Source organism: Candidatus Collinsella stercoripullorum (assembly GCF_027669965.1).
GTDB classification, from domain to species: domain Bacteria; phylum Actinomycetota; class Coriobacteriia; order Coriobacteriales; family Coriobacteriaceae; genus Collinsella; species Collinsella stercoripullorum.
In genome coordinates this window covers 1-50,865 of sequence record NZ_JAQECM010000009.1, presented here as the reverse complement: position 1 = coordinate 50,865, position 50,865 = coordinate 1, and the positions used below count along the sequence as shown (strand labels likewise).

At 69.0% G+C, this 50,865-nt stretch carries 42 protein-coding genes; 13 read left to right on the top strand and 29 right to left on the bottom strand.

The annotated features are described in order from the left end of the window. Positions 1 to 38: 38 nt before the first annotated feature. The 6 genes from thpR to PHA29_RS03850 form a co-directional block, all read right to left on the bottom strand. Positions 39 to 569 carry an RNA 2',3'-cyclic phosphodiesterase gene (gene thpR / locus PHA29_RS03875; protein WP_270403404.1) on the bottom strand — a complete coding sequence of 177 codons (531 nt, stop codon included), beginning with the start codon at positions 567 to 569 and terminating at the stop codon, positions 39 to 41. Between the two features lie 93 nt (positions 570 to 662). Next, positions 663 to 992: a helix-turn-helix domain-containing protein gene (locus tag PHA29_RS03870; protein ID WP_270403406.1), complete on the bottom strand. Its 330-nt coding sequence runs from the start codon at positions 990 to 992 to the stop codon at positions 663 to 665. A gap of 138 nt (positions 993 to 1,130) precedes the next feature. Next, complete coding sequence (locus tag PHA29_RS03865) at positions 1,131 to 1,325, bottom strand: hypothetical protein (RefSeq protein WP_270848193.1); 195 nt, start codon at positions 1,323 to 1,325, stop codon at positions 1,131 to 1,133. Then, on the bottom strand, positions 1,322 to 1,738 hold the full coding sequence (locus PHA29_RS03860) for an aldo/keto reductase (RefSeq protein WP_270848198.1): 417 nt from the start codon (positions 1,736 to 1,738) through the stop codon (positions 1,322 to 1,324). Before PHA29_RS03860 ends, PHA29_RS03865 begins: the two co-directional genes overlap by 4 nt. Before the next feature lie 39 nt (positions 1,739 to 1,777). Beyond that, positions 1,778 to 2,650 carry a patatin-like phospholipase family protein gene (locus PHA29_RS03855; RefSeq protein WP_270848192.1) on the bottom strand — a complete coding sequence of 291 codons (873 nt, stop codon included), beginning with the start codon at positions 2,648 to 2,650 and terminating at the stop codon, positions 1,778 to 1,780. 212 nt (positions 2,651 to 2,862) lie between these two features. Further along, positions 2,863 to 3,417: an NADPH-dependent FMN reductase gene (locus PHA29_RS03850; protein WP_270848191.1), complete on the bottom strand. Its 555-nt coding sequence runs from the start codon at positions 3,415 to 3,417 to the stop codon at positions 2,863 to 2,865. Between the two features lie 387 nt (positions 3,418 to 3,804). Here PHA29_RS03850 and PHA29_RS03845 point away from each other — a divergent pair, with 387 nt between their 5' ends. Beyond that, positions 3,805 to 4,668, top strand: a complete 864-nt coding sequence (locus tag PHA29_RS03845; RefSeq protein WP_270403414.1) for a class I SAM-dependent methyltransferase — start codon at positions 3,805 to 3,807, stop codon at positions 4,666 to 4,668. Further along, positions 4,665 to 4,790, top strand: a complete 126-nt coding sequence (locus PHA29_RS03840) for a hypothetical protein (protein ID WP_270848189.1) — start codon at positions 4,665 to 4,667, stop codon at positions 4,788 to 4,790. Before PHA29_RS03845 ends, PHA29_RS03840 begins: the two co-directional genes overlap by 4 nt. A gap of 23 nt (positions 4,791 to 4,813) precedes the next feature. Here the strand turns inward: PHA29_RS03840 and PHA29_RS03835 are convergent, their stop codons facing one another. Continuing rightward, the gene (locus PHA29_RS03835) at positions 4,814 to 5,173 is read right to left on the bottom strand and encodes a YccF domain-containing protein (protein ID WP_270403418.1); all 360 of its coding nucleotides are present in this window, start codon (positions 5,171 to 5,173) and stop codon (positions 4,814 to 4,816) included. Between the two features lie 166 nt (positions 5,174 to 5,339). On the opposite strand from PHA29_RS03835, the gene PHA29_RS03830 reads away from it, so the two are divergent. Then, entirely contained in the window at positions 5,340 to 5,597 is a 258-nt protein-coding gene (locus PHA29_RS03830; RefSeq protein WP_270848187.1) for a hypothetical protein, read from the top strand. A 122-nt stretch (positions 5,598 to 5,719) separates the two neighbouring features. On the opposite strand, the gene PHA29_RS03825 is transcribed toward PHA29_RS03830, so the two are convergent. The 3 genes from PHA29_RS03825 to bsh (PHA29_RS03815) all read right to left on the bottom strand — a co-directional run bounded on the left by PHA29_RS03825 (position 5,720) and on the right by bsh (PHA29_RS03815) (position 9,805). Continuing rightward, positions 5,720 to 6,472, bottom strand: a complete 753-nt coding sequence (locus PHA29_RS03825; protein ID WP_270848185.1) for a class I SAM-dependent methyltransferase — start codon at positions 6,470 to 6,472, stop codon at positions 5,720 to 5,722. A 605-nt stretch (positions 6,473 to 7,077) separates the two neighbouring features. Then, positions 7,078 to 8,754: an MFS transporter gene (locus tag PHA29_RS03820; protein ID WP_270848183.1), complete on the bottom strand. Its 1,677-nt coding sequence runs from the start codon at positions 8,752 to 8,754 to the stop codon at positions 7,078 to 7,080. 85 nt (positions 8,755 to 8,839) lie between these two features. Next, the gene (gene bsh, locus PHA29_RS03815) at positions 8,840 to 9,805 is read right to left on the bottom strand and encodes a choloylglycine hydrolase (protein ID WP_270848182.1); all 966 of its coding nucleotides are present in this window, start codon (positions 9,803 to 9,805) and stop codon (positions 8,840 to 8,842) included. A gap of 395 nt (positions 9,806 to 10,200) precedes the next feature. Between bsh (PHA29_RS03815) and PHA29_RS03810 the strand changes: the two genes are divergently transcribed. Then, positions 10,201 to 14,970, top strand: a complete 4,770-nt coding sequence (locus PHA29_RS03810) for a M60 family metallopeptidase (protein WP_270848181.1) — start codon at positions 10,201 to 10,203, stop codon at positions 14,968 to 14,970. A 69-nt stretch (positions 14,971 to 15,039) separates the two neighbouring features. Here PHA29_RS03810 and PHA29_RS03805 read toward each other — a convergent pair whose 3' ends face one another. Beyond that, complete coding sequence (locus tag PHA29_RS03805) at positions 15,040 to 15,438, bottom strand: MmcQ/YjbR family DNA-binding protein (protein ID WP_270848180.1); 399 nt, start codon at positions 15,436 to 15,438, stop codon at positions 15,040 to 15,042. Between the two features lie 59 nt (positions 15,439 to 15,497). Beyond that, on the bottom strand, positions 15,498 to 15,959 hold the full coding sequence (locus PHA29_RS03800) for a zinc ribbon domain-containing protein (protein WP_270848179.1): 462 nt from the start codon (positions 15,957 to 15,959) through the stop codon (positions 15,498 to 15,500). Positions 15,960 to 16,198: 239 nt separating this feature from the next. Between PHA29_RS03800 and PHA29_RS03795 the strand changes: the two genes are divergently transcribed. From PHA29_RS03795 to PHA29_RS03770, 6 genes are all read left to right on the top strand, one after another. Continuing rightward, a complete protein-coding gene (locus tag PHA29_RS03795) occupies positions 16,199 to 16,927 on the top strand; it encodes a lantibiotic protection ABC transporter ATP-binding protein (RefSeq protein WP_270848178.1) in 729 nt (242 codons plus the stop codon). Continuing rightward, the gene (locus PHA29_RS03790) at positions 16,924 to 17,766 is read left to right on the top strand and encodes an ABC-2 family transporter permease (protein WP_270848177.1); all 843 of its coding nucleotides are present in this window, start codon (positions 16,924 to 16,926) and stop codon (positions 17,764 to 17,766) included. Before PHA29_RS03795 ends, PHA29_RS03790 begins: the two co-directional genes overlap by 4 nt. Continuing rightward, a complete protein-coding gene (locus tag PHA29_RS03785) occupies positions 17,763 to 18,590 on the top strand; it encodes an ABC-2 family transporter permease (protein WP_270848176.1) in 828 nt (275 codons plus the stop codon). The genes PHA29_RS03790 and PHA29_RS03785 overlap by 4 nt, the downstream gene beginning before the upstream one ends. Then, a complete protein-coding gene (locus PHA29_RS03780) occupies positions 18,583 to 19,047 on the top strand; it encodes a hypothetical protein (protein WP_270848175.1) in 465 nt (154 codons plus the stop codon). Before PHA29_RS03785 ends, PHA29_RS03780 begins: the two co-directional genes overlap by 8 nt. Before the next feature lie 119 nt (positions 19,048 to 19,166). After that, entirely contained in the window at positions 19,167 to 19,832 is a 666-nt protein-coding gene (locus tag PHA29_RS03775; protein ID WP_270848173.1) for a response regulator transcription factor, read from the top strand. Beyond that, positions 19,817 to 21,388, top strand: coding sequence for a sensor histidine kinase (locus tag PHA29_RS03770; protein ID WP_270848172.1), 1,572 nt, complete (start codon positions 19,817 to 19,819; stop codon positions 21,386 to 21,388). The genes PHA29_RS03775 and PHA29_RS03770 overlap by 16 nt, the downstream gene beginning before the upstream one ends. Here the strand turns inward: PHA29_RS03770 and PHA29_RS03765 are convergent. The 10 genes from PHA29_RS03765 to PHA29_RS03720 form a co-directional block, all read right to left on the bottom strand. Further along, positions 21,354 to 21,989, bottom strand: coding sequence for a class I SAM-dependent methyltransferase (locus PHA29_RS03765; protein ID WP_270848171.1), 636 nt, complete (start codon positions 21,987 to 21,989; stop codon positions 21,354 to 21,356). The two genes, PHA29_RS03770 and PHA29_RS03765, sit on opposite strands and share 35 nt — an antisense overlap. A 130-nt stretch (positions 21,990 to 22,119) precedes the next feature. Then, the gene (gene guaA / locus PHA29_RS03760) at positions 22,120 to 23,106 is read right to left on the bottom strand and encodes a glutamine-hydrolyzing GMP synthase (protein WP_270848169.1); all 987 of its coding nucleotides are present in this window, start codon (positions 23,104 to 23,106) and stop codon (positions 22,120 to 22,122) included. 149 nt (positions 23,107 to 23,255) lie between these two features. Beyond that, positions 23,256 to 24,209, bottom strand: coding sequence for a tRNA dihydrouridine synthase (locus PHA29_RS03755; RefSeq protein WP_270848167.1), 954 nt, complete (start codon positions 24,207 to 24,209; stop codon positions 23,256 to 23,258). A gap of 175 nt (positions 24,210 to 24,384) precedes the next feature. After that, on the bottom strand, positions 24,385 to 26,547 hold the full coding sequence (locus PHA29_RS03750; RefSeq protein ID WP_270848165.1) for a Tex family protein: 2,163 nt from the start codon (positions 26,545 to 26,547) through the stop codon (positions 24,385 to 24,387). Positions 26,548 to 26,791: 244 nt separating this feature from the next. Continuing rightward, positions 26,792 to 27,736 carry an isopentenyl-diphosphate Delta-isomerase gene (gene idi / locus PHA29_RS03745; protein ID WP_270403450.1) on the bottom strand — a complete coding sequence of 315 codons (945 nt, stop codon included), beginning with the start codon at positions 27,734 to 27,736 and terminating at the stop codon, positions 26,792 to 26,794. 289 nt (positions 27,737 to 28,025) lie between these two features. Continuing rightward, positions 28,026 to 29,492: a UbiD family decarboxylase gene (locus PHA29_RS03740; protein WP_270848163.1), complete on the bottom strand. Its 1,467-nt coding sequence runs from the start codon at positions 29,490 to 29,492 to the stop codon at positions 28,026 to 28,028. 80 nt (positions 29,493 to 29,572) lie between these two features. Beyond that, entirely contained in the window at positions 29,573 to 30,148 is a 576-nt protein-coding gene (locus PHA29_RS03735; RefSeq protein ID WP_270403453.1) for a UbiX family flavin prenyltransferase, read from the bottom strand. A gap of 155 nt (positions 30,149 to 30,303) precedes the next feature. Continuing rightward, positions 30,304 to 31,677, bottom strand: coding sequence for an SLC13 family permease (locus tag PHA29_RS03730; protein WP_270848160.1), 1,374 nt, complete (start codon positions 31,675 to 31,677; stop codon positions 30,304 to 30,306). 166 nt (positions 31,678 to 31,843) lie between these two features. After that, positions 31,844 to 32,050 carry a non-oxidative hydroxyarylic acid decarboxylases subunit D gene (locus PHA29_RS03725; protein ID WP_270403456.1) on the bottom strand — a complete coding sequence of 69 codons (207 nt, stop codon included), beginning with the start codon at positions 32,048 to 32,050 and terminating at the stop codon, positions 31,844 to 31,846. Between the two features lie 52 nt (positions 32,051 to 32,102). Further along, on the bottom strand, positions 32,103 to 33,545 hold the full coding sequence (locus tag PHA29_RS03720; RefSeq protein ID WP_270403457.1) for a non-oxidative hydroxyarylic acid decarboxylases subunit C: 1,443 nt from the start codon (positions 33,543 to 33,545) through the stop codon (positions 32,103 to 32,105). A gap of 291 nt (positions 33,546 to 33,836) precedes the next feature. Here PHA29_RS03720 and PHA29_RS03715 point away from each other — a divergent pair, with 291 nt between their 5' ends. Beyond that, on the top strand, positions 33,837 to 34,778 hold the full coding sequence (locus PHA29_RS03715) for a LysR family transcriptional regulator (protein ID WP_270403458.1): 942 nt from the start codon (positions 33,837 to 33,839) through the stop codon (positions 34,776 to 34,778). Between the two features lie 196 nt (positions 34,779 to 34,974). On the opposite strand, the gene PHA29_RS03710 is transcribed toward PHA29_RS03715, so the two are convergent. The 3 genes from PHA29_RS03710 to PHA29_RS03700 all read right to left on the bottom strand — a co-directional run bounded on the left by PHA29_RS03710 (position 34,975) and on the right by PHA29_RS03700 (position 37,629). Continuing rightward, positions 34,975 to 36,117: an SLC13 family permease gene (locus PHA29_RS03710; protein WP_270848159.1), complete on the bottom strand. Its 1,143-nt coding sequence runs from the start codon at positions 36,115 to 36,117 to the stop codon at positions 34,975 to 34,977. Between the two features lie 66 nt (positions 36,118 to 36,183). Then, complete coding sequence (locus PHA29_RS03705) at positions 36,184 to 37,179, bottom strand: DUF389 domain-containing protein (RefSeq protein WP_270848158.1); 996 nt, start codon at positions 37,177 to 37,179, stop codon at positions 36,184 to 36,186. A 15-nt stretch (positions 37,180 to 37,194) separates the two neighbouring features. After that, positions 37,195 to 37,629 (bottom strand): MarR family winged helix-turn-helix transcriptional regulator, encoded by a 435-nt coding sequence (locus PHA29_RS03700; protein ID WP_270403461.1) that lies wholly within the window; start codon positions 37,627 to 37,629, stop codon positions 37,195 to 37,197. A gap of 159 nt (positions 37,630 to 37,788) precedes the next feature. On the opposite strand from PHA29_RS03700, the gene PHA29_RS03695 reads away from it, so the two are divergent. Both PHA29_RS03695 and PHA29_RS03690 read left to right on the top strand, forming a co-directional pair. Then, positions 37,789 to 39,504: an MFS transporter gene (locus tag PHA29_RS03695; RefSeq protein WP_270848156.1), complete on the top strand. Its 1,716-nt coding sequence runs from the start codon at positions 37,789 to 37,791 to the stop codon at positions 39,502 to 39,504. Positions 39,505 to 39,716: 212 nt separating this feature from the next. Next, the gene (locus PHA29_RS03690; RefSeq protein WP_270848155.1) at positions 39,717 to 43,040 is read left to right on the top strand and encodes an NPCBM/NEW2 domain-containing protein; all 3,324 of its coding nucleotides are present in this window, start codon (positions 39,717 to 39,719) and stop codon (positions 43,038 to 43,040) included. A gap of 235 nt (positions 43,041 to 43,275) precedes the next feature. Here the strand turns inward: PHA29_RS03690 and PHA29_RS03685 are convergent, their stop codons facing one another. From PHA29_RS03685 to PHA29_RS03670, 4 genes are all read right to left on the bottom strand, one after another. Continuing rightward, positions 43,276 to 44,892 (bottom strand): MFS transporter, encoded by a 1,617-nt coding sequence (locus PHA29_RS03685; protein WP_270848154.1) that lies wholly within the window; start codon positions 44,890 to 44,892, stop codon positions 43,276 to 43,278. A gap of 107 nt (positions 44,893 to 44,999) precedes the next feature. After that, entirely contained in the window at positions 45,000 to 45,965 is a 966-nt protein-coding gene (bsh, locus tag PHA29_RS03680) for a choloylglycine hydrolase (protein ID WP_270848153.1), read from the bottom strand. A 282-nt stretch (positions 45,966 to 46,247) separates the two neighbouring features. After that, the gene (locus PHA29_RS03675) at positions 46,248 to 50,408 is read right to left on the bottom strand and encodes a transglutaminase domain-containing protein (protein ID WP_270848152.1); all 4,161 of its coding nucleotides are present in this window, start codon (positions 50,406 to 50,408) and stop codon (positions 46,248 to 46,250) included. A gap of 138 nt (positions 50,409 to 50,546) precedes the next feature. Beyond that, positions 50,547 to 50,723 (bottom strand): response regulator transcription factor, encoded by a 177-nt coding sequence (locus tag PHA29_RS03670; RefSeq protein ID WP_270848195.1) that lies wholly within the window; start codon positions 50,721 to 50,723, stop codon positions 50,547 to 50,549. Positions 50,724 to 50,865 lie beyond the last annotated feature (142 nt).

Below are 50,865 nucleotides of genomic sequence, written 5' to 3'. Positions count from 1 at the left end.
CGGACGTCGACGCCGTGGGTCGCACGCGGGAGCCGCCGCTACCCGTCCAGCTCCACGCGGTACAGCGGCTTGTAGGTCGCGCCCTCGCTCCCGAGCGTGCTCCGGAACAGGGTGACGGCGCGGGCGCGATCCGGTTCGGGGAACGCCAGGTCCCCCAGCGGGGCCTCGGGCATCCGCGCGCGGCGCGCGAGCGTGACGTGCGGGCGGAAGGGCTTGGCGTCCACCTCGAGCCCGCGCCCGAGAAGCTCTGCGCGCAGGCGCCCCGCCAGGCGCATGAGGTCGGGGTCGCGCGCGATGCCGAGCCACAGCGTCGCATCCCGGGACCTCCCGAAGGTCCCCAGCCCGTCCGCCGCGCACCTCACCGCGCGGACGCCGGCGCAGGCCGCGTCGAGCGCCTCGACCGCGCGCCGGGCGCCCGCCTCGTCGACCTCGCCCAGGAAGGCGAGCGTGATATGGTGGTTCCCGCGGGGCATGAACCGGCCCCGCACCGCGGCGGAGAGCTGGCGCGCCAGGCGCGCGGTGTCGTCGGCGAACCGCGGCGGCAGCTCCAGCGCGATGAACGTCCTCATGGGCTCCTCCTCCCCCGAACCGGCCCGCTATGCGAACGGGCGCCGCACGTTGCCGCGCGGCGCCCGTCGATGCGCTGGTCCCGGCCTCGTCCCCTACAGGGCGACCGGCTCGCGTCCCGCCGACCCGTGGTCCCGGTACGCCAGGACGTCGGAGAGGCGGACGCTCCTGTGATGGTTGAGACCCAAACGGATCCCGGGGATCTCCCCGCGGTCGAGCATGCGCGTCACCGTGCGCCGCGAGACCCCCAGGATCTCCGCCGCCTGCCCGGTGGTGATCGCCGTGTCGGCGGCTCCCTCGGCTGCGAGCGTCCCGCAGATGCCCACGCGCGCCGCCATCGCCACGATCGTCTCGTACTCCCTACGGCTCAGCTCATGCCATCCGCCCTCGGGGTCGATTAGGGCGGGCCCACGGTTCTCGGGCATTGCTCCTCCTCGCTTTCGGTACGCGTACTAGCAGCATTGTAGGGCTGCCGGCGACCGTCTGCGCGGGCGCATCTGCCAACGGGGCGCCCCGCCGCACAAACGCGCGGGAGCCCCGTCCCCGATACCGCGAACGGTGGGTCACTCCATGTCGAGCGGCATCTTGTGGGAGGGCGCGGGGAAGTCGCGGCTGATGAGCGCCAGGTCCTCCTCGGTCAGCTCGATCGCGTCGGCCGCGGCGTTCTCCAGGGTGTGCTCGGGCCGCGAGCTGCGCGGGATGGCGATCGTGTCCCCGCCGCGGACGTCCCAGGCGAGCACCACCTGCGGGACGGTCACGCCGTGGCGACGGGCGACCTCTGCCAGCGCGGGGGATTCGAACAGCCGGCCGCGCAGCGTGCCCGCCTGCGCGACGCCGGATGGTAGAGCACCTGGTTGACCTGGCAGTTGCTGCCACCCGGGACGCGCCAGAGATCCTCCATCTCGTCGATGTCGAGGTTCGAGACGCCCCACGCGCGGATCTTGCCCTCCGCCACGAGCTCCTCCATGCAGGCGACGGTCTCCGCCAGCGGCACGGGCCCCATCCAGTGCAGCAGGTACAGGTCGAGGTAGTCGACGCCCAGGTTGTCGAGGGTGTTGTCGCAGCTCTCGAAGATGTCCGGCCGGCCCGCGTTGTGCGGCAGGACCTTGGAGACGATGAAGAGGTCCTCGCGGTCGAGGGTCGCCGCGCGGGAGCCGTCCTCCTCGCGCAGCGGGCCGCGACGCGCGGCCCCCTCCCGGACGCCGCGGCGCTACCCGAGGTAGGAGCGGAGCGCGTCGAGCGACTGCTCGGCATCCTCGCGGCCGAGGCGGTAGGCGCGGTCCAGCACCTCGGGATCGCGCACGATCATGGGCATCCTCACCGACGCGCTCGGACGGATCACGAACACCCGGCCGACGCGCTCGAGCTCGGCGAGGTCCGCAAGCGACTTGTTATAGCGAACATGCCTGTCGGCGAGCAGGTCGACCAGCGCGGGATAGCGCCGGAGCATGACGCGCAGAAGCGGCATGAGGGAGTTCGGCTCCTTGGCGTACCCCGCGGGCTGCGTGAGGACGACCACGGTGCGGTCGTACCCCTGGTCGAGCATCCAGCGGAACGGGATCGAGTCCGCCACGCCGCCGTCGAGCAGCAGCCTGCCGTCGAGCTCGACCGGGCGCGAGAGGGCCGGGATCGACGCCGACGCGCGGATCCACTCGATATCCCCCTCGTCCCCCGGCCCGAGGTCGTGGTAGACGGCCTCGCCGCGCACGATGTCGGTGGCGACGACCGTGAAGCGCATGGGGTTCGCGGCGAAGGTCGCGCTGTCGAAGACGTCGAGCTCCCAGGGCAGCTCGCCGTAGGCGAACTCGCGGCTGAACAGGTCGCCCGTGAGGACCAGGTTGCGCAGCCCCACGTAGCGCGGGTCGCCGCAGTAGCGCTTGTTGTAGCGCAGGGCCCGGCCGACCTGGAGGGACTTGAAGTTGCACCCGAAGGTCGCCCCCGCCGAGACGCCCACGCAGGCATCGGCGGTGATCCCGTGCTCCATCCACACGTCGAGCACCCCGGCGGTGTACATGCCGCGGAACCCGCCGCCCTCGAGCACCGCGCCGACCGTGGGCCGCGACCCCGCCCCATCCGCACCCATACGCGCTCCCCTCTCATCCGCACACAGGACATCGGGTCAGTATAACCCCCTCGCCCCGGGGCGGTGCGGGAGGTCGGGCGAGGGGGAGGCCGCCGAGCCGTCGGGGCGCCGCCCGGGAGGCGCTGCGGCCTGGGCGCCGAAGCGGGGGACGGCGCGCCTCGCGTCTAGAAGCGGCACGCCGAGCGGCACCGGCGCGGCATGCGGACGGGCCCTTATGCCTCCAGGTACGCCAGCAGGGCGTCGGCCTGGGCGGCGAGCTGGGCGCGCTCCTCCTCGCCCAGGGAGAGCACGTCGGTGGTGTAGGCCTCCCGGTCGAGCTTGACCCCGGTCTGCGGGTCCTTCATCACGTCGGCGCGGCATGCGACGAGCAGCTCGCCGAGCTTGGCGCGGGCGCCGGCGCCGGCGGACGAGCCCGCGGCCGAGCTGATGGCGGCCTTCTTGCCCGTCAGCGCGCTCATCCGGTCGGGGTCGCCCTCCTTGAGCGGGCGGCTCAGCCAGTCGAGCAGGTTCTTGAGCACGCCCGGGTAGCTGTAGTTGTACTCAGGCGTGAAGATCCAGATGGCGTCGGCGGAGCCGACCTCCGTGCGCACGCGCGCCACCGACTCGGGCGCCGGGTACTCGCGGTCCTGGTTCATGAAGGGGACGCTGTCGAAGTCGAGCGTCTTCACGTTCGCGCGGCCCTCGAGCAGCGCGGCGGCCTCCCCGGCGAGCTGGCGGTTGAACGAGCTCTTCCTCAGCGAGCCGACGATCAGCAGGATCTTCTTCATATCATGCTCCTTGTTCGAATGGGTTAGGGCGCCTCACGGGCCGGGGCTCCGCAGGGGCTGGGCGCCGCATGCCCGACGGCGCGGACCGCCCGGCGGCGCATCGGCCCGCCGGGCGCATGTATCCTCTTTGTACCCGCCGAGGCGGCCTCGACGCAGACATGTCCGCTCCCCCACCGCTTCACCACGGATCGCTCCGATCGGGGCCGCGCCCGGCGACAGGGCGGCTATCATGGGGGCGGGCCCTCCCCGCCCGGACGGCGGCGGGCCCCGTCGCGCCCCTCCGGGCGCCCGCCCGACCCCGGCGTCACGCGGCGGGGGCGGATGCGGGGAGCCGCGAGGCGCGGGCGGGGCGCCCGGGACATCCGAGCTTCTTGGAAAGGAGACGCCGTGAGCGTTCAGAACCACGGCGGGCACGCCGGGAAGGCACCCGCCGGCACCGAGACCTACACCGATCTCAACGCGCGGATCATCGACTCCTGGATCGCCGAGGGATGGGAATGGGGCACGCCCATCTCCCATGAGCGCTACCTGGCGGCCCTCGAAGGGGACTGGACCATGGTGCTCACGCCCACCCGCCCCGTGCCGCGCAGCTGGCTGCTGCCCGATATGCGGGGCAAGCGGGTGCTGGGGCTCGCGTCCGGCGGCGGGCAGCAGATGCCGGTCTTCGCCGCCATGGGGGCGGAGTGCACCGTGCTCGACTACTCCGCGTCGCAGATCGCCTCGGAGCGCCTGGTCGCCGAGCGCGAGGGGTACCGCATCGCCACCGTGCGCGCCGACATGACCAAGCCGCTGCCGTTCGGGGACGGAGCCTTCGACCTCGTCTTCCACCCGGTCTCCAACTGCTATATCGAGGAGGTCCTGCCGGTCTGGCGGGAGTGCTTCCGCGTGCTCGCGCCCGGAGGCCGCCTGCTCGCCGGCCTCGACAACGGCTTCAACTACACGGTCGACGACGACGAGCGGCGCATCATCCGGGGGCTGCCGTTCAACCCTCTGCGCGACCCCTCGCTCATACCTCCCGAGGACCTGCCGGAATGGGGCATGCAGTTCTCGCACACCCTGGACGAGCAGATCCGCGGCCAGATCCAGGCGGGGTTCCGCATCGTCGACCTCTACGAGGACACCAACGGCGAGGGTCGCCTCCACGAGCTGGGCATCCCCACGTTCTGGGCCACCTGCGCCGAGAAGCCCGCGGCGGGCGACGACCCATCCGCCGCATCGCATCGGGGCGGGACCGCGGCGGGCCGCGCATGAAGACCCTCTACCTCATCGGCGGGACCATGGGCGTCGGCAAGACGGCGACCGCGCGGTGCCTGCGCGACCTGCTGCCCCATGCGGCGAGGGCGATCGCGGGGCTGACGCCGGCCACGCGCTGACGCCGGGCGCACGCAGCCCGGCGTCAGCGGACCGTGGAGCCGAAGGGCAGAAGGGCGAGCTTCGCCATCTTGAAGCTCTGCAGGCCGAACGGGATGCCGATGACGGTGAGGCAGTTGAGGACGCCGGCGATGAGATAGGCGAGCGCCATGGGAATGCCCGCCAAGATGACCCAGAACACGTTGGCGAGCAGCGAGGGCGCGCCGCCGCCGTAGACGATCTCCTTGCCGAACGGCGCCAACGTGAGGCTCGCCATCTTGAAGCACTGGAGCCCGAGCGGTATGCCCACGATGGAGATGCAGAACGCGCATCCGAGCAGCAGCCAGCCGAGGGCGGTCCAGATGCCGCCCAGCAGGATCCAGATGATGTTGCCGATCAGGGACATGGCTCCTCCGTTTCCGCCGTCATCGCCATGGTACCCGGCGGGCGCGCATCCGCGGACGGACCCCCGCTTGCGTTTTCCTTAAAGCGGGCCGCGACCGGCTAGGCGTATGATGAGGGGGTCGGCTTTCCCTAGAGCCGGACCCGCCCCAGATCCCGGAGGAACCCCCATGCCCTTGCAGTACGTCTCGATCGCCTGCGGAGCCCTGGCCATCCTGCTCGGCTTCGCTCCCTTCATCCCCCTCCAGCTCGTCGGCGTGGCGGCCGGCATCGCCGGCATCGTGGCGTCGCGGCGCGCGAGGCGCGCCGACTACCGCACCGACCTCCCGGCGACCGCCGGGCTCGTCTGCTCCATCGCGGGCATCGTGGTCAGCGGCATCACGCCCCTGTTCGCCCTCATCATCGCGATCGCCGGCGCGGCCCTGTAGGGATCCCGCCGGGGCGCCGCGGCCTGCGATCCGCCGGCACCGCGGCATCGGGCATGATGACAGCGGGTGCCGACGGCAGATGCCATCCCGTCCGTCGCCGTCCGCCATGGCGGCACGGGACCTCAGCGGGGGCACGCGATGCAGTCGAAGCGCACCGCCTTGCCCGCAAGCGAATGGCTCGGCTTCACCCCGGCCAGATACGGCCCCTTCGCGGGGCGCTTGACCACGATCTTGCGCGGCCGCGCCGCACGCGCCGCGTCCATCAGGGCCCCCTCGTCCCCGCAGGGGCGCTCGAGGCGGTGCAGCAGCTGGAACTTCTTCTTCACCGCGGCGCTCTTCGTCCTGCCCGGGAACATGGGATCGAGGTAGACGACGTCCGGGGGCTCCGCGAGCGAGCGCAGGCCCGTCACGCTGTCGCCCTCGGCGAGCTCCATGCGGGCAGCGATACCCGCCAGACGGGGATCCTCCCGCGCACGGGCCAGCGCGTCGTCGAGCAGGGCCGCGATCACCGGGTCGCGCTCGAACATCGTGACCCTGCAGCCGGCCGCGGCGAGCAGCAGCGCGTCGTCGCCCAGACCGGCCGTGGCATCCACCACGTGGGGCGCGGGCACGCCCTTGACCCTCACCGCGCGCACGAGCAGCTCGCGTCCGAGGTTCGCTGGCTTCAGGCGCGCCATGCGGTCGGCGAAGTCCGGTCGCAGCTCCATGCCCTCACCCGCGAGGCTGAGTCCCCGCGCGTCGACGCGCAGCAGGAGGGCCCCCTCGTCCGCCGCCCCTCCGGTGACGACCGGGACCCCCAGGCGCTCGGCGAGGCGCCCGGCTCGCGGGGCGCACGCCGGGTCGATGAGGTCTATGGCGAGCATCGGGATGCCCATGGGGCCCCTTTCCGGATCGGGTGGACGGACCCCTGCGGCTCACGCCGGCCGACGGGGCCTCTGCGGTACGGGCGCATTGTACCCCAGACCCGGCGGGGCGGGTTTCCGGGGCGCGCGGCGTCGGCGCATGAAAAAGGCGGGGCCTTCGCCCCGCCCGCAATCCATTAGGGTGGACTCACCTCATATCTCATCTCGGACGGACAAGACATGCAGTTGTGAACCTTCGGGCCCGCCGGCCCCCTCATCGGCTCCCACCGGGTTCGCCCCGTTCCGCGTTGGGCGAGTCCGCTCGCCCCAGATGCTAAAGGGCCTCGGTGGCGTGGAGGGCGAGCCCGAAGGCTGCCGAGTCTTCACTGCCCATGGGACCCACCTCCTTCGTCCGTCGCCTCGTCTTCGATGCGACCGTGAATCTGTGCACCGTAGATATTCCCGCCGTGCGCCGGGATAGTCGACGGGCTCCGGCACGACCGCGAACGGTCGGTTTCCTCGGTGGGCGGCATTCCGGCCGCGGCCATGCCGCCCCATCGCCCCGGACCCGGGCGGGCCGCCATCCGAACGCCGTCGAGCGGCCGCCCGCACGGGGCGGCAGGCGCCCGCGCGCGGCGTCAGCCGGCGCTCCCCGGCCGGTCCGCCCCATCGTCGGAGCCCCCCGACCGGTCCGCGGAGGCCCCCTTGATGGCCGGGGTGGTCGCGAGGCCCAGCAGGACCACGAGGGCGCCGACCGCATAGGCCGCCCGCGTGGAGGTGAAGCGCGCCCGCGACTCGATCCCCACGAGGGCGTCGCGCTCGGCATCGCCCATCTCGACCCCGGAGAGCTGCTTCTCGAAGCTCCCGTTGCTTCCCAGGTCGATCGTCATGCCGCCGAGGCGCTCGCGCACCTCCGAGGATATCTGCGGATCGGCGTCCGCCTTCGCGCGGACCGTGGTGGTGATGCCGAAGATCAGGACCGCGCCCAGCAGCGCCACGCCGACGGCCTGCCCCACGTTGCGCATCGTGCTCTGGATGCCGCCCGACTGCGCCGCGGCGCGCTCGGGCAGGGCAAGGGCCACGATGTTGCTCGCCTGCGACGACACGGTGCCGGCGCCCACGCCCGCGACGAACGCGCCGATGAACACGCCCTCGGCGCTCGCCCCGTCGAGGGTGACCGAGAGCGCCATGATGCCGAGGGCGGCCGCCATGGCGAGATAGCCCAGCTGGACGATGTGGCGCGGGTGCGCACGCGGCGCCAGCTTGGGGATGCCGAGGGCGCAGGCGAAGGTGGGCACGCCCGTCACGATGGAGATCACGCCCACCTCGATCGGCGTCCATCCCGCGACGAGCTGCAGGTAGGGGGCCATGAGGATGGACTGCGCCCCCATGAAGAAGAACGTGATCGCGTTGGCGGCGAGCCCGGCGAGCACCTGCGGGGTCTCCAGGAACGACCGGGGAAGCAGGGCGATGCCGTGCCTGGCCTCGACGCCGCGCTCGACGCGGACGAGCACCGCGAGCACCGCGATGCCGCACGCGACGGCGGGAAGCGCCGGCGAGATGCCGAACACGGTGAACGGGGCGCCCGGGAACGGGGCGATAAGGCCCCAGGACGAGATCCCCGACAGGCCGATCAGCACGAGGAACAGGCCGACCGCCGCCAGCGCGACGCCCGCGCCGTCGAAGCGCAGCCCGCCGCCCGTGTGCTCGATGCGCGGCAGGAGCCAGGAGAGCGCCGCGACCGCGGCGAAGTAGACCGCGAGGACCATGAAGGTGACGCGCATGCCCGCCGCCTCCATGACGACGCCCAGCGCGAGCGGGAGCAGGGCGGACAGCCCCGACGCCGCGCCGATGCACCCGAAGGCGACCGCGCGGTCCGCGCCGCGGTAGATGAGCGGCACGAGCCCGAGCACCGAGGGGATCAGAAGGCTCGCCCCGAGGCCCACGAGCACGCGCCCGACCCAGATGAACACCGCCATGCTGGGCGCGAGCGCGAGCGCGACCTCGCCGGCGGCGCAGACGAGCGCTCCCACGCGGAAGGAGCGCTTCCAGCCGAATATGGTGCCCAGAAGGCCGCCCGCCACCATGAAGGCCCCGCCCACGAGCGGGTAGATCATGTTGGCGAGCTGGATGTCGGACGTGGTCGCGCCGAGCTGGTCGGTGAGCGCCGAGGTGGCGAGCGAGAGGGCGCCGTTATCGCCCGACGCGCCCATCTGGGCGAGGATGAGGATGATGATGGGGAGGACCGCGAAGCGCCCCTTGGCGGGGGCGCCCGCGGGCCCGGTCGAGGCGGCCGGTGCCGTGGCTGCGTTCATGCGCTGCCTTTCTTTCCGAGATGATCGATGGGAGACGCCCGGGCGGTGCGGCTCGCGCGCCGCCCGGGCGGATGCGGGGTGCCCCTTACGCCGCGCTCGGCACGAAGACGGGCCGGGTGCCCGTCAGGTCGCACGAGGAGAGCGGGTAGGCGCGGATCGCCAGGTCGTCGTAGGCCGCGTGGTAGTAGGTGAGGCTCGACGCGGAGAAGCAGCTCGTGTAGAGGGTCCGCTCGAAGGAGCCGTCGGCCATGCGCGCGCAGCCGTCGGGGACGGCGACGGAGCCGAGCGTGCGGAACAGGCGCGTGACGTTGGCGCGCTCGCCCTCCTGGACCGGGTAGTGCGCGTTCACGAAGGCGACCTTCGCGAAGCGGGCGGGACCGCTGTAGTCGCCGGGCATGCCGGCCATGCCCATGCCCGAACCGAAGGGCGCCAGGCGCGCGGCGCCCCACGCCGCGTCCGCGGGCTCATCCTCGCTCAGCGTGAGGTAGTTCCTGAGGTTTTGGCGCTGCCAGCCGAAATCGGGCTCGTTGGTCAGGACGTCGACGTCGTCCTCCCAGACGCGCACCCCGTCCTCGAGGCACTCGACCGCGATCGAGCCGGTCGCATCCGAGACGATCCAGTGCAGGCGGGCCACCGGGAGCTGCTCACTTACGGGCTTCGCCACCACGGTGACGTGCGCGAGCGCGGAGCGGACCTCGTCGAGCGTCGCGAAGGAGCGCGCGATCCAGTAGGGGAACTCGTAGGCGGCCACGTTCACGCGCCCCGCGACGGGAGCCTCGGCGTACCGGGCGCTCTGGGGGAAGTTGAGGCCCGCCACGGCGAGGCCGGCGTCGTTGCCGCAATCGAAGTACAGCGGGATGCCGCCGGCGACGATGCCCATCCCGATCACCGCATGGCCGCGCTCGGGGTCGCCCGGGCGGTCGAAGGCCGCCGGGACCTGCGCCGCGGGCGGCGTCACCACCACGCGCTCACCGTAGCCGCAGGTCCAGTCGAGGTTCCTGCCGAAGTACATGTTGCCGGCCGTGTCGGTGAAGCGGATACCCGTGCACATGGGGCGGCCCCTTTCTCGCCCGGTCGGTCTGGCGCCGGGCACGTCGAAGTCGGACAGGCGCGCTCGCGCCCATCGGTTCTCTTATCTTTCCCATTATTTCTATGGGTATTTATGAAGACTTACTTAACCGGCCCCTGGGTATCATATATTCTGAGTCAATTTCTATTCCCGCAGGTAGATATAACCGAGCGACGCAGGATTCCACAGCGTTTCCAACGCTTCGGCACAGCGCCGATTGAGGAGGAACAGAGGAGGGATCGCGATTCCGTCCGAATACGGACGTAATGCGTGCGCGTACGGGTATATCCGCCGCGCACCGAGACACCCACCGAGACCCCCGCCTGCGTCCGCGCGGGCGGCCGCGCCGGTCAGGCGCGAGATGCGAAAGGAGCACCATGCCCCGAAACGCCGTAGCGCCCATCGTCCTGAGCGCCCTGCTGTGCTCGAGTCTCGTCCCCGCGGGCGCGCATGCCGCCGCGCCGGATGCCGCGCAGCCGGCGGATGCCGGTACCGGGGACGCGCTCCCCACCTCCCCGGACCCGGATGCCGCGCAGCCGGCGGATGCCGGGGAGGCCACCCTCGCGGAGGGAGCGGCCGACGGGGCCGACGAACCGTCCTCGCCCGCCGACCGGGCACCCGAGGCGTCCCCCGCGGCCTCCCCGGAGCCCGCGTCCGCCGGGGCCGGTGCCTCCATCGTCCGCGACGGCGAGCGCATCGCCTTCCCCGACCTGCCCTCCGCCCTCGACGCCGCACGCGACGGCGAGACCGTCGAGGTCCTCGGCGACCACGTGCTCGACAGGCAGCTCGCCGTCTCCGACGGGCGCAGCGTCACCCTGCGCGCGACCGGCGCGGCGTCGCTGACCCGCGGCCCCGGCTTCCCGCGGTCCGGCGGGAAGGTCGCCGGCATGGTCCGGCTCTCCGGGTCCTCCTCGCTCGCCCTCGAATCCGCCGACCCGGCCGCCTACGAGCTCGTCCTCGACGGCGCCGGCGCCGATTCCGACGAGGCCGTCGTCACCCTGCTCGAGGGCTCGTCGCTCGCCATGGGCGCGGGCACCGCCGTGGAGGACGCGCTGTGCTCGTGGAAGCCGTGGGCGAGCGTGTACGTGCGCTCGGGATCCTTCACGCTCGACGGGGGCGAGATCCGCGGCGCCCTCGCCATGCGCAACCCCGCCGTGGCCGTCGAGGCCGGCGGGTCGTTCGACATGCGCGCGGGCTCCATCACCGGCAACAAGGCGACCTACTCCGAGTCCATCGTGTGGACGAAGGGCTCGTTCAGCATGAGCGGCGGCGCCATCGCGGGCAACGTCTCCAACGTCTCCGCCGACGGCGTGGTGCACGTGCTCTCCGGCGGGTCGTTCGCCCTGAGCGGCGGGGTCGTCGGCGACAACCGGCCCAACAACACCTTCGGGGTGCGCGTCGACGCCGGCGCCTCGCTCGAGATCGGCTCCCGCGCCCGCCTCGAGGGCGCCGACCGCGTGAGCCTCGCGCGCGGGGGCTCCCTCTCCTTCTCCGGCGCCCCCGAGGCGCACTCCGTAGACGACCCCGTCGAGGTGGTGCTCGCCGGGACGTGGGACGACGGCGACCCCGTCGCGGGAAGCGCCTCCCCCGAGGTCGCCCGCGCGGTCCTCTCCCGCCTCTCCGTCCGCCGCGCGGGAACGCCCGAGCGCGCGGCGTCGGTCGGCATCGACCCCGCCGACGCGAGCCGCATCGCGCTGGCCCCCTCCGAGGTGACCGCCGCCTTCGACCTGCTCGAGAACCCCTTCGCGGACGACCTCGCCCTCGAGATGCGTCCGGAGCTCACCGCGCCGGGCGCCTTCGACGCCCTGCGCGAGCAGATCGAGGCCCACTTCTCCGGCATCGACACCCCGGAGCGGCGGCTCCGCCTGCAGCAGCTCGACCGGGCGCGACGCTACGCGTCGTACCTCCAGGGGAACCGCGACGCGCTCGCCGCCTCGGTCCGGGAGCTCTCCCAGCTGGGCGACCCGGGCGCCGAGGCGCGCCGGACCCAGCAGGGGTACCAGTTCGACAACCTCGACGCCACGGGCCTCTACCTGAAGCCCGGCCGGGTCAACGAGATCGCGGTGTACGTCGAGGCCGAGGACCCCTCGAAGCTCTCGGTCGCCTGGCGCCAGGTCGGCCTCACCGACACGTCGAACTACCCCTCCCTGAACCTCGCCCAGACGTCGAAGCTCGTCAACGGCGAGAACCGCATCACCGTGGACCTCACGGGCAAGACCTACGGCTCCATGCTCTACATGCGCAACGATTCCGCGGACAACGCGGCGCGCGTGCGCATCGAGGCGGTCGACGCCGTCGACACCGAGCCCGTCACGGGCACGAGCCTGGGGACGCACCCCTACTACGAGCACGACCCCGCCCACCCCGAGCGCTTCTGGGCATACGTTCAGGACATCCGCGCCTACGCGGCGCGCGTCCGCGCCGGCGAGGCCGCGGACATGACGATGCTCCAGATGGGCGACGACGGACACGCCCAGTTCGCCATCAGCGCCACGGCCATGGAGCGCGCCTACGCGGGCATCGCGTCCGAGGAGGACGCCATCGCCTACATCGAGCGGTCGAACCGGGCGATCCAGGACCGCCTCGAGTTCTACTGGTCCTTCGACGGCTTCGACGCCGCGGAGACGAGCGGCCCCAACGCCGTCACCACCGCGCGCGTGCACACCGCGTTCACCCGCACGGTGTCGAACCCCTCGACCATGTACGCCTACGGGCGCTACTTCCACATGCCCGAGAGCACGGCGGCGGCGTTCCTCTCGGGAGCGAGCATGTACGGATGGGGCATGTCGCACGAGTACGGCCACATGCTCGACAACAACGTCATCGCGGTGGCCGAGGAGACGAACAACCTCTACTCCATCGCCGGCGCGCGGCACGGCGGCATCGAGGCCGCACGGTCCGCGGGCATCGCGTTCAACCCGTCGGCCTACTACCACGTGAACGCCGTGAACGCGACCAGGCGCCGCGACGAGGAGCTCGCCCGGATGGCGGCGGACAGCGGCTACGTGCCCGACTGGATGAACGGCGGCGTATGGGGCACCTACATCTGGACCCATGTGACCACCTGGTGGAACGGGCTGCACTTCTTCGACGACTGGGACTACTCCGGCTACGACTTCTCCGCGAGCCCCTACACCGAGCAGATCGCCGCCGACGTCGAGCGGTACGGCGCGTACGGAGCCACCCTGCGGATCCTGCGCGGCGACCCCGACGCCGTGAAGACCATCGAGGACCTCGCGTCGAACGCCGCCACGGGCGTGAAGTACAACCGGATGGCCGTCGCCTTCACCATGGGGACGGGCTACGACTTCGCGGAGTACCTCTACGGGCTGGGCGAGCGCGACCTCGCCCCCGAGGTGCGCGAGTGGTGCGCGCGCTACCCCTCCATGCCGCGGAAGGTGCGCTACTTCTCGCTGGATACGGACGCGGCGATCATCAACGGCGCCAAGACCTACGCCGAGGTCGCCGGGGCGCCGGACGAGGTGGAGCCCGAGGTCTCGGTATCCGTCGGCGCCGACGGCGGCGTCCGCGTGCAGGCGGGCATGCCGACCGACGAGCTGCGCCGCGCGACCTGCGCCTACGAGCTGTACCGCGACGGGGAGCTCGTCGGCTTCTCGCGCACCGGCTCGTTCTCCCTCGAGGGCGACGGCGCGCAGGGGGGCGTCCCCGCATCGGCCTACACGGTGGTCGCCTACGACGTCCGCCTCAACCCGAGCGGCCCCGGCGCGGCGCAGGACATCCCGCTGTCGGCGACCGTTCCCTCCCTCGTCATGGGCGAGGGCCCGGGTGCGCTCGAGCTCGACGGGCCGCAGGGCGCGGCCTACCGCTTCGAGGCGGCGGACCCCGGCGTGGTCTCCGTCGACGCCGACGGCACCGTCACCGCGCTGCACGCCGGGAGCACGGACATCCTCGTGACGATGACCCTGGACGGCGTCGACTACGGGCCGTACCGGTTCACCGTGACGGTCGCCCCGCGCCCCGTCACGGTGCGGGTGGGCGACGCAGAGACGTTCGCCGGATGCGGCCTGCCCGCGGTGCGGCCGACGGTCGAGGGAGGGCTCCTGCCCGGCGACGAGCTCGGCGACGTCGCCGTGCGCGCGCTCGCCGAGGACGGCGCCGACGCGGACCTCTCCGTCGCGGGCACCTACCGGCTCGTCGCCGAGACGGTCGACCTGGGGCCCGATTACGACGTGACCCTCGAGCCCGGCGTCCTGACCGTGCGCCAGGACGCCCTGGACCCCGAGCGCGTCGCGCGCCGCGACGAGGCGGGCGGGGAGGTCGCCGGGGACGCATGGAGCGACGGCGCGGTGGAGCTCTCGCTCGAGGGCGCCGCGGGGGACGCCGGCACCTACGACCTGATCGCGGTCGGGGACGGCGACTTCGCCGAGCGGGCCCGCATCGACACCGAGGGCGAGGTCGAGCACGAGGTCCGCGGGCGCATCGGCGCGGGCGGGAACGCGGGGGCGACCACGTCGGCCGCCCGGGTGACGACGAGGATCGACCGCACCGACCCCACCGTCCGGGCGCAGGCCTCCCGAGAGGACGTCACGCCGGGAGACGACGTCACCATCGAGGTCGAGGCCGCCGACGACCCCGCGGAGGGCGTCGTCGTCGCGAGCGGCGTCGACCGCATCGAGGCGCGCATCTACGACGCCGCGGGCGCGCTTCTGGACGAGCGCATCGCCCGCGAGGAGGAGCTCGTCTTCGAGCTCGGCGCCGAGCGGGCGGGCGCCTACCGCGTCGAGGCGACGTCCTACGACCGCGCGGGCAACGCCTCCGACACGGACGTGCTCGAGATCCGGGTCGCCGGGGACGACGGGACCGGAGACGGGTCCGGCGAGCAGCCGGGCGGCGGCTCGGGCACGGGCTCCGGCGAGCAGCCGGGCGGCGGCTCGGGCACGGGCTCCGGCGAGCAGCCGGGCGGCGGCTCAGGGGCAGAGACGCCCGACGGCGGGTCGGGAGGCCCCGCGGGCGGCGATGCGGCGGCCGACGCCGACCGGACGGGTTCGACCGCAGGCGAGCCGGAGAACACCAGCATCCTCGCCCGGACCGGCGACGCCTCGCAGCTCCCCGTCCTCGCGACGGCGGCAGGGGCCGTGGCCGCCCTCGGGGCCGGCCTCCTCGCGCGCCTGCGCTCCAAGCGCTAGACGATGCGCCCGCCTCCCCGTCGACCGCAGGGAGGCGGGCGCCTTCCGTTCCCGGCCGCATCCGGGCGGTCAGGCCGTCCCGCCCCGGTCCGAGAGGATCTCGCGCTGCCTACGCTTCGCGAGCTTGGCGAACACCAGCCGGTAGCTCTCGTCGCACAGCTCCAGGACGAGGTCCTCCGGAAGCCCCGCGTCGAGGTCCAGAGAGATCCACGTGCGCCCGTCGGAGTAATACCCCGGGAGCACCGCGTCCGGGAACTCGGAGCGCAGCTCGAGGATGCGGTCCGGGTCGCACTTGAGCGAGAGCAGGTGCCTGCCGGCGTACGGCGCGCGGGCCCGCTCCCCCGCCGTGAACTCGCAGGCGAACTGCCTGCCGTCGACCGAGTACACCATCCAGCCCCACGACTCGTGCAGGGCGCTCACCGCCCCCGCATGCGAGAGCAGCCGTTCGTCCACCAGCGCCGTATCCAAAGCCCCTCCTCTCCCGCCCGCATCGCGCGGGCCGCCGTATCGGGTGCCGCGCCGCGCGGTCAAGCGCCGTCGGCTTCTCCCCTCCACCGTTTGAGGGTGGGGAGCACCGCCCCCAGGAGCGATGCGGACTCGTCCACGGTCCAGCCCATCGCCTCGGCCATCCGCGGCGCGCACTCCTCGATCATCTCGTCCATCGTCGTCTCGTAGGTGTAGTCGCCCCCGTCGTAGCACCAGCGGCAGAACTCCTCCGTCTCGGAGCCGTCCGCCTCGTGCCCGAGCTGGTCGGGGCCGGTGAACATCATCCCGCAGCTCTGGCAGTAGCGCTCCGGCATCTCCAGCAGCTCGGTGATGGGCACGTCCAGCTCGCGCGCGAGGAGCTTGGTCATGTCGATGCCGGGGGTCGTGGCCCCGCTCTCCCAGCGCCCCACCGCCTGACGGGTGATGTAGAGCCTCCGCGCGAGCTGCTCCTGCGTGAGGCCGCGCTCGCGGCGCAGACGGGGCAGCACGTCCTTGATCGCCATATGCCCTCCGATCGATCGGTTGCGTGTCGCACCCATTATTCTGCGGTCCCGCGCGGGGAGGCAAGCAACGGGCTGTTGCGCCGCCGGCCGCGGCGGGAACGGGCCCGCTCGCGCGGCATCCGCGCGCCGTCGGATTCCCGGGAACCGTTAGGGGTCCGTTAGACTTGGGCCCCACCATGGAGGCGTCCGGAAGCAACGGCGCGGGAACCGCCGCGCCGACACGGGAGAAAGGACGCCGAATGGCATACATGCTCGAGACGCGCGGGCTCACCAAGCGCTTCGGCCGGGGCGCGGACGCCCGGTGCGCGGTGGCCGACGTGGACCTCCACGTGGAGCGCGACCGCGTCTACGGCCTGCTCGGCCCCAACGGGGCGGGCAAATCCACCACCCTCAAGATGATCTGCGGGATGCTCCGCCCCACCGCCGGGGAGATCGCCTTCGACGGCCGCCCGTGGCGCCGCGAGGACCTCTACCGCATCGGCTCGCTCATCGAGGAGCCGCCGATCTACCCCAACCTCTCGGCGCGGGAGAACCTCCGCGTGCGCACCACCCTCCTCGGGCTTCCCGAGGAGCGCATCGACGAGGTCCTCGCCGTCGTGGACCTCGAGGGAACCGGGCGCAAGCGCGCCGGCCGCTTCTCCATGGGCATGCGCCAGCGCCTCGGCATCGCGCTCGCCCTCGTCGCCCGCCCGCGCCTGCTCATCCTCGACGAGCCGACCAACGGACTCGACCCCATCGGCATCGAGGAGCTGCGCGACCTCGTCCGCAGCTTCCCCGCGCACGGCATCACCGTGCTCGTCTCGAGTCACATCCTCTCCGAGGTCGGGCAGATGGCCGACAGGATCGGGATCATCGCCGACGGCCGCCTCGCCTACGAGGACGAGCTGCGGCCCGGCGAGGACCTCGAGCGCCTCTTCATGGACGTCTGCCGCCGCGGCGGCGGGCGGACGCGGGGGTGGGCGGCATGACCGAACGCATCCTGAACTCCCCGCGCACGGCCGCGGGAACCGGCCGGCGCCGTGCGGAGCGAGACGCCGCGGGCCTTCCCCGTGCGACCCTGCTCTCGGCGCTGAGAGCCGAGGCGCTCAAATCGCGCCGCGCCGCGCCGATGCGGATCGCCGTCGCCATGGCGCTCCCCATGCCGCTGTTAGGGGCGATGCCGGTGAACGGCTACCAGGCGTTCTCCGCGTGGAACTACTGGTACGCCCTCTTCCTTCCGGTGGCCGTCTCGCTGTTCACGGCGTGCGTGGCCCAGGCCGACGCGCGCTCAGGGATGCGCGGCGTCCTGGGCCAGGGCGCGCCGCTCGGGTGCGCGTGGTGGGCGAAGGCCCTGTGGTGCCTCGCGCTGTCCGCGCTGGCCAACCTCGTCGTCTTCGCCGTCTATCTCGTCGGGTCCGCGTTCACCGCGCAGGGCCTCACGGCGGCGGGGACGCTTACCATGCTGTGCTGCGCGGCCGCCAACACGCTCACGACCGCCTGGATGATCCCGGCGACCCTCGCCCTCTGCACGGGCGCGGGCATGCTCGCGGGCATATTCGCACCGCTTGCGGTCCAGATCGCCGGGGCGTTCGCCTGGTCGCTCGTCCCGGTCCCCCAGCTGCTGCCGCCCTGCGCGACCGTGGTCATCCCCACCGCCTTTATCCCGGTGCTCCCGAGCGGGGAGCCCCTCGCGGCCGATACCGCCCTCGGCGGGGCGCTCGCCGGCGACGCCGTCCTCATCTGGGGAGGCCTCGCCGTCTGCGCGGCCGCGTTCGTCCTGCTCACCTCGGCATCCGCCACATGGTTCGCCCGCTCGGAGGAGCGATGAGCACGCGGGCGCGTCGGATGCGCGCGACCCTGCCGCGCGCCCTGCGCTCACAGCTGCTGCGCCTCTCCCGCTCCCCCATCGCCGCCGTCCACGCGGCGTGCGGGACCGCCGCCGGGGCGGCCTGCGGCGCCTACTTCGCCTGCGCGCCCTGGGACCCGTCCCTCGGGGCGGATGCCTACGCCCAGCTGCTCGGGGCGATGATGCCGCTCATGGCGGGCATCGTCTGCGGCCTCGCGGTGGACGAGGAGCGGGCCGCAGGGGGACTCGCCAACCTCACGGGGGCGCCGTCGCGCGCGCGGGCGGTCCTCGCCCTGTACGGGGCGCTGGTCCTCATGGGAGCCGCGACGCTCGCACTCGCCTTCGGGCTGTTCGCCGCCATCCTCGCCGCGGCGGGGGCGCTCGCCGTGGGCGCGGGCGCGATCGCCCTGTCGTGGGCGGGCTGCGTGCTGGGAAGCCTGCCCCTCTACGCGCTGGCGCTCGCGCTGTCCCTGCGGTTCGGGCGCAACGTCGCCATCGGCGCGGGGGCCGCAGGCCTCGCCCTCGCGTTCCTCTCGGTCGGGGGGCTCGCGCACGGCCTCATGACCGGCGAGCTCACCGGGGCCCACGGGGCGGGCGCGCTCGGGGCGCTCCCCTTCTGCTGGGCCGCACGGCTGGGCTCGCTCGGGATCGAGGGCGCGATAGCCGCATCCGGCACGGCGGAGGCCGTCGCGGTGCGGGCGGCGGGCGCGCTCACGGGGACGGCGGCCGCGCTCGCGTCGCTCGCCTGCGCGACGGCGCTGCCGATATGGTTCAGGCATTTCGAGAACGGAGAGACCCATGGATAGGACCGTGACCGGGAACATGGCATCCGCCTGCGGCGCCGGGGCCGCAAACGGGCCGCGCGCCGCGCGGCACCGCGCCCGCCTGCTCGCCTGCGCCCTCGCCTGCGCGCTCGCGACCTGCGGGGGCCTTGCGGGATGCGGCGGCATGGGCGCCGTCGTCCGATCGGGCCTCGACCGCATCGTGCCCGGTCCCGAGCTCACCATGTACGCGCGCTCCCCCGACCCCGATTCCTTCACGGACTCGTACGGGGACGCGACCGGGGCGGGGTGCAACTTCGTCTACCTGATCCGGGCATCGGACTCCGCAGGCAACGTCCGCGAGCTGCAGATCATCTGCTTCGGGGAGCAGGCCGACGGGGAGGGCTGGCTCCGGATCGACGCGAAGGGCGGGACGGGCGTCCGCTACCGCGGCATCGAGGAGGGCGACGTCCCCGAACCCGCGCGCAGGGCGCTCGCGTAGGAGGCGGAAAACCCGACGGCGTCTCCGGCCTCGCCGCCGGGCACGAGGGAATCCCGGCGGCGCGGGAATCCCGCCACACGTGGCGCTCCCGCTATAATCCCCACGGACAAGGAGGAACCATGGCGCACATCCTGGCGATCGACGACGAGCGGGCGATTCTCGACGCCCTCGCCCGCATCCTGCGGCGCGACGGGCACGACGTCGCATGCGCGGACGACCCGGTACGGGTCCCGGAAATGGACCTCGCCCGCTTCGACCTCATCCTCTGCGACGTCATGATGCCCGGTCTCGACGGCTTCGAGCTCGTCCGGCGGATCCGCCCGCGGTTCGACGGCCCCATCGTGTTCCTCACCGCGAAGGTCGACGAGGACGACGCCGTCACCGGGTACGGGCTGGGCGCCGACGACTACGTCCGCAAGCCCTTCGGTGCGGCCGAGCTGCACGCCAAGGTCGCCGCCCACCTGCGCCGCGAACGGCGCGAGCGCACCCACGCGCTGGCGTTCGGGGAGCTGCGCGTGGACCTCGGCGCCTGCGCGGTCGAGGTGGCGGGAACGCCGGTGCCGCTCACCCCGACCGAATACGAGATCTGCGAGCTGCTCGCCCGCCATCCCGGCCAGGTCTTCACGCGCGCGCAGATCCGCGAGCGCGTCCTCGGCTGGGAGAGCGGCGCGGACGACAGCGCGGTCTCCATGCACGTGAGCCGTGCACGCAGGAAGCTCGCGGAGGCCGGCGCCGACCCGATCGCGACCGTCTGGGGGATGGGGTACCGATGGCAGTCCCGATAGCCCCGCTGCGCACGCGCGGGCGGGGCGCCCCGCTCTCCTGGCTGATCGTGCGCTACTTCGCCTACACCGTGCTCGGCATCGGCGCCGCGTGGGCCGCCTCGTTCGCCGCGTTCTCGGCGGCGTGCAACGCCGGCATGGTCTACCCGGCGAGCTGGGGCCCCGCGCATATGGACGAGGTCGCCGCCGCCCTGCGGGACGAGGGGGCGTTCGATGCGGGCGCGCTGCCGACCGCGTACCGCTACGCCCTCGTCTCGGACGACGGGACCGTGCTGGATACGGACCTGACCGGAGAGCAGCTCGAACGGGCGCGGGAGCTGGCGCGCGCGGAGTACGCCGAATCGGACGGGACGGCATCGGAGCTCGAGCAGATCGGCGGGGGCGGGGGCGTCACCTACGGGACGGTCGCGCTCGCGGACGGGACGGTCTGCGTGCTGCGCTGCGAGTACCTCCCGCAGTTCATCTCGCGCGAGCTCGCCGAAAGCCTTCCCAACCCCCAGAACCTCATGCTCGCCGCCGGCTGCGCGGGCAGCGTCGCCGCCACCGCCCTCGTCGCCCGGCGCGCGAGCCGCATGATCTCCCGTTCGCTCGCCCCCCTCTCCGCGGCGGCGGAGAAGGTAGGTGCGCAGCAGCTCGATTTCTGCGTCGGCACCACCGGCGTGCGCGAGGTGAACGAGGTCCTCGCCGCAATGGACCGCATGCGCGCCTCGCTGGCCGAGTCCCTCGAGGCGCGCTACCGGGCCGAGCGCAGGCAGCGCGACCAGGTCGCGGCGCTCGCGCACGACCTCAAGACGCCGCTGACCGTGGTGCGCGCGAACACCGAGTTCCTGGAGGATGAGCTCTCCGGGGATGCGGGGCTGGACGGCCCCGCCCGCGCCGAGCTCGCCTGCGCCGCGCGCGACGGGGCGGAGGCGAGCGAGCGGCTCGACGCCTACGTGCGCCTGCTGATCGAGACGTCCCGGGGGGAGGCGCCGTCGGAGCGCCGCACGGTGCGCCTGGGCTCCCTGCTCGACGCGCTCGCGGCGGACGCGCGTGCGCTCGCGTCGGCGCGCGGGCTCGAGCTCGCGGTCGACGCGGACCCGCAGGCGATCGGGGCGCACGCCTCGCTCGACGCCGAGGCCGTGACCCGGGCGGCCATGAACCTCGTCGCGAACGCCGTCGACCATGCCGCGGGTGCGGTGCGCATCTCGCTGGGAGTCGAGCCGGCGCGCGGGGACGGGGAGCCGGGCGGCCGCGTGCGGATCGCGGTGGCGGACGACGGAAAGGGCTTCTCGCCCGCGGCGCTCGAGCACGGCTGCGAGCGCTTCTACACCGACGACGCGGCGCGGCGCGGCGGGGCGGGGGCTCATTACGGCATCGGCCTCGCCATGGCGGCGGAGACCGCGCGGGCGCACGGCGGCGCCGTCGAGCTCGAGAGCATCGTCGACGGGAACGGACGGGTCGCAGGGGCGCGCGCGTCGCTGCTGCTCCCGCTCGCAGAGCGCGCGGGAGGCGACGGGGCGGAGCCGGACCCAGCGGGCCCGGTCAGTCGGACGCGGGAGAGAAGCGCCAAACCGTGAAATGCTGGGGATGCGCGTAGACCTCGATATCGGCGCCGCCGGGCGCGCGGAGGAAGCGGAACGACCCCTCGCGCACGGCCTCCCACCCCGTCCGGCCGAGGTAGGCGAACGACTCCCCGTTGTCCGACATATGAACGAGCGCGACCGGGCGGTCCGCCTCCCGCTCGACCTTGTCGAGGAAGCGCGTCAGGACGTCCGTATCGAAGGGGTTGAACAGGTAGAAGCAGGTATACGGGGCAAGCGGGATGTCGAGCGCGCTGCCCGCCACGACGCGGAGCCGCGGGTGGGCGGACGCCCATGAGGACGCGACCGAGGCGAGCCCCTCGTCGAGCTCGACCCCCGTCGCCCGGCAGCGCAGGCGGTCGGAGGCATAGGCGAGCACGCGGCCCGTCCCGCAGCCCACATCCAGCAGGTGGTCCCCGGGGCCCAGTTCGAGCGGCACGAGCAGCTCGTCCAAGATGAAGTAGGGCGTGGGCGTGGGGTCGTGCGCCCCCGACGCGGCGAGGTCGGGGCGGGCGGACGCCGGAGCGGACAGGCGGCGCCCGCAGACGGCCGCATCGCGCGCTGCATCGGCGGCGAACAGGTCCTCTCTGGTCTTCATCGCGCGCATCCCCGCTTCCCTCCCCCATCGCCGGCATGCGGGGGCGCGCCCGATGCGCTCGGGCCCGCCCCCGCGGCTCCCCTCGGTGTCTCGACGAGCTAGTCGGATTTGGAACCGGGGATCCCGTACCTCACTCCCATTCGATCGTGCCGATGGGCTTCGGGGTGAGGTCGTAGGTCACGCGGCAGATGCCCGGCACCTCGGCCAGGATGCGGTCGGTGATGCGCTTGAGCAGCGACCAGTCGAGCTCGGGCACCGTGGCGGTCATGGCGTCCACCGTGTTGACGGCGCGGATGACGGCCGGCCAGTCGTAGGCGCGGCGCCCGTCGCGCACGCCGGTGGCGCGCATGTCGGGGACCACGACGAAGTACTGCCACACCTTGCCGGCGAGCCCCGCCTCGGCGAACTCCTCGCGCAGGATGGCGTCGGCCTCGCGCAGCGCCTCCAGGCGGTCGCGCGTGATCGCGCCGAGGCAGCGCACGCCCAGGCCCGGGCCGGGGAACGGCTGCCGCTCAACCATGGACTCCGGCAGACCGAGCGCGCGCCCGACCGTGCGGACCTCGTCCTTGTAGAGCAGGCGGACGGGCTCCACGAGCTCGAACTGCAGGTCGTCGGGCAGACCGCCCACGTTGTGGTGGGCCTTCACGCCGTCGGACTCCACGATGTCGGGATAGATGGTGCCCTGCGCGAGGAAGTCGACCTCACCGGCCACCTTGCGCGCCTCCTCCTCGAACACGCGGATGAACTCCGCGCCGATGATCTTGCGCTTGGCCTCGGGCTCCGCGACGCCGGCGAGCAGGTCGAGGAAGCGGTCGGTGGCGTCCACGTAGACGAGGTTGGCGTCCATCTGGTTGCGGAACACGTCGACGACCTGCTCCGACTCGCCCTTGCGCATGAGGCCGTGGTTCACGTGCACGCAGATGAGCCGGCGGCCGATCGCCTTGATGAGCAGCGCCGCAACGACGGACGAGTCCACGCCGCCGGATAGGGCGAGCAGGACGTTGCCCTCGCCCACCTGCTCGCGGATCGCGGCGACCTGCTCGTCGATGAACGCCTCGGCGAGCTCCGGGGTGGTGATGCGGGCCATGTCGTCCGGGCGCTTGTTGGGAAGGTCCATGGGTGCTCCTTCTGTTGGGGACAGCTGGCCTGATTCTATCCCGCGCGAGCAGGGGGAACCCTGCGGACGGGGCGTCCGCTCGGCGGGCGTGGGCATCCGCCGCGCGGGCGTGGGGAGCGCGGCGCCGCCCCGCATGGGACGCGGGCGCCCTACCCCTGGAACCGCGCGACCCGTGCCAGGTGCTCCGTGGCGAAGACCCGCTCGACCGCGTCCGCGTACTCGTCCACCCGGCGGACCTTCCTGACCGCGCGGTGGACCGAGAGCGGGTCGGCGAAGGAGAACCGGGCGTAGGACCACCACTCCTTCATGCGGAACACCGCGTTGCCCCCGATCTCCTCCCGGTACGCATCGAAGAGCCTGTCGTGGAAGCGCCTGAGCTCGTCGGCCGTGGCCACCGGCCCGCCGGCGAGCATGCGGGCGAGCGCGGGGTTGGCGAGGATGCCCCGGCCGAGCATCACGTGGCGCGTATCCGGGTATGCCGAGAGCAGGGCGTCGAGGTCCCCGCACCCGAAGACGTCCCCGTTGTAGGCGACAGGGAACGGGGCGCGCCGCAGGGTCTCGCCGTACAGCTCCCGCCGCGGGACTCCCTGGTAGCGGTCGCGCTGGACGCGGGGGTGGACGATGAGCTCCTTGAGCGGCAGCCGGAGGTACACCTCGAGGATCCGCCCGTATTCGGCGCCATCCTGGATGCCGAGCCTCGTCTTGACCGAGACCGGGAGGGGCGACGCGCGGCACACGTCGCGCAGGAAGGCCTCGAGCCCGTCCGGGTCGCGCAGGAGCCCGGCGCCCCTGCCCTTGGCCACGACCGTTCCCGACGGGCACCCCAGGTTGAGGTTCACCTCCGCGTAGCCCATCTCGGCGAGGAGCCGGGCCGCCCAGGCGAACTCGTCGGCGTTCTTCGTGATCAGCTGGGGGACGACGTCGAGCCCCCGGTTGGCGGCGGGGTCGACCTCCCGGCGGACGCGGCCGCCGAACGAGGAGCCCGCGCGCGGCGGGGTGATGAACGGGGTGTAGTACCGGTCGAGCGCGCCGAAGCACTCGGCATGGACCCGGCGGAACACGTGCCCCGTGATCCCCTCCATGGGGGCCAGGGAGAATATCATCGAGCATCCCTTCGATCGAGGGCGGGCGGGCCCGCAGACGGGTGCGGGCCCGCAGACGCCAGGCCCCGCAGCCGGGTGCGGGCCCGCAGCAGTCAGGTCCCGCAGCCGGCCGCGCTATCGGGCCGGCATCTGCCAGCGGCGGCGACCGGCGGCGGACCCGGCCGACGGCGCGGCCCTACTTCCCCTGCACCATGGTGAGCGAGATCTTGCCCCGCGCCCGGTCCACGCGCTCGACCCACACCTTCACGGTGTCGCCGACGGCCACCACGTCGCTCGGGTGCTTCACGAAGCGGCGCGACAGCTTGGAGATGTGGACGAGCCCGTCCTGGTGCACCCCCACGTCCACGAAGGCGCCGAAGTCGACCACGTTGCGCACCGTGCCGGTGAGCTCCATGCCGGGCTCGAGGTCGTCGATCGTGAGGGCCGCGCGGCTGAACACGACCTCGGGCGCGTCGTCGCGCGGGTCGCGCCCGGGCTTCTCGAGCTCGGCGATGATGTCGATGAGCGTGAGGATGCCGCAGCCGAGCTCGCCGGACAGCGAGGCCACGCTGCCCACGCGCCGCTCGATGTCCGGGATGCCGCCGGCGGCCAGGTCGCCCGCGCCGACGCCCGCGTGCTCGAGCACCTTGCGCGCCACCTCGTAGCTCTCCGGATGGACGCTCGTCGCGTCGAGCGGGTTGTCCCCGCCGTTGATGCGCAGGAAGCCCGCGCACTGCTCGTAGGCCTTCGGCCCCAGCTTGGGGACGTCTTTGAGCTGGCGGCGGTCGGTGAACGCCCCGTGCTCCCCGCGGTACGCCACGATGTTTCTCGCCACCGCCGCCGTGATGCCGGACACGTACGACAGCAGGCTCGCGCTCGCGGTGTTCACGTCCACGCCCACGCGGTTCACCACATCCTCGACCACGTACCCGAGCGTGCGCGCGAGCTCCGCCTGGTCGAGGTCGTGCTGGTACTGGCCCACGCCGATGGACTGCGGGGGGATCTTCACGAGCTCCGCCAGCGGGTCCTGCAGGCGGCGGCCCAGGCTCATGGCGCCGCGCGTCGTCACGTCGAGGTCCGGGTACTCCGCGCTCGCCAGCTCGCTCGCCGAGTAGACCGAGGCGCCCGCCTCGTTCACGATGGTGTAGCGCAGGTCGGGGGCGGACTCGGCGATGAACTCGGAGACCACCGCCTCCGTCTCGCGGCTCGCCGTCCCGTTGCCGATCACGATGGTGTTGATGCGGTGCTTGCGCACGAGGCGCGCCAGCTCGCGCTTGGTCCCGGCCGTGTCGCGGCGCGGGGGCGTGGGGTACACCACGCCGTGGTCGAGCAGGGTCCCGTACTCGTCCAGCACCGCCACCTTGCAGCCCGTGCGGTACCCCGGGTCGAGCGAGATCACGCGCGCGCCGCGCACCGGGCGGGCGGACAGCAGGCTCTCGAGGTTCTTGGCGAACACCTTGATGGCATCGGTCTGCGCGCGCACCGTCAGCTTGGCGCGCAGCTCGCGCTCGAGCGAGGGCGCCATGAGGCGCTTGTAGCCGTCGGCGATGGCGGCGTCGAGCAGCGGGGCGAAGGGGCCCTGACGGCGCGGCCAGCGGGCGCCCAGGCGCGCGGTGGCGGCCTCGGCGTCCACGCGCACATGGACCCGCAGCTTGCCCTCGCGCTCGCCGCGGTCGATGGCGAGGACGCGGTGGTTGGGGATCTTGCGCGCCGGCTCGGCGAAGTCGTAGTACGGCTCGTAGGGGGTCTTCTCGTCCGCGTCGACCGCCACCGAGGCGATCTCGCCCGTGTTCTCGGTGAACGAGCGCAGGTCGGCGACGTTCTCAGCGTCTTCCGCCACGGTCTCCGCCACGATGTCGGATGCGCCCGCGAGCGCCTTTTCCGCCGTGTCGTACCCCGCTTGGACCGCCTGAGGCGTGACGTAGGCCGAGGCGACATCGAGCGGGGTGGCGGCACCGCGGGGCGTCACCTGCATGATGATCATGTTGGCGAGCGGCTCGAGCCCGGCCTCGCGGGCCTTCTGGGCGCGCGTCATGCGCTTCTTGCGGAAGGGCTTGTAGAGGTCCTCGACGCGCTGGAGCTGCGTCGCTTCGCGGATCTCCGCCTCGAGCTCGGGGGTGAGCTTGCCCTGGGCGCCGATGAGGACGATCACGTCCTCTTTGCGCTGCTCGAGGTTGCGCAGATAGGCGAGGCGGTCGTCGAGCGCGCGCAGAGCGACGTCGTCCATGCCGCCCGTCGTCTCCTTGCGGTAGCGCGCGATGAAGGGGATCGTGTTGCCCTCGTCGATCAGCTTGACGGCCGCCTCGACGGCGGTGGGATTAAGGTTGAGCTCGCGCGCGAGCGTGGCGATGATATCCATGGGGTGACTCCTCTGCGATGACCCGGGCACCGAGCCCGTGAATCGGAGGCATAAGGATAGCCCGCCACGCGGCGGCATGCAAAAGAGCAGGACCGCGGGCGCATTCGGTTGCCCACGGTCCTGAAAACCGGCTATCTTGCAGCGGGGACCGGCGCATCGCGGGGGACGCGCCCGGCGGCGCATCGACCGCGCCGGGCAGCTCGACCGCGCGGCGCGGAGCCCCCAAGGGCGCCGATCGTCCCGTCTACTGGTCGCCCTGGCCGGCGAAACGCGCGAGCTCGGCCCTGATGGCCGGATCGGAGAGCGCGATGCGCGTCCAAGGGGCAAGCTGCTCGGGACGACCCTGAAGATACCCGTCGAGCTCCGCGAGCGAGACGCGACGTACCTCGCTGATCTCCTCCTCGTTGATGTGCAGCCGCTCGGAGGTCCGCCCGCAGAAGACCTCGCACCATTCGCACTCGCAGAATCCGTCACCGTGATCCTCGCGATAGACGATATGGCCCAGCGACGTCAAGGCGGCGGTAGCGCCCGTCTCCTCCTTCAGCCTGCGCTCGGCGGCCGCCGCGAGCGCCTCGCCCTCCTTGGGGTGCCCGGCACAGGTATCCGCGAGCACACCGCCCCAAAGGCGCTTACCGGCAGCGCGGCGGCACAGCAACAGCTTGGCATCCGGGCCCTCCCCCTCGACCAGATAGATCGAGAAGGCCTGGTGCAGGATGCCGTCGCCGGCATGAGCCTCGACGCGCTCGACGCTGCCCGTCACCGTTCCGGTCTCGTCGACCGTCACGACCCTGTCCTGGTCGTCCCAGCGCGCTCGGCGGATCCGCTCCGAGCATTCGATGACGCGCTCGCCCACCTGGCGGCACACGTCCACGAGCTGGGCGATATCCTCTTTCGAGGCGTCATCCACATGGATGCCGCAGGTCGCCGTCACGGGCACTCTCAGCGCCGTGGCCACGATCGCCGCAATGTCATGGGCGGGGATCTCGTCGCGATGGCACGGAACGGCGAGTATGCTCACCGTGGCGGTGCGACCGGGCTCGGGCCGGGGGATCGCTTGGGCGGTTGCGCCGACATGCGCGGCTCCCGCAGCGCGCGAACCCACCGTGACGGTCACGCCCCTGCCAGTATCGACCATGGTCACGTCGACTTTGAACTTGCCCTCGCCGACGCTGAATGTGCGCGTCTCCATAACAACACCCTTCCGCCCGTTGTCTCGGGCCTGATACTCGAAATCGTGCCGATGCTCATGCTCATGCTGCCCAAAACAACCGGGCACGACACCGTTCGTGCACGTTTGCGCGCACGATATCATAAGCTGCACGACCTATGGGAAAAGGGTCGGGCAGGGGTCATATACCGCCTGCCCGACCCTCACGTGCGGAAGCCTATGCTCCCATACGCCCGGCAATGCGCTCAGGCGCATGTCGGACCGATCAACCGGCCCGGTTAGGCGACGAAAGCGCCTCGTATGCGATCGGTTACACCTCGGTCCAGTGCGTCGGGTCGACATCCTTGAACTTGGAGCGCTGGAAACGATGCTTCTGGTCGAACGGGACCGTGCAGTCGAAGATCGTCTTGCAGGCGATACCGTGATCGCGGATGCTCGGATCACAGGTGGGATCGTTGGACGGATCGAGCGGGTGGCAGCGGACGCCGGGGATGGTGACGACGTCGATATCAGCCTGGAAGCGCGTGTTCATAGCCCAGATGACATCCTTGATGTCGAAGAGGTCGACATCCTCGTCCACGAGCCAGACATGCTTGAGCTCGGGGAAGGCGGAGAAGGCAAGCAGCGCGGCCTGACGCTGACGGCCCTCGTCAGAGGGAATCTCCTTCTTGAACTGGATGACGGCCATGTACTTGCCACCGCCAGGAGAAGCTGCGTAGACGTTCTGCACCTTGCCGGGCAGAGCGCGCTCGACCATGGTGAGGATCGAAGCCTCGGTCGGGATACCGGCCATGCTGACGTGCTCCTCGGAGGGGCCGATGACCGTCTGCATGATGGGGTTCTTGCGGGTCGTGACGGCCTTGACCTTGATCACGGGCAGAGCGGCCTGGGCACCACCGGTGTAGCCGGGGAACTCGGGCATGGCCTTGCCGGAGTCGGTATTCTGGTCCTCGCGCACGCGGACGTCGGGCAGAAGCTCGCCCTCGATGACATACTCGGCGTTGGCGATGCACTGCTCGTCGATGGTCAGGCACTGGGCCAGCTTGACGGGCTCGCCACGAAGGGCACCGGCGCAGCCGAGCTCGTTGTAGCCGAGCGGCGTGGTGGGCGGCTCGAAGCACACGGCGATCTCGATGGCGGGGTCGACGCCGATGGAGATGGAGATGGGCAGCGGCTTGCCGGCCTTCTCGGCCTTCTCGCGGAAGACGGTGAGGTGACGCGCTCCGGGGACGAAGTACATCGAGATCTCGTCCTTGCTCTGCAGGCAGAGACGGTGGATGGTGATATCCTTCTCACCGTTCTCGGGGTCGGTGGCGTAGCACATACCCATGGTGATATACGGGCCGGCATCCTCCTCGGTGTTAGTCGGAGCCGGGATGAGCTTGCGGATGTCGAAGTCAGGGTCGTCGGCCTTGTAGACGACTTCCTGACAGGGCGCGGGCTCGTCAGTGACGACAGGAGCGATAGGGGCGTTGACGGCATCCTTGAGCAGGAAGCCGAGGCGCTTGGGATCGCAATCGAGCAGGTAACCCACGCGGGTGCGGCTGGCAAGCAGACCGATGATGACGCTCGCGCCCGGATGACCCTTGACGTTGTTGAAGATCATCGCGGGACCCTCTTTGGTGGGGCGCATGACGGTGCCGCCGGCACCGACGTGACGATACACGCCGGAGAGCTCGGCAAGCGGCTCGACCTCGACGTCGGTCTCGACGAGCTGCCCCGGAATGCCCTTGAGTAGCTCAATGGCACTGCGGAGATCGTTGACCTTAACGGACATATGTGCCTCCTTTGCTTTCGCGCGGCGATGCCGCACATTAAAGGCTGTGTCGGGAGCGCCCTATGGCGCCACGCGAGGGCCTACTCGGCTCCCTCCCAAGCGTGGAAGACTTTGGGCTCGAGCCCAAACTGGCGCAGCACCTTGCCGACGACATGGTAGATCTGATCGTCGAGGGTGATCGGGCCGTTGTAGAAGGTGAGCATGGGCGGGACGAGCACGCACCCGGCATCCGCCGCGGCGAGCATGTTGCGCACGTGGATCTTGCCCAAGGGCATCTCGCGCGGCACGAGCACCACGCGGCGCCCCTCCTTGAGGCAGACATCGGCCGCACGCGAGACCAAGTTGTCGGCATACCCGGTCGCGATGGAGGAAAGCGTCTTCATGGAACACGGCATGACGACCATGCCCGAGGTCACGAACGAGCCGCTGGAGATGGACGCCGCCAGGTTGTGAGAGTCATGGACCACGTCGGCGAGGTCGAGCAGCTCGTCGATGGGCTCTTGACACTCGAGCTCCCAGGTTTTCTTCGCGCCGTCGCTCACCACGAGGTGCGTCTCGACCTCATCGTATCCCGCGAGCGCCCGCATGAGGTAGAGCGCGAGCTGAACGCCCGTGGCCCCGCTCACGCCTACGATGATGCGCTTCTTGCTTTCCATCGGAATGCTTCCCTTCGGATGTCGTATGGCTCTCCGGGCAAAATGCCCAAAAGCCTTGATATGGACAGAACAAGCGAGGCGGGAGCGGCACCAGCAGCGATCCCGCTCGTGCCGCCACCCGTCTCGCGCTGGCAGATGATGCGTTTTCCGCGGCATCAAGCCAAGCCGATGATCATGAACCAGCCGACCATGATCCACGCGATGACGAACAGGAAGGGAATCAAGACGATTCCGAGCCTCAAGGTCTCCTTCTGGGTGTAGTTACCCGTATCGGGGCTCGCTCCAACCAGCGTGTTGAGGTGCTGGAAGGGGAAGAGGTAGTGCGCCGCGACGGCCATGTAGCAGATCATCGTGGCAACCATGGGGTCGATCCCCAAGGGCTGCGCGAAGGCGAGGATCGCGGGCACGGCGACGCCCATGACGGCGATGACGGACCCGAGCAGCATGTGGATGACGAAGGACAGGGCAACGATGATCGCCGCGACAAGGAACATGTTGTCGGGCACGGTGGTGGGCATGAAGGACGCGATCCAAGCGTTCATGCCCGTGTCGGCACCAACGTGGCCGATGGCCATAGCGGCGGTCAGGAAGACGAGCACGTGGATGGGGACGGCGCTCCAATCCTTGGCGGCGTTGAGGTCGCCGACGATGGGCATGCTCATGAGCATGCCGACCGCGAAGGTGACCCAGCCGATATCGATGCCGTGGATGGACTCGGTGAGCCACAGGACGATGGCGAGAACGACCCAGACGATGGTCTTGATCTCAACGACGCTCATCTTGCCCATTTCGGCGAGCTTGACGCGAATCGCCTCCTTGTCGACAGCGTAGTCCTTCTCCGCACGGAAAAGCAGCAGGAAGAGCACCAGGGTGATGACGCTCATGATGATGGCGGGAACGCCCATGACCTTGAACCAGGTCACGAAGTCCGCACCGCCCGCATAGGAGGCGGCAAGCGGATTGATCACCGCGTCGCCCGTGATGAAGATGAGCGAGCAGGGCACAGAGGCGGCGAAGACGGCAAAGCCGATCTTGACGGCGTCGCCAGCCGAGATGCCGGAGCTCTTGATGATGACGGCCATGACCGCCATGATCAGGAAGGCGCGCGGCCAGGGATGTGGGATGAGCAGCGACAGGATCGCGGTGAGCGCGAAGATACCGACGATGATGCTCTTGAACCCGGTGACGAAGCGAAGCATGTAGCTATATGCGATGCGCTCGCCCAGTCCCGAGGTCTGCACGGCGTTGGCGATCAGATAGGCACCTATGACGAGCCACATCGTGGTACCCGTCCACGCATAGAAGATCTCGGCCGGCTCATCGAGCTGGAATATGCACATGAGCGCAAGCAGGACACCTGCGGTGTAGCCGTTCTGGGCGATCTGCAGAGCCCACCAGACGACCGTCATGAGCGTGAAGGCAAGCATGAGCTTGGCGTTGCCCTCGATACCCGGCAGCGGAGCGAACCATACGATCAGCGCGACAACGATACCGGCGATAAAGCCGATCTCCCTCTTGCCAAATTTCATGGCCGACTCCCCCTTTCTTGAATGAAATCACGTGTTTTCCAAGGCGAATTCGGCAGACGCCGGGGATTCGCCCCCAATCGACACAAGTGGGGCGGGCGCTGGACACCCTGCAAGCGCCATTGCCCGCCCCACCATCAAAGCCGGCTTAATGCGGCTCGGATCCGTCTTATGCCTCCAGCGGCGGAACGGGCGGAATCACCTGCAGCTTGGCGATCTTCTCGTCGTCAAGCTTGAAAACGTCGTCAACGTGCACGTTCTCGGTCGAGCGCCAAGAATACATGCAGACATCGCACTGGTACATCTCCCATGCACCCTCGACAGGAGAGGTGGCAATGGTCGAAATCTCCTCATGACCACAACGCGGGCATTGCATGTGTCATTCCTCCTTCAAAGAAAAAAACGTAGATCGAAGAAAAGGCGGTAGGTTACTTGGCGCCCATCAGGTCCTTGATGATCTTGCTGTAGTCAGCGGTCTTCGCAGGATCCTTGAGCAGCTCGACGGAGCGCTTCATGGGCTCGGGATCGACCGGCGTGGTGGCGTCGATGATGAGCTTGGCGGTGATGCCCGGAATCTCCTCGGTCGGGTTCAGCGGCATGCCGGCGCAGTTGGGAACGACCTTGACGTCCTTGTCGGGACGGACGCGCGTGGAGAGCGCCCACATGACCTGATCGAGGTCGAAGGGGTCCACGACGTCATCGACGACGATGACGTTGTGGCAGTAGGGCATGCCGTGAGGGGTGGAGAGCAGACGGAAGGCGGCGCCGGTCGCCTGGCCACCGTAGCGCGGCTTCATCGAGATGATCTCGGTCATTCCGTGGGTGTACATGGCGTTCACGGCGACGATCTCGGGGAAGTCGACCTTGAGCTGCTTGTAGATGGGCACCGAGGTGTTCAGCGCCATCAGGTAGTCGATCTCGGACCAGGGCATACCAAGGTAGAGGTTCTCGAAAATCGGGTCGGTGCGATAGGTCACGTGCGTGATCTTGGCCTCGCACTGCAGGCGCGAACCGGAATAGGAGCCCGGGAACTCGCCGAAGGGGCCCTCGACGGTGCGGACGCGCGGCATGATGTAGCCCTCGAGGACGACCTCGGCGCCGGCGGGCACATAGAGGTGATCATAGAGATCGGACTTGACGATGTCAGCCGGGACGCCGCCGTTGAGGGCGCCGACGAACTCGTACTCGTTCTGCGTGTAGGAGATGGGCGTCGAGGCCATGAAGGTCACGAGAGGAGCGTTGCCCAGGGTGATGCAGACGGGGAACGGCTCGTTCTTCTTCTCGGCCTCCCACAGCTGCTTGGCGATATCGTGCATCGCCAGGCACTGCATGCCGATGCGGTCCTTGCCCTTGACCTGGATGCGATACGTGCCGACGTTGGTCTTATCGAAGTTGCCGACATCGGAGGGATCGGCGGTGATGATGGAGGCCTTGGAGATGAAGCAGCCGGCATCCTGCTCGTTGATGCGGTAGAGCGGCAGGAGCTCGAAGAGGTTGATGTCCCCCTCCTCGATGGTGTTCTCCTTGCACGGGGCCTCATCGCGGGAGACGACGTTGGGTTTGACCGGGAAGAGATCCCAACGGCGGTTGAGCTCGAAGAACTGATCCTTGGTGGAAGTGTTCTTGTCCATTCCCATCATGAGCGCGTGATTGGCCCAGGAGCCGTGGACGTTGGTGACGACCTTCTGACCCTTCGGGTAGCCGTTGATGTGCTCGAACATGACCGCGGGGCCGTTGGGGATGCGGCTGGCGGCACGGCCGGCGGCACCGATCTCGGTATCGGGGTCCACCTCATTGGTGATGTGGACGAGTTGGCCCTCCTCCTCGAGCACCTCGAGGAACGAACGGAGATCCTGATAAACCTTAGGCATGGAGACTCCTTTCCTTAAAGTCCAGATGTGCCTTGGCCATATCTTTATCCGCCCGAGACGGTGTTGGAGATTCGCCTTGTTCATCATGAATTTCTAAAGTGGAATAACGCAGGGTCAGGCTACAATACGTTGAAAAAAGGGAAAGACACGAGTCCAAAGCGGCATGTTAGCATGCCGTATGTGCGGTGATTTCCTCGGCGAACGGTCTACGCGGCTATGAACCGCAGGAAATAATAACCCACTGTTCGATTCTTCTGATGCATGCCGCAAAGGAACCGAAAGAGGCGGAGCATGGACTTTAGAAAGCTCGAATCGTTCTTTACGATCGCCAACACCGGCAAGTTCGTCGACGCGGCAGACAAGCTCTTCATCTCGCAGTCCTCCCTTTCTAAGCAGATGTCTCAGCTCGAACGGGAGCTCGGCGTCAAGCTGTTCAAGAAAACGAGATCGGGGATAGAGCTCACCCAGGCGGGACGCGACTTCTACGGCTACGTGCGCAAGGCGCTACCCGAATATCAGCACGAGGTGGCGCATCTGCAGCAGTACAAAAGGGAATCCACCTTCGTCCTCTCCATGGGCGCCCTGCCCCTTACCGAGGAATACGGGTTCGCCGAGTGCTTTGCGTCCTATTGGGTGCGCAACACGTCGGTTCAGATCAAATTCTACGAGCGCAACCAGAACGACCTGCTCGACAAGCTCAAGCGGAACAAGATCGACATCGCGCTCGCCCGCACCGATTTCTTGGATGAGGACTGGTTCGAGCACACCGATATCGTCCAAGACGAGCTCGTCTTGGTGTGCCCCTCCGACCATCCCCTTGCCGAACGCGAGCGAATTGACGTAGGCGAGCTCAGAAACGAGCGCTTCATCCTGCTCGAGGAGCAGTCCGAGGTGACCAAGATGTTCCTCAGCGCCTGCAATGCGGAGGGATTCAACCCAAATTCCCCGTTGCACCACACGCGACACCGCATGCTCATCAAGGCGGTCCAGCATCACATGGGGACCTCGGTCCTCTCGCGGCGCCTGGTGACCACCTATCAGGCGACCGATATCGCGTGCATCTCGTTCGACAAGCCGCTCTACTCGACCATAGGCTTCACCTGGCTTCTGGGAGAGCAGCCGTCTGCGATAGCCCAGCGCTTCATGGACTACGTCAAAAGCGATTTCGCGAAACGGTACCATCTCCATGAGGGACGGGGTGGCGCGTTACGGCTGCCCGCCACCGAATCGTAGCCCAACGCCCCCCGTCAGCCGCCCGCCCCATCCGCCAGACGCAACCGTATCCGGGGCCCGCGACGAAACCTGAAGGTTCGCGCTTCCGAGCGCGCTCCGGGCGCTGAAGCGAGCCTGCAGGCAGCCCCCAGACGGGAGACGGCAGCCGTCAGGCCCCGATACGGAATAGCGCCGTCGCCGCGTCCGCGCAGGCGGGCTAGCCCGCAACGAGGCACACGGCAAGCAGGGCGACGAGGAACACCAGGTTCCATGCAGTGAACAGCGCCAGATAGCGCCCCTTCGCGCGAGGCAGGGCGAGCGCGACCTGCTTGTAAGAGATGAGGCTCGCCATCGAGGCGATCAAAGTGCCCAGCCCGCCCAGGTTGACCCCCACGATGAGTGCGGACCAGTTCGAGGTAAAGCCCGAAAGCAAAATGGCAGCCGGCACGTTTGAGAGCACCTGACTCGCAGCGACCGACACGGCGAGCTCGTGCCCTTCCACCATCTGCGCGATGAGGGCGTCGACCGCTTCGACGCGGCCCATGTTGCCCACGAAAACGAAGAAGGCGACGAACGTGGCGAGCAAGGCGTAATCGATGTGCGCGATCGCCCCGCGATCGGCCACCAGGCCGATCGCGACCGTTACGACGACGACAACCTGGAATGGCAGGATTCGCGCAACGGAAAGCAGCGCGAAGACGAATGCGACGGCCCATGGGACGATGCGCGCCCAGGGTATTCCCGCGGCGTCCGCACCGGGCCCCTCGGCCCCCGGCGAATCGACGGGAACCCGCGCAAAGAAAAGAACCGAAAGCACGATCAGGACGAGAGCGGCGACCGTATAGGGCAGCATGAGCAGCAGGAAACCGGAGAGCGACAGATGGGAGGCGGAATACAGGTACAGGTTCTGCGGGTTTCCCACCGGCGTGAACATGCTGCCAAGATTAGCCGCCACCGTCATCATCACCACGGTGAAGCACGTGAGTCGCTCCGATCCCAGCGGACGAAGCGCGAGCAGGGCGAGGGGGACGAAGGTGACCAGCGCGACATCGTTGGTGATGAGCATGCTGGAAAAGAACGCCAGCAAGGAGAGCACGAGGCTGAGCCTGCGCGGAGAGCGCGCGACGGCCAGCAGGTACCGGCACACCGCGGTGAACACACCGAGGCGCGTGAGCCCCGCCATGATGACCATGAGGCTGAACAGCATTCCGATCGTGCGAAGGTCGATATAGTCCAGGTACCCGGCATCGGGCGGAACCACGGCGCACGACAGCGCCGCGAGCACGACAGCCGCCGCGAGCACCGGATCGCGGCGCACGAGCTCGCCCAAGCTGACCACGCTTCCACGCAGCAGCGACATTGCCCACATCCTTCCCGTCGGCGTTGTTCAAAGCCGCAAAAGTATACGACTAGATCGCGCGGCGCATCAGCCTTCGCTCGTCTCCTCAAAACGGACGGCAACGGAGACGCGACCGAACTCGACGCCCTCGCGATCGAGCTCATCATCAAGATCGCGCGCAGACGGCGCATCCCCCGAACCCGACACCTCGATAAACAGGTCATCGCCCACGATGTCCATTTGCGAGATGCGGTAGCCCGAGTCGCCCGCCCACTCGACGGCGACCTCGCGGACGGCGCGGTCGCGCTCCGCCGCGCGCGCGACGCGCATGCTCGCGCCGCCGAGCAGCACCACGAGCGCGACGACCGAGATGGCGACGAGGACGTACCACATGGTCCGAGATCGCTCGTCTGCCGCCGTCAGCCGCTTCGAGCCCAAGCCCATGAGAAGGAACACGATCGCGCCCATGGCCTGAATCGCCACGTAGTTCGTGAGGAACAGCGTGAAAGCGCCCAGGGCGGCGGCGTACGATCCCTCGAATAGCCCCGCGCCCACCACGCACAGCGGAGGAACGATCGACGCGGATATCGCGACTCCGGGCACCGCATCGGGAATGTCGTTGCGCATCGCCGCGAGAGCGGCGACGAAGCCGGCGGCAAACGCGATCGTCATGTCCACCAGGCTCGGCGAGATTCGAGAGGTGACTTGGGAATTCGTCTCCATCGAGATGCCCGCCGGGATTATCGCCGCCACCGCGAACGCGACCGCAACGACAAGCAGCATGCCCAAGGCGGTCTGAAGAAACGTCCGCACGGCATCGGAGGGACGCCCCACGGCGGCGGCGAGGGCGGTACCGAGCATGGGCGACATGAGGGGCGCGACGAGCATCGCGCCGATCACCGTCGTCGCAGAGTCGGCCGCTATGCCCGCCGTGGCGATGACGGTCGCGGCAACGAGCCGCAAGATAAAGGAAGAGTACTGCCGGAGAGCGTCATCGACCACGACGAAGGTCGACCGCTCGGCAGATTCGAGCACGGAGAGGTCGAGATTGCCTCCCAGCAGCATGCGACTCACCCTCAACATGAACATCCCTCCCGATCAGTCTCCCTGTTCGATCGTGGTCTCGGCGGCGAGCGTGAGCAGGCGACGAAACTCCGCCCTGTCCTCCTCGCCCATAGCGCTCGTCATGCGGGCGAAGCACTCGCCGACGTGCTCTCTGACGAGCGGATACACCCCCAGCGCGCGCTCGGTGGGCCTGATATCGTAGGTCCGCTTGTCCCGCGCGTTGGTCGAGCGCTCCAAGAAGCCTGACTCCTCCAGCTTGGCGAGCGTCTTTGCCACGACGCTCTTGTCCAGCCCGAGGCGCTTGGTGACCTCATCTTGGGTCAGCGTCCCGAAGTCGCACACGATCAGGATCACCACCGCCTGGGCGGCGGTGAGCCCCAAATCGGCGCAGGCGACGTTGAGCCAGATATGCGACTTGCGGTATAGGACCGAAATCGACTTGAACGGATCGTCCATGGTGCTCGTCATGCAATCGGCCTCCTTATGCCGGAGCTAGATTATACGCTTCGGTGCAGACGCCAAATTGGTGGCAATTGCAACTTGATATTGACTGGCGCAGCGGCCTTCCTATCCTAATTTGGTGGCAATTGCAACTATTTATGGAACAGAGAGGAAGTCGTGCCCTATATGGAGAAAACCAACAAGATATGGAACAGGAGATTCGTTCTCCTGTTCATAACCAACCTGCTCGTTCTGGCGGCGTTCTACGCGTCGATCCCCATCATCCCGGTCTACTGCCAGCAGATCGGCATCACGGGCTCGGGCGTGTGCATCGTGCTCACCGCGATGTCGGTCGCGACGGTGCTGTTCCGTCCCATCGCGGGCTATCTGCTCGATAACTTCAATCGCTACCGCGTCTACCTCCTCTTCCTCGCGATGTTCTGCATCGCGTTCCCGCTGTTTCCGGCCTTCCCGTTCTTCGGGGCGCTCGTGGCGATCCGCCTGTTCATGGGGGCGGTCTACTCGGTATGCGGCTCGGCGACGATGACGCTTGCCGGCGACGTGCTCCCAATGAACAAGATCACCGAGGACATCAGCCGCTTCGCGTTCACCATCTCCATCGGCATGGCAGTCGGCCCGTTCGTGGGCATCCAGGTCCAGAACCACCTGAGCAGCACCGCCTCGTTCCTCACGGTCTTCGCGATCTCGGTCGCGGCGTTCATCTGCGTCTCGTGCTGCCGCATCAGCTATCCCAAGATCAAGCGTCGCAAGTTCTCCCTCAAGGAGTCCATCTACAAACCCGCGCTGCCGTTCATGGGCAACATGATGTTCCTCATGATTCCCTACGGGGCCGTGATCGCCTACTCCTCCATCCTCGCGCAGGAGAAGGGCCTCAACGACGTCATCCCCTACTTCTACATCTGCCTCGTAGCGGGCATGCTGCTGTCCAAGCTCTCCACGCAGAAGATGATCGACGCCGGCAAGCACCGCATCCTGGTGTTCATCAGCATCGTGATCCTCATCCTCACCATGGCGAGCTACGCCTTCCTCCAGACGGGCGCGCACCTGCTTGCCGCCGGCTTCTTCTTCGGTCTTGGATACGGCATCCTCCAGCCGCTGTTCCAATCCTTCGTGACCGGAACCACCCCGCCCGCCAAGCGCGGCGTCGCCAATGCGACCTATCTGCTGTCATACGATATCGGCATCGGTATCGGGTCGCTGCTCATGGGCTTTATGCAGGAGAGCATCGGCCTCACCAACGGCTTCGCGCTCACCGCGATCGCCTACGTGGTGGGCTTCATCATCTACCTCGCCTTCGTCGACGGCTACTACAACCGCCTCAAGAACTCAGGTGGCGAGCCCAAGGTATCGCCCGACGCGCTCTCCACGTTCATGGAGCGCGAGGTCTACACCCTGCCCGAAACCGCCACCGTGCGCGAGGCCCTGTCCTTCTTCGCCGCAAGGAAGATCAGCGGCGCGCCGATCGTCAAGGGAGACGGCGCCGTCGTCGGCTTCATCAGCGACGGCGACATCATGCGCTACCTGCGCACCATCGACTACACCCCCGTCTCGATGGGCGAGACGGTGTTCTTCATGGACGTCTTCCGCGATCCTGACGCCGAGTTCGAGCAGAAGCTCAGCCAGATCATGGACCTCAACGTGCTCGAGATCGGCGTCGACGAGCCGCTCACGATCCCCGCGAACGCCTCGCTCGAGGAAGCCTGCACCGCCATGAGCCGCGCCGGCGTGAAGAAGATGCCGGTGGTGGTCGACGGCAAGATCGTCGGCATCGCGTCGCGCTCCGCGATCACCCGATACCTCATCAGCAGGTACCTGGAGCAGACGGGGCAAGCCGCCATGCGGGCAGGCGATCTGTCTGCGGCCGCGCCGCGAAACGCGTAGATCCGGTTCTCGCCGGCCGCCCCCAAGCCGTCCCCCCCTCGGAAACGGCCCCTTCCTCCGGAAGGGGCCGTTTCCCATGCCGCGGAGACCGGAGGCCCGACCTCCGGGCATCGTAAATGTTGTGTATTTTGCAACATATAGGAGGGAGCTGCTAGAATCGGGCACCGCCCCCCGGGGCGTCGGATATCACCCTCGAGCACGCGGAGAAGAGCATGAGAAGCCCATCCCCCGCCGCCCGTCGCGCGGCCGTCGCCCTTGCGGCGATCACGACCATCACCGTTGCCGGCCCGATCGCCGCCATCGGTATCGAGAGCACCCCGACCGCGGCAGCCTTCGCCATCGAACGCGGCGCAACCGTTGACGCGGGATACGCCCAGCACCTTTCCGACCGTGAGCCAACCGGGTACTCTGTGGGCTGGGGCAAGCTGTACCTCGACGCGAGCTATGACGGAGAACCCCTCTCCCTGCTCGCAGACGGACGGGAGCGCACCTTCGATACGGGCATGTTCGCGCACGCTCCGTCAACCATCTGCTACAACGACATCCAGGACTACGGCTACGAGACATTCGAGTCGTGGGTCGGCGTGGGGGCGTCGGCGCGCGCGGACGGCAAGAGCGCCCGCGTCGTGTTCAAGGTCGTGGGAGACGGCGAGGTGCTCTGGGAGAGCCCGGAGATGACCGAGCTCAGCGATGCGGAGTTCGTCTCGGTCGACATCTCGCATGTGCGGGTCCTCGAGCTTGTCGCCGAAGCGACGGATAAGGGCGCGCACCCCAACAACCACACCATCTGGGCGGACGCCTCATTCGGCAAGCCCGAGGCGACCCCCTGGCTCTCCGCATCGGACAAGGAGTTCGCCATCCCCGATCAGGTGACTCCCGAGAACATCCTCGAGGGGGTCTTCGCGCGGACGCTCTCGGGCGATCCAGGCTCCACCGACGAGCCGGTCAGAGGTCCCGCCGGGACCCTGCGCAACGGCCGAGAGGGCAACGACCTCTCGAATGAGGTCACCTACACCACCGACTACATCGCCGGCGAGACCGGAACGTTTAACGTTACCTACCGCGTCGAGGACGGCGGCGGCCTCGTGCGCGAGCGCACCGTCAAGATGACCGTTCGCGACAGGGAGCGCACGAAGCTCGACGCTGACCTCGACTATCTCACGTCGCCGTTCGCGAGCTTCCTGTACACCGGCCGCGACTACCTCGACGAGCAGGGCAAGGCCGCCTTCGACCTCTCGGTCAGCACCCTCCTTGACTTCGGAGACAACGTGGACGCCTATCCGTTGGTCACCCGGTGGGGCGAGAGCGTGTACCGGATCGATATCGACCTGTACGCCGCCGGCATCCGCGTATCCGCCGCAGACGCCGCCTATCTGACCTCCACCATCCTGGATAACGAGCCCCGGTGCTTCCACGTCAAGGACTGGGAAACCTCCGTCTCGTCCAAAAACGGCCTGGCGGGAACCGTCTCGTTCTTCGTCCCCGAGCGCTATGGGCAGAAGGACGGCGACGGCGAGGTGTACTACCATGCGCGGCTGCTCGCGACCGAGGCGAACGCCACGCGGTTCCTCTCCAACCAAAAGGACGGCATGACCGACGCGCAGCGCCTGCGCGCCGTGCTGTACCCCTATGCCGACTGGATCAGCTACAAGGGCGGCCAGATGATGGACGAGGCGCTCGCCGACGGCCAATCGGTCTGCGGCGGCAACGCGCGCGGAAGCGCCTACCTGTGCCAGCGCATGGGCATCAAGGCGTACTGGGTGCGAACCAACAGCCACGCCTGGAGCAACGTCAAGCTCAACCACGATGACAGCGGCGCGAGCGAGGGACGCTACTACCGCGTCGACCTTCTTGCCCGCCCCGGCTGCTTCCTGTCCATCGACGCCGCACACGAGGGCTTCCACGGCCATCACAAGGAGATCTTCTTCGACCGCGCCAAAGGCTACCCCGACATGGTCTCCGAGGGCTACCCCTTCGCATGGACGTCGTGGCCGAGCATCTCCCTTACCGCCGAGGAGTCGATCACGGTGCTCGCCCCCGAGGACGCCGCGAGCTTCGACGCCATGAGCCTCGTCTCGTCTGCGACGAGCATCTACCAGGGCGACCTCATCGACCGGGTGACCGTTGACGACGGAGGGCTCGAGGAGGACAGAACCGAAGGGGGATTCGCCGCGGGCCTGTACAAGATCGTCTTCTCGGTGGAGGACGACCGGGGCAACACCGCGAACGCGACCGCGTACGTGCAGGTGGTCGACGGCGAGGTCGCCGCCGCAGGCGCCGACAGCGTGACGAGCAACAACGGGGCGACCTTCGAGGGTGTGAGCCTGTGGAACGGCCGCTGCGAGGTCCCCTACGCCGTGGGCATCCGCCAAAACGACACCAGAAGCACGACGTTTGACATCGAGGGCAAGGGCTACACCTACTTTGACGCCTGGGTCGGCATCAACGGGACCGTTCGCCAGAACGTCAACTGGGGCATGAACGGCAAGATCCAGCCCGAGGTATGGGCGACCATCCGCAAAGAGGACGGCTCGACCGAAGAGGTCAACCTGTACACCGGGCCCATCATGGGGTGGTACGCTGTGCAGGAGCACGTGCTGGTCGCTATCCCCGAGAACGCGGTCGCGATCACCCTCAAAAACACCGACAAGGGGGCCGGCAACAGCCATGCCGGCTGGGGCAACCCGCGGTTCTTCACGGGCGATGTGCTGGACGAGGTTCCCGTGCCCCCCACCATCACGGGCATCGAGGACGGGGCCACCTACTCCGCAGCGGTAACGCCCGTGGTCGAGCGGGCCGATTCGGTCGAGCTCTACCGCAAGGAGCTGCCCGTCGTCGTCGACACCGAGACGGGCCTGCCCGTCGACGCCGAGGCGGGCGATGAGGTGGCGACCAGGGCTGCCGCCGACCCCGACTGGGGCGAGCTCGTAGAGGGGTATCGGGCGGGCGATGAGGTGGACGCGGAGGGCGTCTACACGCTCGCCGCCTCCAACAAGTACGGACAGCAGACCGTCGTCCGCTTCACGATCGACCTCGATGAGCCCGAATCCGGAGACGGCGGCGAGGGCGATACCGTCCCGCCCGCCGAGGGCGACGGGGCCGGGGACGAGAGCGAAAGCGGCAACGAAGACGGCCAGGAACCCGGCGACGGCGACAGTCAAAACCCTGACGGCGACGGCGACGGTCAGAGCCCCGGCGACGGCGAAGGCGCGGGCAACGGCGAGGATGCGGGCGACGGCGAGAACGAACCGGATTCCGGTGAGGACACGGGCTCCGACGATGAGGAGACCCCGGACGCCGGAAACGACCAGCAGCCCGACGACAACGCGAAGCAGCCTGCAGGCGATCAGGGCGCAAATGAGGCCCCCGAAGATGGGGACACCGTCCGCGAGGAGGAGCGCGAGGATTCGAAGGCAGACGACGGGAAACTCGCCCAGACCTCCGATTCCCCCGTCCTTTTGGCTACAATCGCCGCGACGGCAGCCGGTGCCGTCTTCTTGGCGATGAGCCGCGCGGCCGATAAAGCCCGCCGGTAACGGCCTCCAGCGCCGTCGTCACCTTCTAAAACTAGGAGGTGGCGGCATGCAAAGGTCCGTAGCGCCGCCCCTCGAGACGGAGGCCCGCCTCATCGGCGTGACCAAGAGAACCTCCCTCGTCCCTCCCGCATGCACCCGACAGCGCCCCGCCCCGCAGTTCAATGCGGGGCGGGGCGCCCTGCGTTTCGGGTTCGCCGCGACGCTGCGGGCATCGCGCCCTATCCGTCAGGCGGCATCAGCTCGCGCTGCCGGCACGAGACCTCTCGGTGCCCTTCCCCTCCGCCTCGGCAGCCTGGTCATGGCTGGTGATCTTGATCGCCGGCGTGGAGAGAAGACCGAGCAGCACGATCGCCGCACCGACCACGTAGGCAGCGCGGGTGGCGTCGTAGCGCGCAGACGCCTCGATCCCCACGAGCTCGGCGCGCTCCCCGGGCGTCATGGAAATATCCGCTATCTGCCCCTCGAACGCTTTGCTGCTGCCCAAGTCGATATTGAGGCCGGCAAGCTGGCTGGTCACCTGCGGGGAAATGGATGGATCGGCCATCGCCTGGGTGCGTACGGTGTTCGTGATTCCCAGGAGCAGGACAGCGCCCAGGAACGCCACACCGAGGGCCTGGCCGACGTTGCGCATCGTGCTCTGGATACCACCGGACTGCGAAGCGTCGCGCTCCGGAAGGGCAAGCGCGACGACGTTGCTCGCATGCGATGACACCGAGCCCGCTCCGACGCCGGCCATGAAGGCGCCCAGGTACACGAGGGCGGGCACAGACCCCTGTGGCGTGACCGAGAGCGCCATGATGAGAAGCGCCGCGGCCATGGCGACATAACCGACCTGGATCACGTGGCGCGGGTTCGCGTGCGGAGCGAGCTTGGGGATTCCAAGCGCGAGCGCGAACGTGGGGACACCGGTGACGATCGAGATGGTTCCCACCGCGATGGGAGACCATCCGGCGACGAGTTGCAGGTAAGGTGCCATGAGAATGGACTGAGCGCCCATGAAGAAGAACATGATGGCGTTCGCCACGAGTCCGGCGAGCACCTGAGGAGTGGTGAGGAAGGATTGCGGCAGCAGGGCCACGCCGTTTTTGCGTTCCACCCCACGCTCCACCCTGATAAGAACCGCAAGAAGCACCAGGCCGAGCGCGGCGAGCGGCAGCGCGGGAGATATCCCGAGCACCGTGAAGGGAGCTCCCTGAAGCGGCTTTACGAGGCCCCAAGACGAAACGCTCGAGATGCCGATAAGGAACAAAAAGAGTCCGGACGCTGCGAAGGCGACACCGAGGCCGTCGAACTTGAGCCTCCCACCGTCCTGCGCGATGGGCGGCAGGCTGAACGATACCGCGAACACCATGACGAAATACACGCCGAGCACGAAGAACGTGACGCGCATGCCCGCCGCCTCCATGACGACGCCGAGTATGAGCGGCAGCACCGCGGAGAGCCCCGAGGCCGCCCCGATGCAGCCGAACGCGACCGTGCGGTTTGACCCCTTGTACAGCAGGGGGATGAGGCCCAAAACCGAGGGGATCATGAAGCTCGCCCCAAAGCCCACCAGCACGCGGCCGATCCAGATGAACACGAACATGTTGGGCGCCACGGCGAGCACCACCTCGCCCGCGGCGCACAGGAGCGCGCCGGCGCGGAACGTGCGCTTCCAGCCCAAGATGGTGCCCATGAGGCCGCCGGCGACCATGAAGGCACCGCCCACGAGCGGATAGATCATATTGGCGAGCTGGATATCGGAGGTGGTGGCGCCCAGGTCGGCGGTAAGCGCCGAAGCGGCAAGCGACAGCGCCCCGCTGTCGCCCGTAGCGCCCATCTGGGCAAGGATGAGGACGATGATGGGCAGCACGAGGAATCTCTCCCCGGCAGAAGCGCTCCGCCCATCTGAAGCGGCGTGTCTGGTCTGCAAATGAGCGGTCATGTGCATTCCCCTATCAAATCGTTTCGGAATCGCATCTAGGCCGCCGGCGGCACGACCACGGGCTCGGCGCCCGTCAGGTCCACGGAGGACAGCGGGTATGCACGGATGGTGGGGTCGTCGTAGACCGCATGGTAATAGGTGAGGCTCGCCGCGGAGAAGCAGCTGGTGTACAGGGTTTTCTCGCAGGATCCGTCAGCCATCTTGGCGCACCCGTCCGGCACGGCGACCGATCCGAGGGTGCGGAACAGGCGCACGACGTTGGCGCGCTCCTCCGTCTGCATGGGATAATGGCTGTTCACGAACGCGACCTTCACGAAGCGGGCAGGACCGCCGTAATCCCCGGGCATTCCCTGCATGCCCATGCCCGAACCGAAGGGCGCCAGCGCGGCGCCGCGCCATTCGACATGGGCGGGCTCCTCGTCGTCGAGCATGAGGTAGTTCCTGAGGTTGGTGCGCTGCCACCCGAAATCGGGTTCGTTGGTGAGCACGTCGACGTCGTTCTCCCAGATGTGGAGCCCGTCTTCCATGCACTCGACCACGATGCTGCCCGTCGCGTCGCCGATGATCCAGTGGAGGTTCGCAACGGGGAGCCGGTCGTTGACCGGCTTCGCCACGACGTTCACCCCCGCAAGGGCGGACCGAACCTCCTCCACCGTCGAGAACGTGCGAGCGATCCAATAGGGGAACTCATAGGCGGCGACGTTCACCGACCCCTCGTGCGCCCGCTGAGCATAGCGCGCACTTTGGGGAAAGTTGAGACCCGCGACGGCGAGCCCGGCATCGTTGCCGCAATCGAAATAGAGCGGAATGCCGTCGACGACGATCCCCATGCCGATGACGGCATGTCCCACCTTCGGGTCGCTGGGGCGATCGAACGCCGCGGGAACCCGAGCGGCGGGAGGCGTCGCCACCACGCGCTCGCCGTAGCCCTGGGTCCAATCGAGATTGCGGCCGAAGAACATCTTCCCGTCCGCGTCGTTAAAGCGAATACCCGTGCACATCGTGCATCTCCTTTCCCGTCCGGCCTCATACCGGGACCGGGCGCACTTACTAGGTCCGCTTCTGTTACCCGTTGCACCCACGGGATATCTCGAGGATTCCTTAGGCAATCCTTAAGGTATCAAACCCGGGTCCAAAGGCTGCCCGCGCGGTCCGTGCCCCCCTTCGGCAGGCGGGGCGAACCTCCGGGCAAACGGGACCACAAACGCAAGGAGGGGGCGCGGGATCACCCGCGCCCCCTCCCCGTGAAGCCATTCCGATCGGGAGTGTTCGGATATGGGCGGCTACGAACGGCGTCGGAACCTTATCACAGCGCCCGCTGCCGCAGCGAGCGCTGCGGCGATAGCGGCAACACCTGCGACCGGTACGTCGGAATCTGCCTCAGCCGACGTGCTCGCCTTGGTCGACGCGCTCGCCGTAGCCGCATCCTCATCCTGCACCGCCTCATCGCGTTGAGCGTCGGTGCCCGTCGAGGTCGATGAGGTGGACTCCGCGGCAGCGCTTGACGTCAGGGATCGGGACGCCCCCTCGTTTCGGCCGTTGTCGGCAGTCATTTCCCGCTGCAGCGTGCCGGCTGATGACGGAACCCGATCTTTGTGGTCCTCGGTTACCGAACCGGCATCGTCGGACTCGGACGTCCCATCGTCAGTCTCCGTGGAGCCGTCCTCCAGCCCCGTCGAATCGTCGCCGGGCTGGTCCTCATCCCCGGGCTGCTCCTCGCCCTCGCCGGGCTTCTCCTCGTCTCCCGGCTTCTCTTCGTCGCCGGGCTGGCCCTCGCCATCATCGCCGGGCTGCTGCTCCCCGTCGCCGGGCTGTTCGCCATCATCGCCGGGTTGCTCGCCCTCGCCGGGCTGGCCCACATCACCAGGCTGCTGCTCGCCCTCGCCATCTGCAGCGGCAAGGGCCTCGTCGAGAAGATCGGAGATCCGCGACGCATCGACGGACGAGATAAGGCGGCGCACCTCTCCTTCGAGGGCACTGAGGCTGTCGGCAAGATCCTGGAGCGGCTCGACCTCGTCCCCGGTCACCGGGTCGGGCAACCCGTCGACCACCGCCGCGGCGCCCTGGGACCAGGCGGCTGCCGCCGCGAGGGCCTCCAGACCGGAGAGCCCATCGGCGGCAGCCTCGATCTGCGACCGCGCAATCGAGGCCACGAGCGCGCGGTCGGCCGCCCCCATGCCCTCGGGAAGCATGTCCGCCAGACTCTGCAGGCTCGCCGCATCGATGGCCTCGCGCGCCGCCGCAAGACGCTCGACGGCATTGGCGAACGAAACCGACCCCTCGAAGACGCATGCGAGGGCGCGGGCGTGCTCGGCGCGCCAGGCCGCCTCCAGGTCGGAAGCCCGCTGCGCGGTCGTGGGCGTCGCGTCCAGGCGCGCGAGGAGCGCCGAGGCCATCCGATCCACCTCGTCGGCCGTCGACGCCTCCCCCATCGCGGCGAGGGCGGCGTCCGCCTCGGTGCGGGCGCGCTCCAGATCGTAAGCGGTCACAAGACCGGCCTCCGCCCGGGACGCGAGCTCGGCGAGGGCGGAGTCCGCCTTATTTGCAGCCGCCTCGAGCGACTGCTCGAGAGCTCGATCCCCCACGGTGACGGAGTAGGACAGCTCATAGCCGAACGCCGTCGCCTCGAACGTGTAGGTACCGCGCGCGAGGCCGTCGCCCGCCTCGGCCTCGGAAGCAAGCTCCCAGGAATATGCAGGGACCGCGGTGCCGGGAACCGGCATGGACGAGCCGGTCGCCGTGAGGTAGGAGAAGTCCACCCGGGGCCTGCCCTCCCCGTTCACATAGGCGATAAGGCCCTCGAGGGTGCCGCCGGCGTCGGCGACGTCTGCGGCCCCCGCCTCGAGCGATGCAGGGGACACGACCTCGTATGCCGTATACGCCCCCGTCGTGCGCACCAGATAGGCGTGCTTGCCCGCCACGGGCGCCGTCCCCGACACAGCGCTCATGCCCGCACCCTTCAGGCGCACCCATGGGTCGACCGTGAGCTTCCCGCCGTTCATCACGGCGGCGCCCGTGCGAGAGGAGACGGTCGACTGGGCGCCCGCGGAATTGGCGATCCTCAGCGAGGCGCCGCCATCCACCCGCAGCGCGGCCGCCGACGGGCAGGCCAGCCCGTAGCCGTTGAGATCTATGACGGCATCGCGGGCGACCGTGGCCGTTCCCGCGAGCTCGATATCGCCCCAAAGGCGAATCGTCTGTCCCTCTTCGGCGGCGGCAAGGGCCTCATCGAGCGAGTCGAAGCGCCGGGAGGCGTCCCCGTCCACCACCTCGACGAGCCCGGCGGAAACGCCCGGGCATGCGTCGACGGAAAGCGTCGGGTAGCCCAAGCCGTAGCGCAAAGCGGGGCTTTTCGATGCGTCATGGTTGGCGCCAAAGGCCTCCTTACCCGCAAGGGACGGCGCGGTGACGGTACCCGAACCCACCAGCAGATAGGTCTCGAGCGCAGGGGCCGAGGCGGAGGACGGGTCGTTCCAGGTGGGGTCGACGGCGTACCATGAGCCGTCGACGTTCACGTAGTTCCAGGCGTGCTGCTCGCCCGAACCGTTTTTGCCGTTATACGCCCATCCCTCCACGTAGGCGTTCTCTATGCCCGCGCGATCGAGGAGCACCTTCATGGCGGTCGCGTAGCCGTAGCACACCGGCCCGCTCGCCGCGTCGTTTGCGCTCAGGATCCCGCTCGCCGCCGTGCGCGAGAAGTTGGAGGCGCCCAGCCCGCTGGGGTTGTACACGTTGTTGGCGCAAAGCCACGAGTTGAAGTACCTCACCGCGAGCAGCGGATCTGCCGGCGCCCCCGCCACGACCTCGTCAACCCGGGCCTCGAAGCGCTCGCGGTAGCCGGCAAGGTTCTCGGCAGTGAAGCCGTCCACGAAGTACGACTCGCCGGTGACGCGCGGCGCCAGGGCGAACCGGGACTCGCCCGTCTCCTCCCATGAGAGGCGCGAGTAGTCGATCCAGAAGTACTCGGGATGGTCGCGCAGGGCGGCGAACAGCGCCCGGTCGAGCGAGCGGTCGAGCCCATCGGGCGCATATACCTCGAGCGCGCCGGGATCGCCGGGGTCGGTAAGACCGCCGAGCTGCGAGACGATCTCGTCGTAGAGCGCGCGCTCATCCCCGGAGAGCTGGGAGCGGAAGTATCCGCTCGATTCGGCGACGGGCTCCCATACGGCGTAGAGCGTCACCGTCTCGCCCGTATCCTTGGCGCCGGCGATGTTTGCGACCTCCTGGCCGTCGCCGTACACCGCTTTTCCGTCAGGATCCTTCGCCCAGCCGGCGAAGCGGTACCCAAGGCGGCCAAAAGAGGATGCGGGCAGCGCCTGGGCGCCGTCGTCCCAGGTGCGCGCAACCGGCTCCATCGTCCCGTCGCCGCCGTTGGCGTCAAAGCGCACGGTATAGGCGTTGGGCGTCCGCTTGACGTAGAGCGTCTGCCCGTCGAAGGGAATGTATACGCGATCGGCCACCGTGGAGGGCGTGATGCCCGTGCCCGGTTGGAAGTCGGCGGTGGTGTACCATTCCGGCAGCGTGGAGGTGTACCCCTTGTACTCGTCGAGCTCCGAGATCACGAACGAGTCGAAGGAGCGCCCCTCGATCTTGGGAAGGACCACCTTCTCGAGCGGGTTGTTGTTGCCCACGAAGCCATCCGACTCGAGCTTGGTGTTGTGGCTCAGATCGATGACCTTGAGATCGTTGTAGTCCAGGTGGACAAACTTGAGGTTGGGGAGCATCGACACATCGACCTCCGCGAGGCGGTTGTCGAAGATCTCGATGAACTCGAGCTTGGTGTTGTGCGAAAAATCGATGCTCGTAAGGCAGTTGTTGCGCAGGTACACCGTGAGCAGCTCGGGATTTCCCGACAGGTCCGCCTGCTCGATGTAGTTGCCCTCGAAGTCGATGAACGTGAGGTTGGGGAAAAGCTCGATGCCCGTGATGTCGCGGATGCCGAGCCTCTTGGCGAGGATCCCGGTCACCGCCTCGCGCTCCTCGCGCGTGAGCACCCCGTCGGCACCCGCCCCGCGAAGGCTGGCGGGGTCGAGCACCCAGGCGCGGAAGGCGGCGTCGGGAAACGACGAGGCATCGACGGCAACGTCGCCTTCGGCCAGCGGCGCCTTCGCGGCCCCATCGGCGGAGACGTCAGAGCCCGCCTGCTCGTTCCCGGAGTCGGCATCGGGGGCGGACGGTTCGCCGGCGACCGACGAGCCGGTCGGGGACGCGGGGTCGGAAGCCGTGCTCGACGCGCCCGCCGCCTCGGCGGCGTCGGAGGGAGGCGCGTCGACGGGCGGGGTCTGGACGGTTTCGTCTTCGGGGGATGCCCCCTCCTCGGACGGGGACTCGGGCTCCTCCAGCGCCTCGAGCTCGGCGGCGCGCGCGATGGGCGCGGGCACCGCCATCGAGAACGCGAGCGCCGCGGTGACGGCGGGACGCAGCTTGGTCATGGTTCGCTTCATGGTCTTCCTCTTCTCGGAATAATTGATATGATTCGAGTATCAATTATTCCGAAAAGAGGGGCTCGCGCAAGCTCTCCCACGATTCCCTACCATTACTGCACGAGGGCGCCACATATGGGCTCCGGCCACACGGCGCGATCACGACTGCCAGAAATAAAGGATCAGGTCGTCGCGCTTCTTCTTGTCGCACTTCACCAGCAGGTTGTGGACATGGGTCTTCACCGTCCCCAGCGCAAGGAACAGCTCGTCGGCGATCTCCTGCTTGCTCTTGCCCTGTAGCACCAATCGGAGCACCTCGGACTCGCGCTTGGAGATCCCGTTGCGGTCGCAGAACTCCTGGAGATGCTCGTCTCCCGCCTCCCGCCGACCTGGCCGGTACCCCGGGTCGCTCCCAATTCCTGACCGTCATCTCCACGGTCATCTGCGTCGTGTTCGTGTGCGAGGCCGCCGCCCCCGC

What these genes read in the sequence shown, in the direction of transcription:
- thpR (WP_270403404.1), bottom strand. Translation starts at nt 569, where the DNA reads ATGAGGACGTTCATCGCGCTGGAGCTGCCGCCGCGGTTCGCCGACGAC.
- PHA29_RS03870 (WP_270403406.1), bottom strand. Translation starts at nt 992, where the DNA reads ATGCCCGAGAACCGTGGGCCCGCCCTAATCGACCCCGAGGGCGGATGG.
- PHA29_RS03855 (WP_270848192.1), bottom strand. Translation starts at nt 2,650, where the DNA reads ATGGGTGCGGATGGGGCGGGGTCGCGGCCCACGGTCGGCGCGGTGCTC.
- PHA29_RS03850 (WP_270848191.1), bottom strand. Translation starts at nt 3,417, where the DNA reads ATGAAGAAGATCCTGCTGATCGTCGGCTCGCTGAGGAAGAGCTCGTTC.
- PHA29_RS03840 (WP_270848189.1), top strand. Translation starts at nt 4,665, where the DNA reads ATGAAGACCCTCTACCTCATCGGCGGGACCATGGGCGTCGGCAAGACG.
- PHA29_RS03835 (WP_270403418.1), bottom strand. Translation starts at nt 5,173, where the DNA reads ATGTCCCTGATCGGCAACATCATCTGGATCCTGCTGGGCGGCATCTGG.
- PHA29_RS03830 (WP_270848187.1), top strand. Translation starts at nt 5,340, where the DNA reads ATGCCCTTGCAGTACGTCTCGATCGCCTGCGGAGCCCTGGCCATCCTG.
- PHA29_RS03825 (WP_270848185.1), bottom strand. Translation starts at nt 6,472, where the DNA reads ATGGGCATCCCGATGCTCGCCATAGACCTCATCGACCCGGCGTGCGCC.
- PHA29_RS03820 (WP_270848183.1), bottom strand. Translation starts at nt 8,754, where the DNA reads ATGAACGCAGCCACGGCACCGGCCGCCTCGACCGGGCCCGCGGGCGCC.
- bsh (WP_270848182.1), bottom strand. Translation starts at nt 9,805, where the DNA reads ATGTGCACGGGTATCCGCTTCACCGACACGGCCGGCAACATGTACTTC.
- PHA29_RS03810 (WP_270848181.1), top strand. Translation starts at nt 10,201, where the DNA reads ATGCCCCGAAACGCCGTAGCGCCCATCGTCCTGAGCGCCCTGCTGTGC.
- PHA29_RS03800 (WP_270848179.1), bottom strand. Translation starts at nt 15,959, where the DNA reads ATGGCGATCAAGGACGTGCTGCCCCGTCTGCGCCGCGAGCGCGGCCTC.
- PHA29_RS03795 (WP_270848178.1), top strand. Translation starts at nt 16,199, where the DNA reads ATGGCATACATGCTCGAGACGCGCGGGCTCACCAAGCGCTTCGGCCGG.
- PHA29_RS03790 (WP_270848177.1), top strand. Translation starts at nt 16,924, where the DNA reads ATGACCGAACGCATCCTGAACTCCCCGCGCACGGCCGCGGGAACCGGC.
- PHA29_RS03785 (WP_270848176.1), top strand. Translation starts at nt 17,763, where the DNA reads ATGAGCACGCGGGCGCGTCGGATGCGCGCGACCCTGCCGCGCGCCCTG.
- PHA29_RS03780 (WP_270848175.1), top strand. Translation starts at nt 18,583, where the DNA reads ATGGATAGGACCGTGACCGGGAACATGGCATCCGCCTGCGGCGCCGGG.
- PHA29_RS03775 (WP_270848173.1), top strand. Translation starts at nt 19,167, where the DNA reads ATGGCGCACATCCTGGCGATCGACGACGAGCGGGCGATTCTCGACGCC.
- PHA29_RS03770 (WP_270848172.1), top strand. Translation starts at nt 19,817, where the DNA reads ATGGCAGTCCCGATAGCCCCGCTGCGCACGCGCGGGCGGGGCGCCCCG.
- PHA29_RS03765 (WP_270848171.1), bottom strand. Translation starts at nt 21,989, where the DNA reads ATGAAGACCAGAGAGGACCTGTTCGCCGCCGATGCAGCGCGCGATGCG.
- guaA (WP_270848169.1), bottom strand. Translation starts at nt 23,106, where the DNA reads ATGGACCTTCCCAACAAGCGCCCGGACGACATGGCCCGCATCACCACC.
- PHA29_RS03755 (WP_270848167.1), bottom strand. Translation starts at nt 24,209, where the DNA reads ATGATATTCTCCCTGGCCCCCATGGAGGGGATCACGGGGCACGTGTTC.
- PHA29_RS03750 (WP_270848165.1), bottom strand. Translation starts at nt 26,547, where the DNA reads ATGGATATCATCGCCACGCTCGCGCGCGAGCTCAACCTTAATCCCACC.
- idi (WP_270403450.1), bottom strand. Translation starts at nt 27,736, where the DNA reads ATGGAGACGCGCACATTCAGCGTCGGCGAGGGCAAGTTCAAAGTCGAC.
- PHA29_RS03740 (WP_270848163.1), bottom strand. Translation starts at nt 29,492, where the DNA reads ATGTCCGTTAAGGTCAACGATCTCCGCAGTGCCATTGAGCTACTCAAG.
- PHA29_RS03735 (WP_270403453.1), bottom strand. Translation starts at nt 30,148, where the DNA reads ATGGAAAGCAAGAAGCGCATCATCGTAGGCGTGAGCGGGGCCACGGGC.
- PHA29_RS03730 (WP_270848160.1), bottom strand. Translation starts at nt 31,677, where the DNA reads ATGAAATTTGGCAAGAGGGAGATCGGCTTTATCGCCGGTATCGTTGTC.
- PHA29_RS03725 (WP_270403456.1), bottom strand. Translation starts at nt 32,050, where the DNA reads ATGCAATGCCCGCGTTGTGGTCATGAGGAGATTTCGACCATTGCCACC.
- PHA29_RS03720 (WP_270403457.1), bottom strand. Translation starts at nt 33,545, where the DNA reads ATGCCTAAGGTTTATCAGGATCTCCGTTCGTTCCTCGAGGTGCTCGAG.
- PHA29_RS03715 (WP_270403458.1), top strand. Translation starts at nt 33,837, where the DNA reads ATGGACTTTAGAAAGCTCGAATCGTTCTTTACGATCGCCAACACCGGC.
- PHA29_RS03710 (WP_270848159.1), bottom strand. Translation starts at nt 36,117, where the DNA reads ATGTCGCTGCTGCGTGGAAGCGTGGTCAGCTTGGGCGAGCTCGTGCGC.
- PHA29_RS03705 (WP_270848158.1), bottom strand. Translation starts at nt 37,179, where the DNA reads ATGTTGAGGGTGAGTCGCATGCTGCTGGGAGGCAATCTCGACCTCTCC.
- PHA29_RS03700 (WP_270403461.1), bottom strand. Translation starts at nt 37,629, where the DNA reads ATGACGAGCACCATGGACGATCCGTTCAAGTCGATTTCGGTCCTATAC.
- PHA29_RS03695 (WP_270848156.1), top strand. Translation starts at nt 37,789, where the DNA reads ATGGAGAAAACCAACAAGATATGGAACAGGAGATTCGTTCTCCTGTTC.
- PHA29_RS03690 (WP_270848155.1), top strand. Translation starts at nt 39,717, where the DNA reads ATGAGAAGCCCATCCCCCGCCGCCCGTCGCGCGGCCGTCGCCCTTGCG.
- bsh (WP_270848153.1), bottom strand. Translation starts at nt 45,965, where the DNA reads ATGTGCACGGGTATTCGCTTTAACGACGCGGACGGGAAGATGTTCTTC.
- PHA29_RS03675 (WP_270848152.1), bottom strand. Translation starts at nt 50,408, where the DNA reads ATGAAGCGAACCATGACCAAGCTGCGTCCCGCCGTCACCGCGGCGCTC.